Raw genomic sequence first — 56,092 nt, 5'->3', positions numbered from 1 at the left:
GGACGCGACCTGTTCGGGCGTCAGCCGGCGTGGTCCCGGGCGCAGTGAGCGCTCCGGTTCGCGGCCCGTGCGGGCTCCTGGCAGGATCTGCCCCTCTTCGGTCGGGCGAGCGCTCTTCATCGGCCACATCCCCCCAGGGCTGTTGACGTCACATACTCGGCAGGTTTACAACCCTGATGGGTTTTCCTCTCATGTGTTTCGGTGGAGGGCTCCGAGGGACGGAACGTCTCCACCGCACACGGCACCGCGTTTCACGCTCCTCCGTGTATCACGCTCCTCTGCGTCCCGCGACACCGCTCCGCCGATCCGTGGCGCCGGATCGGCCCGGCGGCGGTCGCGTCCCGCTCTTCCCCCGTACGAGCCGCAACCCCCGTCGATCGGCGTACCGCGCCGTGCCGCTCCCCACGCGGCCCGGCCGCGCCGTTCGTTCCTTCGCTCCCCTTCACCCACGCCCGCCGACCCCCAGCGGCGGACGCCGCTGGGAGCCGCCCCGGCGCTGTCACGGCACCCCTCCGGGCAGGGCCGAGGGCCGTCACCCTCACCGCTGGACGAAAGGAACCCCCACCATGAACAATCGAGCCCTCTTAGCCACCGCCGGTGCAGCCGTCGCCGCCGTCCTGGCGACCACGTCCTCGGCCACCGCGGCAGGCAGTGTGCTGACCACGGGCAGCGCGGGCGGCGCCGCCGTCGCGGTCGGTGACGTCGTCGCCGCCTCGCTGGCCTCCGGCACCACCGCCAGGATCGCCACCACCTCGGGCGGCAGCACCGGCATCACCTGCAACGCCTCCGCCTTCTCGGCCACCGTCACCAGCAACCCCGCGGCGCCCGGCACCGCCACCGAGACGCTCAACTCCCACACGCTGAGCAGTTGTACGACGAACATCATGGGGGCGACCGGGGTGCAGAGCATCACGGTCAACAACCTCCCGTACACCACGTCCGTCACCTCCGGCGGCGCGCTCACGGTCAGCGCGGGCAGCACCGGCCCGATCCAGACCACGCTGAAGATCAACACCATCCTCGGCGTGACGACCTGTGTGTACCGGGCCGGCAGCCTGACCGCCTCCCCGTCCAACACCGACAACTCGCTCACCTTCGCGAACCAACTGTTCACCAAGGCCAGCGGCCCGGGAACCTGCCCGGCCAACGGCTACTTCTCGGCGAAGTACGGTCCCGTCCAGGACACGACGCAGGCCGGCGCTCCGGTCTTCGTGAACTGAGGCGGACCGGCCGCGCAGGCGCATGGGCCGTTCCCCGGACCGGTACGGCTCCCGGGGAGCGGCCCATGAGGGTGGGACCCGGTCAGCGGGTGCTGTCCAGCACCTCTCGGAGGGTCTTCGCGAAGTCGGCCGGCGCACCCTGCTGGCCGAACTCGCCGCCCAGGAAGCCGCCGTGGTGGCTCGGGAACAGCGTCAGCTCGGTGCCGAGACCGGTGGCGACCTCCGCCGCGGCGCGGGCCGGGAACTCTCCCTCCGACTCCTCGCCGGCCGCGACGACGATACGTGTCGACGCGGCCCGAAGCGCGGCGAAGTCGGGCCGGTGGCTCGTGCAGCCCCGCATGTTCTGTCCCAGCAGTGGGTCGTCGCGCGAGCCGTCGTCCTCGGTCGGCAGTCCGAAGTCGGACGGCGAGGGGGCGGGTTCGTCGGCCCAGTTCGCCGGGAAGGGGCCCTTGCGGCTCGCCACCGCGAGGAACTTCGCCATGGCGGGGCCCATCCCCTCGCGCAGGTACGTGGCGTGAATGTCCGCGCAGACGGCGAGCGCGGCCTCCCGGTCCGGGAGGACGTGCGCGGTCGGAGGCTCGTGCGCGACGAGCGTCCGCACGAGATTCCCGTGCCGCTCCACCAGGGCGAGAGCGTTGACCGCGCCACCGCTGCTCGCGAACACGTCCACCGGCCGCCCTGCCCCCAGGGCCTCGATCATGCGACGCAGGTCGTCGGCGTGCTCCTCGGGGACCGTTTCGGTGGCGCCGTCGGTACGAGCGCTGCGGCCCACGCCCCGCGGGTCGTACGTGACGACCACACGGTCCGTGAAATACGAAGCCAAGGTGGCGAATCCGGTGGCGTCCATGGGCGAGCCGATCATGAACAAGGGAGCCTGCCCGGCCGCCCCTCCGTTCGCGGCGCCCCGGATGTCGTAGCGCAGTGTGGCACCGGCGGCCTCGAGCGTGCGGGTGTCGACGTCGACCATGACCATGACCCTCTCCTTCAACGTAACGGGTGTCATGAGTCATGACCTTCGCCGCCGGCAGAACTCATCGGTCACACCCGAAACCGGTAGAACATTGGGCTTTCGGAGCCGCCGCAGGCGATCATTCCTGGCATGGCCAATTGGGCGACGTATGTGGTGGTGCCGGAGGGCGGAGCGGTCGGCGGGCACGAGGTGTACGAGGCGCGCTTCGGGGCGGTGGGGATCGACCTCGACCTGTTGGCGGGGCCCGATGTCGTCGTGCCCCTGATCCGCGCACGCAGCCGGGTGAGCGGGCGGTGGCGTGACGACGGTATGTGCGAGGCCGCGGCGCTCATCGATCTGCGGAGCCGGACTCTCCTCCTCTTCGCCTGGGAAGGACCGATCACGCAGATGCGCCACCGGTCGGCCACCTGGGAGGTCCTGCGGCGTGCGTGGCCGGGCTGGGAGCTGCGTTGGACGTACGACGGTCCCGCCGAGCTCGCCGCCTATCTGGGCCTGGACCCGGACGAGGTGCGTTACCGGCGGCCGTCCGTCTACGCGGAGTCGGCGCTGGACCTCGGCGACGAGGAACTGGACGAACGTGACCCGCTGGTCCGTGTCGTCACGATCGGCGCCGGCCGCTGCCACCTGCTCTCCGCCGTCAACGACCACCCGATCGCCGAAGGACCGGCCCTCGTCGACCGGCTCGCCGACGCGCCGGACCACGGCGTGTGTGCGGTTGCCGCCGATTCCGGCATCCATGTCGATCCGGTGCGGCGACGGGTCGGCTGGTGGCTGCTCAACGCCGTCGCGGGAGCCGGTGAGATGGCGCCCCGCTGGCCGGGCTGGACGGTGGAGTTCTGGGAGGACCGCTGGGAGGAGCACGTCCGGGTGGCCGGCGGACGGTTCGTACCGCCTGCCGTCGTCCGGGAGGACGCCCTCGCAGAGTTGAGAAATGAAGCGGTGGAGCACTGGTCCCCGCGCCTGCCCTCCGACCTGCCCGGCTGGATGCAGGCCGCGGCACCGGACGCCGTTCGTCTCTCAGCGACCGCGGCCGTCAGTTGTCTCCACTCCCCCGGTACGGGTTCCGAAGACGGGTGATGCGGCCCCACCATGCGGAGCGGTCGATCACGCTGTGGGTAGGTTGGGCTCATGCCGCATGTCCGTACCCGCACGTCCGTCCGCACCCGACGCCACTTGCTTGCCGCGGTCGCCGTCCTGGCCTTCGTCCCGCTCGGGGCCTGTGGCAAGGGCGGTACCCCGGCCGGCCCGTCGTCCTCACCCTCCCCGCCGCGGGCGTCCGCGACCAGTACGGCGGCTCAGCCGGTGGCGGCGCGACTGAAGGAGCTCGAGCGCGCGTACGACGCGCGGTTGGGGGTGTACGCCGTGGACACCGGCAGCGGTCGTGAGGTCACGTACAACGACAACGCCCGCTTCCCGTACGCCTCCACCTTCAAGGCCCTTGCGGCCGGCGCCGTGCTGCGCACCTACACGGCGGGCGGCATGGCCAGGACGGTCACGTACTCCCGGGACGATCTGGTGGCCCACTCCCCCGTGACCGAGAAGCACGTGGGCACCGGGATGAGCCTGGACGGCCTGTGCGAGGCCGCCGTACGCCACAGCGACAACACCGCGGCCAACCTCCTCCTCGACCGACTCGGCGGTCCGGAGCGGCTCGACGCGATGCTCGACGGGTGGGGTGACAAGGTCACCCGGATGGAACGGCGCGAGCCGCAGCTGAACGAATGGGAACCGGGCGCCACCCGCGACACGAGCACCCCGAGGGCCCTCGCCCAGGACCTTCGCGCGCTGGTCGTGGGTGACGTCCTCGGCGCCGACGAACGCGCCCGGCTGACGACGTGGCTGAAGACCAGCACCACGGGCAAGGAACTGGTCCGGGCGGGGATGCCCGAGGGATGGGTGGTCGGCGACAAGTCCGGGGCGGGCAGCACCTACGGCACGCGGAACGACATCGCCGTCGCATGGCCGCCCGGCCGTGCGCCCGTCGTCTTCGCCATCCTGTCCAACCGCCATGAGGCAGACGCTCGTTACGACAACAAGCTGATCGCGGATGCGGCCTCCGTCGTCGCCGAGGCCCTGTCATGACGCACGCGTACGAAGGCATGGAGATGATCTCCGTCCCGCCGGGGCGGGTCACACTGTCGGACCGGCGGACGCAGCGCCGCTGGTCGGTCGAGGTCGCCCCGTACCAGCTCGCCTCGTTTCCGGTCACGCAGGCGACCTACGCGCAGGTCACCGGGCAGCGGCCGAGCACAGCGCACGGGGAGCGGCTACCCGTCGAAGGTGTGTCCTGGTGGGACGCGGTCCGGTTCTGCAACGCACTGTCCGAGCGCGAAGGGTTCACACCCGCCTACCGCTTCGGTGGTGAGGACGCCGGCGAGGACATCGAGTGGGACGCGACGGCCGACGGCTACCGGCTGCCGACCGAAGCCGAGTGGGAGCACGCCTGCCGTGCCGGTTCGGCCGGACCGCGTTACGGGCCGCTCGACGAGATCGCCTGGTACCGCGGCAACTCCGGCGAGCACCTTCACGAGGTGGGTGGGAGACGCCCCAACGCGTGGGGGCTTCACGACATGCTCGGCAACGTCTGGGACTGGTGCTGGGACGTCTACGACGCCGAGGTCTACGGGTCCTACCGGGTGTTGCGCGGCGGTGGCTGGTTCGACGAGCACTGGAGCTGCCGGGCGTCCGCGCGCCGGCGCAGCCACCCGACGTTCCGCGTCGACGACGTGGGCTTCCGCGTCGCGCGTTCCATCGTGCGCTGACGATCGGTGCGTTCCGTCGTGCGTTCCGTCGTGCGTTTCGTCGTGCGTTTCGTCGTGCGCTGACGGTGGGTGCGTACGTACCGGGGCGGCGCCGTTCCTCGTCGGCGGGCGGTGTGTCTTCGAGGGCTGAAGCGGGCCGTGCGCAGCGGAGAGGCCGCCGTCCGTGGACGGCGGCCCCTCCGGGCGTCTCCGGTCCTCTCCGGTCAGCGGGCGGAACGGATCACAGGCTCGCGTCGCGGTGGGTGGGGCGGCCGTCGAGGACCGTGAGCAGGACGGGCAGGTCCGGCAGTTCGGTCGCGGCGGTGGTGAGCGGGTCGTCCGCGAGGACCGTGAGGTCGGCGCGGTGGCCGACGGCCAGCCGGCCCGCCTCGTGCTCCTCGCCCGCCGCGAACGCGGGGCCGAGGGTCATGCCCTGGAGCGCCTCCAGCGGGGTGAGCGCCTGCTCGGGGCCGTGCGGCGGCTGGGTGAGGTCGCGGCTCGGACGGCGGTGCCGGGCGCCCGCCATGACACCCAGGGGTGGGAAGGGCGCGATGGGCCAGTCGGAGCCGAGGACGACGGACGCTCCGGAGTCCCGCAGGTCGCGGCAGCGCCAGGCGCGGGAGGCGCGCTCCTCGCCGAGGCGGCGGGACCAGTTGTCGGTGTGGTCGGCGCGGGTGAAGTCGCAGCAGTGCGTGGGCTGCATGGACGCGATGACACCGAGCTCGGCGAATCGGCGCAGCGTGTCGTCCGGCACGCTCTCGATGTGCTCGATGCGGTGCCGTACCCCGCTGCGGTCGCCGGCCTGGGCCTTCTCGACGGAGTCGAGGACGTGCCGGACGGCCGCGTCGCCGATGGCGTGGGTGGCGGTGGGCACCCCCGCCCGGTGCAGTTCGCCGACGATGTGCGTGTAGGCGGCGGGGTCGGGCCAGAAGGCGTGGGTGGACTCGCCGTGGCAGTCGGGGTGTTCAAGCCAGGCGGTGCCGTTGTCGATCGTGCCGTCCATGAAGAGCTTGACGCCGGCGGTCCGCCAGAGCGTGCCACCGGTGCCCTGCTGCTCGATCAGGGCGCTCAGTCCGTCCGCGTCGGTGCCGGGCTGGCACCAGGGTGAGACACGCAGGCGCAGGGGAAGCTCGCCGACCGCGTCGAGTTCGGTGTAGAGGGCGAGGCTCTCGCCGTTGGCGTCCATGGCGTGCCCGCCGGTGAGCCCGGCGGCTGCCATGGCGCGCAGTGCGGTGGCGAGCCGGTCGCGGCGCTCCGCGTGCGTGGGCTGCGGCGCGGCACGCTCGACGAGCTCGCAGGCGGCGTCCTCGAGGAGCAGGCCGGTGGGCCGGCCGGCGTCGTCGCAGACGACCTCGGCGGCCTGGTCGAAGGTCCGGGGGCCGTCGACGCCGGCGAGTTCGAGCGCGCGGGGGCTGGCGAGCATGGAGTGCGCGTCGAACAGCTGGAGGAGGGCCGGTACGCCGTCCAGTACGGGGCCGAGGGCGGCGGACTCGACGGGCCGTTCGCCGAACACGTTGGGGTCCAGGCCCCATCCGAAAAGCCACGCTCCGGGTTCGAGCGACCGGACCTCACGAGCGAGGGCTTCGCGTACGGAGGGGAGGTCGGCGCAACCCGACAGGTCGAGCCCGTGGGTGAGTTCGGCGCCGGAGACGGGGTGCAGGTGGCCGTCGGTCAGGCCGGGGGTGACGACGGCTCCCTTGAGGTCGACGACGGTCGTCGAGGAGTCGGCGAGCGCGCGGATCTCGCGGTCGTCCCCCAGGGCGGAGATCCGCCCTCCGGCCACGGCCAGGGCGCTCTCCGGCAGGAGGTGGCCGGTGACCGGGTCGAGCAGGCGGGCGGAGAGGAGGACGAGAGAGGTGCGCACAGGGGCTCCAGGAAGAAGCGGGAGGAGAGGAGGGGTGGGAGAAGGGCCGGTAGGGGCGGGGCGGGGTCAGCGGGGGGTGGTGGGGGCGGCGCCGGGGTCGGTCCCGCCCGAGGAAGCGTCACCGTCCGCCGCTCCCGGGGAAGCGTCACGGTCGGTCCCACCCGGGGAAGCGTCACCGTCGGCCGCTCCCTAGGAAGCGTCACCGTCGGCCGCCGCTCCGGGGGATGCATGGCTGTCCACCGCTCCCGGCGCAGCGTCGCCGTCGGCCGCTCCCGAGGAAGCTTCGGCCACCTCGGAGGTTGCCTCAGCGCCCGGCCCCGGGAGTGCGGCGGCGCGGTCGAGGGTGCCGCTCGGCAGGCCGAGTTCGCGCTCCGCGGTGGTGACGGCCATCCGGGTCACGACCTCCGGGCGGTTGCTGCGGTCGGTGTTGGCGTGGGCGCCGAGGCCGTCGAGTACGACCAGGATCTGGATCGCCGTCGCGCGCGGGTCGTCCGTACGGAACTCCCCGTTCCCTACGCCGTCGCGGATGAGCCCCTCCAGCCTGTCGTCGGAGGCGAGCTCCTGCTCGGCGACCCGGTCGCGCAACAGGGGGCGGTAGCGGCTGAGGTGCCGGGCGTTGATCCAGAGGCGGCTGATGTCGTCGTACGCCTCTCCGGCCGAGAGGGCGAAGTAGCGGGCGAGGTACTGCGTGGGCGTGCCGTCCGGCCTGTCGGCGGGCAGGAGCGCGTCGAGCTCGCCGGTGGCGGCCGTGCTGAAGGCCTCGGCGACCAGCTCCTCCGCCGACGGGAAGTAGTGGCTGATCAGCCCCGGTCGTACGTCGAGTTCCTCGGCGATCCGCCGCAGGGTGACGCACTCCAGTCCCTCGGTCAGGGCGACGCCGGCGGCGGCCTCGACGATCTCTGCCCGCCGGGCCTCGGGGGATTTGCGAACTCGTTTGCGCTGGACGCTTGACGACATACCGGCGATGCTATTGAGTGTGCGACCAATAAGCAAGCAGGTGGGCACGCCACGCATTCGGAGGGCTTCATGGCTTCGACCGTCCCCGACCCGCGCCCCGGCCCTCAGGGCGCCCCTGTCACGCCGCCGGCGACGGACCGGCCGGGGCGGTCGAGGTCCACGGAATCGACCACATCCCGGACACAGAGCGCCATGGGCGGCCCAGTGAGCTGTTCGCGGTATGGGCGGCGGCCAATGTCAACTACCTCAGCCTGGTCATCGGCGGGGCCCTGATCCTCATGGGCCTGAGCCTGGGGCAGGCGCTCCTGGTGATCGTGGTGGGCAATCTGTTCTGGCTGCTCACCGGAGTGCTGGCCATGTCCGGACCGGCCGCGGGCGCGCCCAGCGAGGTGATCACACGCACGATGTACGGCATCCGCGGCAACCGCGTGAACAAGGGCGACGCTCCTCGCCGGCGTCACCGTGGACACGGTCAGCAACGTCCTCCAGCTGACCGTCGTACTGCTGGGCCCGGCCATGACCCTGTACGCCACCGACATCCTGCTGCGCCGCAACCGCTACGACGGCCTCGCGCTCATGGACGAGACCCCGAGGAGCCCGTTCTGGTACTCCGGCGGTGTCAACGGGGCGGGCGCCCTCGCGCTCGGGGCGGGCGTCACCGCGGCCGCCCTCTGCGTCGACACCGTGTACACGGGCCCGGTCGCCGACGCCCTGGGCGGCGTGGACCTCGAACTGCCCGCCGGCATCCTCGTCACCTCCGCCGTTTACGCGTTCATGATGCGGAACTCCGCCTCCGTGCGCGCCGCGCGGGCGGGCGACTGAGCGCCGGTACCGGCCTAAGGGCTCTGAGTTTTCGCAAGTCTCTTGTTATTGCAAGTAATATGCAAGAAGCTGAGCGGGTCCTTACTCCCTGCCTGGACGCGGAGCCCCTCCATGCCCCCTCTGTTGCCGGACACCGGACCTCAACGGGTCATCGCGGCCTCGAACTTCGTCAACACGGTCGGCAGCGGCCTCTATCTGACCGCCGGGGTCCTGTACTTCACGCAGGCCGTCCATCTTCCGGCTGGTCAGGTGGGGCTCGGGCTCGGCATCGCCGGGTTCGCCTCGCTCGCCCTGGGCATCGCCGTCGGCCGCCTCGCGGACACACGCGGCGCACGCGGTGTGTACGCCATCACCCTCGCCGTCCGGACGGCGGCGACGGCGGGCTTCCTTTTCGCCGACGACTTCTGGCTGTTCGTCCTCACGGTCTGCGCGGCCACCGGCGCACAGGCGGCGGGACTGGCCGCACGCAGTCCCCTCATCCGACATTACGGAGGGGACCGGCCGCAGCGGTTCCGCGCCTATCTCCGCTCCGTGACCAACATCGGCATCTCGCTCGGCGCCCTGCTGGCGGGCTGGGTCGTCCAGGTGGGCACCCACAGCGCCTACCAGCTTCTCGTCGTCGGCAACGCGATCGCCTTCGCGGCCTCTGCGGCGATCCTGGTCCTTCTGCCACCGGTCGCGCCCGGTCCCGCCGCCGACGGCCCGCGCTGGGTCGCCCTGCGGGACCGGCCCTACCTTCTGCTCACCGCTCTCGACGGCATCATGGCCATCCAGTTCAAGGTGCTCACCATCGCGATCCCGCTCTGGCTGATGGAGGCCGTGACCGCCCCGCGCTGGCTCATCTCGGGCACGATGCTCGTCAACACCGTCATCGTCGTCGCGTTCCAGGTGCGGGCCAGCCGTGCCGTCGACTCCCCCGCGGCCGGCGGAGCCGCCTACCGTCGATCGGGCGTGGCCTTCCTCGTCTCCTGCTCGCTGATCTCGCTGTCGGCGGGACTGCCGGCGTGGGCGGCCGCAGCGCTGCTCCTGACCGCGGTCGTCGTCCACACGATCGGTGAACTGTGGCATGCCGCCGGTGGCTTCGAGGTGTCCTTCGCCCTCGCGCCCCGGCATGCCACCGGCCAGTACCTGGGCGTGTTCGGCCTGGGTGCCGGTCTCGCGGAGACCCTCGGGCCGGGGCTGCTCATCGCGCTCTGCATCACGTGGGGGCGACCGGGGTGGTACGTCGTGGGCGCGCTGTTCGCCCTGACGGGCCTGGCGACTCCCTTCGCCGTCCGCTGGGCGCAGCGCTCCCCCGGGGAGAAGGTCCACCGTGTCCCGGCCGCCGTCGCCTCCTGAAGCCGTTACGCCACGGGGCCGAGGTCTCCTTCGAGGACGGTCCGGACGATCTGGGGCCGGCCCCAGAGAGCCAGGAGTTCGTTGGCGATCGCCACGATGTCCACGGGATCCTGACCGCGCCGGCCCCCGATGGCGGCGGCCGACAGCGTGCGTGGGACGGCTCCCGCGTCGAGGAGTACTCGCCATTCCTGCGGGCCGAGTTCCAGGAACTCCAGTCCGGTGAGTCGGGCGATCTCCAGAGGGTCGGCGAGTGTGCCGGGAGAGGCGGTGAGGGTGCGCAGGCGGGGCAGCCCGATGACTGGGGCAAGGCTGAACGGCGCGCCGTCGCCGACGTCGATGGACAGGACTTCAAGGGCGGGATGAGCTGCGGCATCGATGGTCTGCAACCTCCCGCTGCCGACCCCGGCCACGACCGGAAGCTGATCCGCGCGAGGGACACGGCGTTCCTTCCTCGCCCGGTCCAGAACCAGGTCGGTGAGGGAGTCGGCCACGAGTTCGGCACCGATGCTCTTCTCGTGGTCGACCAGAATGACCTGGCCGAGGTGTCCGCGCGGGCCGGGTGTCAGGTCGACCGCCAGCTCGTCGCCGCCGTTGCTCCCGAAGGCGATCCAGCCGGGTGAGCCTGCCAGACCCTGTACCGCGGCGTCGGACGGAGTGCTGACCGCCTTCGTCGCCGAGTGCGCCCAGCGGGAGTGGCGGGCCGCCGCGTCGACGCTGTGCAGGTCGTCCAAGGCGCAGAGTTCGTAGCCGACCGCCTTGGCGACACGGTTCGGGGCCCCGTAGTCGTCGCCCCAATCCTCCCACCGTGCCCGGGTGACGCGGTAGAGCACCTTGAGCTCGTCGGGCAGCGTGACGCCGAGCCGCGCTTCGGCGGCGGCGATCTCGTCCTCCGTCGCACCGATCATGTCGGGCAACCGCTCACGAAGCGTCCGCTCCAACAGCTCCAGATCCGCCGAAGGGGCAGGCACCGACCCGGGCGCCGGAGCGGGAAGGCGGCGCCAGGGCTCGGGTAGCGAACCGTCGACCAGGACGAGCACCCCCAGGTCCGGGTAACCGATGGCGGCTTCCACGGCCGCGCAGGGCCAGACCAGGCCGAGCGTGGTCTTCCCGGTCGGTCGGATCTCCGCCGTGAACGCGACCTCCTCGACCCCACCGCGCGCGAGCGCCCTCCGTATGCGCTCCACCGCGACCCGCTCCTCCGACGACATTCGTCCCGGCAGGGGCAGGCTCCAGCCATGCCGGCCAATGCGTCCCGCCACATGGAAGGACCGGGCAGCACGCCGCTCCTTGTCGTCGGCCAGCAGGAGCCGCAGCACGGGCTCCCAGGTCGCGAAGTCGTGTGCCGATGACAAGGGTGGCCGTCGATCAATCATGCGCAGACGGTACGCGGCACGACTGACACTCGCCGCCGGACCCCCGCGTCGTCCAACCGAAACACGGACCGGTGTCGCTCGTTGGGGCGACCCCGGCGGCGTTTCGCTCTGCGGATGCAAGCACGCGCGCCAAGATCGAATCCCCTGTCTGCGCCTGTGAACGGACTTTCATGCTCTCCGCCGCTGTACGCGTGGCGACCGGCTCCGCGCTCGTTGCCGGACTCGTCACCCTGGCTTCCCTTCCGCACTCGACGCCCGACCTGATCGCCAGGGCCACCCCGCTGGGCCCCACCTCCCCTCCCACGCCCGGCGCCAGACCTGGGGAGTGCCTGTACCTGCCCAACACGGAGCAGGGAGCCAAGGACGTAGGAAGGCCGCCCGTGAAGCCCCCGTACGCGAGCACGGTGAAGGCCACCCTCAAGACCAACCTCGGCGACATCAAGCTCGACCTGGACGGAAAGAAGGCTCCCTGCACCGTCGGCTCCTTCACCTACCTCGCCGAGAAGAACTTCTTCGACAAGACGAACTGCCACCGCCTCACCACCGGCGCCCTGAAGGTCCTCCAGTGCGGTGACCCCACGGGCACCGGCTCGGGCGGGCCGGCCTACAAGTACGGGGAGGAGAACCTGCCGAAGCCCGCTTCCGGCAGGGTGACCGCCACGTACGCCAAGGGTGTCCTCGCCATGGCCAACGCCGGCCCCGGCACCAACGGAAGCCAGTTCTTCATGGTCTACGGCGACTCCGAACTCCCCCCGAACTACACCGTCTTCGGCAACATCACCGGCGGCCTGGACCTGCTGGAGGACGTCGCGAATGCGGGATCGGACAACGCCAACGGTGAAGGCGACGGCACGCCCAGGAAGAAGGTCGCCATCCAGGGCGTGACGATCGCACAGAAATAGTCCCGAACAGCTTGGGACACCCTCATGAATCGATGGTCTAGTGCAGTCGGGCCAGCAAGTGGGCGTCGAGGAAGCCTCGTTCGGAGTCCGGGTCGTGGATCAGCCGGGCGAACGTGACGAGCCCGGCCCCGGCCAGCAGCTCGGCGAACCGGTCGACCGGCCAGCTGTAGGCGGGTGTCACCTTGTGGTCGAAGCGGATCGGCTCGGGGGCGTCGGTCGCGAAGAACGAGACCAGGAGCAGTCCCCCTGGTGCCAGTACACGCACCTGCTCGGCGAGCAGCGCGGGCAACTCCCCCGGCGGGGTGTGAATCATCGAGTAGTGGGCCAGTACGCCGCCGAGCGCGCCGTCCTCGACCGGCAGTGCCTCCATCCGTGCCTCGTCGAACCGCAGCGCCGGATGGGCCCGCCGGGCGTGGTCGACCATGCCTGGGGAAAGGTCGAGCCCGAAGGCGTCCAGCCCCAGGTCGTGCAGCATGGCCGTCAGATGTCCGGGCCCGCACCCGACGTCGGCTGCCCGCAGGTTCCCCGTCGCGCGCACCAGCTCGGCGAAGGTACCGATCATGGCCCGCGTGAACGGCCGCGACTCCAGCCGATCGGCGAACATCGACGCATACAGGTCAACGACCCCGTCGTAGGCCGCCCTGGTCTCGTCCTGATGCTCCACCATGCGAGAGAAGCTAACATCCGCGCACGTTCGCACAGTTCGCCGGCCCGTGCCGCCACCGTGAACGTCGCCGCACTCCGCATCGCGGGCATCTACATCTGGTCCGTGCGGTGATCCGAACGCCTCAACCCGCCATGCGAACAGCCATCAAAGCCAGTGCGACACCAACCGTCGCACCCAACAGCAGGGCGGTGACAGCAGCGGTCCGGCCGACACCCTGCTCGAACGGAACACTCGGTACAACCTTGTGAAGAACAGGAGCCACCACCAGGATGAGACCGAAGCCGATGCCGAGGCGCCAGTACGTCCCGCCTGAGCACGAGGCCTGAAAGCGCCCCCCACAACCGCTCGGTTCCACGGCGAAGCCTGTCACCACGAGAAGCAACGCGCCGGCATACACCCCGCCGAACAACATCGTTGTGCCGAAGTCGACGCGCCGAGCTCTGCCGGAGCTGCCGCTTTCACCTGCCACGTTGCCCCCATCACTCGCGAAACCAAGCGCGTGGAGTCTAACGCCCGCCCTTCCGCGGTCCATCGACGACGGCGGGCGCTCGGATCACGGAAACGCCCTGGGGGTCTCTCGCCGATAGCATCGCCGTTCATGGGGACGCTCATCGACGGGTTGATCGAGGCACGCACGGTGGGCGGGGCGTGGGAGATGGAGGTCGATCTGCTCGACTTCGACCTCTGGAAGCAGCGGGACGAGCGCGAAGCCATGTTCGGCTACGGCGGGAGCCTCGGAGTGGACCGGCCGGTCTTCGGCGCACGGGGGTGGCCGGAGGACTCCTGCGAGGAGGTGCCGAAGGCGGTCGACGACCTGAACCACAGCCACTCGTACGCGACGTGGGCCGAGATCGCGGCGGTCGACTGGGACGCGCCGATCTGCGACCGCCCCGACGGGCGCCGTGTGGGCGAGTGGCGGCCGGGACCGGACGGCGAACTCGTCCTGCACGACATACTCTGGGCGCCGATCGAGGTGCTCGACGCGGCTGAGGAGCTCTTCGGCGAGGATCTGTTCCCGAACGATTGGCCGCCGGGCGGCGAGGTCCATCTGAACGGCGCCGTGTACCGTCCGGTGGTCCACACGGCCGGGATGATCGTTCCTCCGGACGGCGATTGGGCCCCGGTTTGGGCGGCGATGCGCGCGCTGGCGGCCGAGCACGGCGACGAGAACGTCCGCCTGGTGGTCTGGTTCGGCTGAGCCGACCCGCCCCGGACCCCCGACCTCCGGCAGCTTCGGTACTTCGTCGCCGTCGCCGAGACCGGTGGCTTCGGCAGTGCCGCACGCAGCTTGCACATCGTCCAGGCCGCCGTCAGCCGACAGATCCAGCGCCTCGAACGCTCCCTGGGCGTCAAGCTGTTCGACCGGTCGACCCGGCACGTGCGGCTGACCCGAGCCGGGGAAAGGCTCCTCGCGGAGGCGCGTGCGGTACTGGACGCTGTTGAGCGCACCCGCACGGTCGCCGCGGAACTGGCCGCGGATAACCGGCAGACGCTGCACCTGGGCATCACTCGGGCCTTCGACGCCCGGACGTATCAACTACTGGACGACCTGTCCGAGACCGCACCGGACGTGCGCGTCCGGCTCCATCGCTTGGCACCGGACGAGCGCTTGGCCGCCGTACGTTCCGGTGAACCGGACGCCGCGGACGTCCGCGTGCTCGACGGCGCGCCCGGTCTGGACTTCACCGCCTTGTGGACGAACAGCCTGATGGCCGCGGTCCCCCTCGGTCACCCTCTCGCCGAGCACGAGAGCCTCACCCTCGGGCAACTGGCAGGACTGCCCCTTCGCCTGGCGCCGCAACGGAACAACCCGGCGTTCCACACATGTCGGCCTGCCAGGACGCGGGATTCGTGCCACCGCTCGGCCCGCCCTTCACGACGTTCGAGGCAACGCTGTACGACATCGCAGCCGGTGAGCCGTCCTGGACGGTGTTCTACCCGCTCGGCGACCTGCCCCGAGCGCCACGCGCCGCACTGCGCCCTCTCACCGGCATCACCGCCACCGCCTTCCTGGTCACTCGCCCCGGCCGGAACATCACACCGGCGATCCGACACCTGGTGAGCGCAGCACGACGCCGCGCACGCTTCACCGGACGGACTCCCCTAAGCCGTGCCCGCCGAGTCGGCGACGGGGTCCCGAGGCGTCCCGGGCCCGGCCGAGCGCCTCACCCGACCGTGCCCCCTTCAGAACCGCCCTAGGACGCTTCGTTTGGATCACAGGTGGCGGAGGCATCCTCGGGCCCGGCAAATAGCTGCACTGTCAGCACCACCATCTACGGTGCGCCGCCGCTCGCGCTGACTGCCCGGTACCGGATACTGAGGGGCGGGGACGCCGAGGCGTGGTGCCCGACCCGCACTGGCTGGAGTGGAGCCCGCGGCTGAGCCGCCGAGAGAGACGACGCGCGCGCGTGTGAACCTGGTGGGAAAATGAGGGTGTTCCCCAATTCCTCCTTCCTATGGTCACTGCCCCGCGGCTGGTGCGTCGATTGCTGATGGCTGTGCTTCTGAGCGTAGCGATCAGCGTGGGGCCGGTCGCTATCCCGTCGGCGGCGGAACTGCCGCCCCCGCCGCCCTCGCCGACGACGTCGGAACCGCCACCGGGCACGTCGGAACCGCCGCCGGAACCGGAACCGCCGCCGCCGGAACCGCCGCCGCCGCCGACCTCGGAACCGCCGCCGACGACGTCGGAACCGCCGGCTGCCGCGGCCTCCCTCACACTGGACCCGGACCACGGCTCCGTCGGGGACCCGATCGACGTGCGGGGCAGGGGCTTCGACGGGTGCTCCGCCGGCACCGTGTACCTCCACGTGGTCGACGGGCCCGAGATCGCGTCCGGCATCCCCGTGGAGGAGAACGGCGACTTCTCGTACACGGAGCCCATCCCGGCCGACACGGACCCGGACACGTACACCTTCCGGGCCGAGTGCACCGATGAGCCGTCCCTCTACGCGGACGCCGACCTCGTCGTCGAAAGCCCGGGGGACCCGCTCCTCACCCTCGCCGAGGAGGAGGGTGCGAAGGGGAACACCGTACAGGCGGAGGGGACAGGCTTCCGGTGCTCGAACGTCGACCTTCTGTGGGACGGCGACGAGCCGCCGCTGGCCACCGCCCCCGTCACGGAGCAGGCCACCTTCGCCACGGATTTCCCCGTACCGAGCGACGCGGAGCCGGGCGCGCACACGGTGCGGGCGGTCTGCCAGGACTATCCGGAGCAGTACGGCGAGGCTTCGTACGAGGTCACGGACGAGCCGGGCTCGACGGGTCAGACTCCGACGGATCCGATTCGGACCGACCCGAACCAGACGGTCCCGAATCCGACGGACCCGAATCCGACCGTCCCGCCCGGCACCACCGGAGGCTCCACCCCCGTCGGGTGGGTCGTCGGCCCCGCCTCCCTCGGCGGCGCGCTTGCCCTCGCCGCCGCCGCGGCCGTCTACTTCGGGCGGCTGCATCGGGGCCCCCGCTGGGTGCGCAACCACGTACGGGCCACCTTGCGGCCCGCCGCCGGCGACACGGCGCTGATCGAGTACCGGCCGCCCGGCGAGCCGCCCACCCGCTCCACCCGGCTCGACCCGCACCCGGACCCCGGCCGGCAGACCCTCGACGAGGAGGACCGATGACCACGACCGCGCCCTTGAGGGCCACGACCCCGACGACCGTCCGCTCGTTCCTGCTCGGCGACGGGGAAGGCCTCGACGGCCCGCTGCGTGACCATGGCGCGGCCGGGCCGCTGCTCGCACCCGTACGGGGCCGGACGCCCGCCGCCGACCGGGCCGTCGAGCACGAGTTGGCCAGCGTCGTGGACGACTTCCTCGGCCTCGACGTGCTTGACCTGGTCGCCGCCGGCTGGCGCGGCCACTCCGCGCTGCAGTCCGCCGCGCGCCGTACCCGGGACCTGCCGGGCAGCGAGGAGGTCGTCGCGCTCGCGACCCACCGGGTCACTTCCACGCACCGGCCCTACGTCGACGTCTATGTGGACGGCGCGAAGATCGGCACACTGGACGTTCAGCTGAACGTGGTCTTCTGGATCTCCGGGCTGGTCTGTGTGGTCCGCGACGCCTGTCTGACCGGCGTGCGGTCAGGGGAGTGCGCGGTCGACGCGAGCCTGGGGGCGCAGGGGGCGGTGATCGCCGAGCGCCGGGGCGGTCGGCTGGACCTCCCCGGCGGATTCGCGCTGCGGGGCCCGGTGCCGCTGCTGCGGGACGAGCCGAACCTGCACGAGGCCCGGACCGCCCCGGGGATCAGTAGGCGGTGATCAGCACTCGATGATGTCCACCGCGAGACCGCCGCGCGCGGTCACATCGCCCGGGCTTCGGAATGCGGGCCGTGCCTATCCGTCAGCTGGGCCGTTGGATGAGCGGGTGACACCCCGCTCTGTGGTCGCCCGCCGGGCCTGCTCCCCGCACAGCAGGCCTCGCTCGGGGCCCCGCCGCTAGGACGTTCTTTCAGATCCCCCTACTGATCGGTCAGATCCGGATCACGGAGGGGCTCGGCCTCTGGGCGAGGCAGCGGCCACGTATCGTGGTCGGCCGGACGAGAGGCGAACCACCCGTGACGACCCAGCCCTTGCACAGCGGACCGACGATGGACTGCACGCTCTACCCGGAGCTCAGCTCCGACGCCGGCGACCCGGGCGCTGGGCTGCGGCGCATCGCGGCAGCAGCCGGAATCACCCTGGCGCCCCTGCATGTCACGGAATGGGCCTCAGCGCCTCACGGGCCGGTCACCGTCGTCGTCGAAGCAGAGCGCGGGACCGTCCATGTAGTCCTGGAACGCGACCGGCACGGCATCAGGGTCGACCTGACCATTCCCTGGCTGGGAGCGGCCCTTTCCGGGCAGGCCGAGAGGCTGACGGATGTGGCGGAGGCGATCGACGACTGGCAGCGTGGCGACGCACTCACCGTGATCGCCGGGCGTCGGACATGGCTCACCGCCTCCCCGCGCGCGGTAGCACACGAGGAGGGGCGCGCTGCCGAGTACGCGTGGGACGTGGCGAGGGAGGAGACTTCCGGCCAGTGGAATGGTCCTCTGGTGGAAGAGGCCTACAACACGCAGGAGCTTCGCCACCTCGTCCCGATCCTGACCCACGGCATGCTCACATTTCACCGCGCCCCCGCGCCGCCTTTCTCCAACGACCTCTTCACGATCGGGCCTGCCGGAAACAATGGCTGGCTGGTCGGGCGCCAAGGCGCGCCGCTCAGCGCGCACGCGGTTGTCGCCACCGCCGCCGAAGCGATCGCCCTGGTCGTACAGGCGTTGCCCCCCGACGGCAGCCCGTCCGTCCAGGCCGGTGGCTCCCAACTCGACTAGGGCGCTTCGTTTGGATCACTGGTGGCGGAGGCATCCGCGGGCCCAGCAAATAGCTGCATTGTCAGCACCACCGTCTACGGTGCGACCATGTCGGTTGCCCCGCCCAATGGTCTGCCTCCCGGCCGGTTCCTGCCTTCCGGGCCCGCACGCGTGTGGGTCTCGGACGAATTCCCGTATGACATAGAGCGTCTGTGGCCTCTGGCCTTCCACCTCACGGCCGGACAGGCCGGCGACGCGCCCGCCCTCACCCACGTGATGGCCCGCCTGCGTGTTCCGCGTCGACGAGGACGGCCTCGCACCAGGCCGGACATGGTCCTGGCTGACAAGGCGTACTCCTCCCGCGCGATCCGCGACCACCTTCGCCAGCGCGGGATCGGTGTGGTGATCCCAGTCCCGGTCGATCAACGTGGTCACCGGCTTTGTCGCGGGAGCCGCGGCGGCAGGCCACCCGTGTTCGACCGCGAGGCGTACAAGCAGCAGAACAAGGTCGAACGCTGCATCAACCGCTTGAAGCAGTGGCGAGGGCTCGCGACCCGCTACGAGAAGACCGCAACCATCGACCTGGCTGGACTCCACATCGCGGGCATCGTCCTGTGGTCTGCCCGGTGATCCCAACGAAAGGGCCTAGTCGTCCTCGTCCCCGAAACTCCATCGGAGGTCGACCTGTGCGGCGGGAGCGATCGCGCGCACGGTGACGTGAGACCCCTGCCCGATCTTGTCGGCCCAGCTGCCGAAGTGCGTCACGATGATCGGGTATTGAGTTGGCCCCCCGCGGTCGAGGTGACTCAAGATCAGTCGTGACGGGCGAGTTTGACCGCGGAGGCGAGCAGGAGCAGGGCCAGGGCGGGGATGAGTATCAGGTCCGAGAACGCTCCAAGGAGCAGCCCTCCCAGCACTGCACCGGCGATCGACCCGGCGGCCATGGTCATGGTGAAGCGGAGGTTGGTGCCGAGGACCGAGAAGCTGCCGTCGCGGCTGTAGCGGGCGAAGGCCACCAGCATGGTCGGCAGCGACACCAGCAACGAGAGGCTTCCCGCGGTTTTGATGTCCACCGCGAACAGCAGCACGATCGTCGGGATCAGCAGCTCGCCCCCGGCCACGCCCATGATCGCCGCGACCACGCCGATGCCGAAGCCGGCCAGAACTCCGCTCGGCACCTGGGCCCACAGCGGCAACGCGAGCGTCCCCAGGGCCGTGGTGTGCGTGACCAGCAGGGCCGCAGCCATGAGGACCATCAGCGCCGCCAGCACCTTGTACAGGGTGGAGCCGCGCATGCGGACCGCCCACGTCGCTCCGGCCCAGGCTCCCAACAGGCTCCCGGCCAGCAGGTTGGCCGCGACGGGCCAGTGCCCTGCCACCTCGGAGGCGGGGACGGCGGTCAGACGGGCGGGCAGTGCCACGAGGACCACGACCAGGCTCATCGCCTTGTTCAGGATGATCGCGGAGAGCGCGGCGAACCCGAACAGGCCGATCAGCAACGGCAGGCGGAACTCCGCGCCGCCCAGCCCGATCATCCCGCCCAACACGCCGATGCCGGCTCCCGCACCGAACACCAGGGGCGTGGAGTGCGCCGAACGCACGGGAGCGAGATCTCTGTCGGTGGCCATGGAGGGCATCCTCGCTGGTGGAGGCCCTGGCCGCTACGGCACGCCCCCAGCTTCGGGGGAAGGAACCGGGCACCGGCTCGGGCTTCGTCCTGTCCTCCAAGCCCGATCAGTAGCTCTAGATCTGTGGAACGTCCTTGACGAACACCATCCCGTCGCTGTCCGCCAGGTGGGCCGGGTCGAAGGGGGCGTAGCCGAACCAGGGCGACACGCGGGGCGCGGGGCGCTTGTCGCCGAGGGCGCTGGCCAGGCGCGGGGCGTCGATGACGCAGCGGTCCTCCGGGAGTTCGTACAGCAGTCCTTCGAGGGTGTCCGGCGGCGGTGTGTCCACTCCCTGGTGCCGGATCGTCCCGAGGGCCGTGGCCACGAAGGCGTACGCCTCGCCGAGCTGGGCGCTGACCAGCGCGCCGGCGCTCCACCACTCCAGCGGCATCCCGCCCATCCGCATCGTGCTCTTCTCCCGCTGGAGATGGGAGTTGTGGGCGTGGACGAATGCCGGGCCCCGAGCGGCTACGGCGAGGAGGTTGTGGGCCATCATCTGGTCCCGTACGCCGACCAGCCGGGTCATGCGGGCCGGTGAGGTGTCGGCCATCCAGTAGTGGTAGCGCAGCAGACCGAGGGCGGTGCGCCCGTACAGGCGCGCCCGGTCCCAGTCGTCCGGCGAGGTCGTGGTGATCAGGTGTGGCGTCTGCGCGTCGAGCAGCGCCACCAGATCGTCGGCGAGCAGCCGGAGCCGACCGGCGTCGGCCGACTGCCCCACGGACCGGGACGGGTCCATCATCGCGGCGGGATGGGTCCACCGGTCGTCGGTGCCGAGCAGGCCGTCGAGTGTTTCCGCGGTGCAGGGGAGAAGGTCCGCGTCGACCCGGGAGGCGAGGTAGCCGTGAAGTGCGGTGAGGGCCTGCCGGGGGCTCGCGGCGCCGACCATCTCCAGCGGGCCGTCGAAACCGACGAAGCGGACCTGCTCGGAGGCGGGCCGGCCGTCGTTGTGGGCGCGCATCCAGCGCACGAGCTCGCGGTTGGCCGCGGAGGTGCCCCAGCCGTGGCTGAATCCGTGCTCCATGACCTCGTCGAGCGTGCCCGTGCCCGAGGTGACGTAGTCGTCCACGGCCAGGCCCATCATGCAGTCGCTTTCGAGCGCGATCGTCCGGTAGCCCTCCTGCTCGACGAGCTGCTGAAAGAGCTCGTTACGCAGGTCGAGCAGAGTGTCCACGCCGTGGGTGGGCTCGCCCAGGGCGAGCAGCCGGGGCCGGGCCGGGAGCAGCCTCATGACGGCGGCTGCGTCGACGGCATGGGCGACGTACTCGATGTCAGTAGCCATGCCTTCAACGGTATTGTTGAACCTTCGATTGAAACTTTTGCGCGATATCGTCGGAGTCATGGGGAGAAACCTTCAAAGCGGTGAGCGACTCCGGCCGGTGGATCTGGCGCGCGGGCACGGTCTGTCCACGCAGGCGATCAGGAACTACGAGGAGGCCGGCATCCTTCCGGCCGCCGCCCGCACTCCCCACGGCTACCGCACCTACACCTCGCTGCACGCGGGCGCCCTGCGCGCGTTTCTCGCCCTGGTGCCCGGCCACGGCCACGGCACGGCGACGGCGATCATGCGGGCCGTGAACCAAGGCTCGGTCGATGGGGCGTTCCGCCTCATCGACGAGAGCCACGCCCAGCTCCTCGACGACCGGCGGACCCTCCAGGCCGTGGAGAGCGCGCTGCGTGACCTGGAGCCCACCACGGCACCCGAGCCCGGTGCGGAGTCCGGGACGGCCGCGCTGTCCGGGCCCGGCGGCACGTTCATCGGGCCGCTGGCAGAGAAGCTCGGAATCCGGCCCGCGACGCTGCGCAAATGGGAGCGTGCCGGGCTGGTCCGCCCGCGCCGCGACCCGCTGACCGGCTACCGCGTCTACGACGAGGCCGACGTACGGGACGCCCGGCTGGCCCACCAGCTCAGGCGGGGCGGCTACTTGCTGGAGCAGATCGCCCCGCTGATCGTCCAGGTGCGGACGGCAGGCGGGCTGGAACCGCTGGAGGCGGCACTGCGCGACTGGCACGGTCGGCTGTCCGCCCGCGGGCGCGCGATGCTGGCCGGTGCCGCAGAGCTGGAGGCGTATCTCCGCGAGCGCGGATGAGCGGTGCGTAGGACTCGGGTCGCCGGCGCAACGCCCGCACAACATCCGCACCGCTCGCCGGCTCGGCCGCTTCATGTGCCGTGTCCCTTGGGCCGATTGACTCAGGCTCGCGGCGCGCCTCGGCCGTTCGGGCGGCCGTCGGTGGAGGATCGGGGGGAGGCGGCCTCGGGGCCGCCACCCGGCGTCGCCCCACCCCGTGAGAGGTCCGGCCATGAAACTCTTCGACGACGACACGCTCGGCGTCGCGTCGGCGGCGGCGTGACCGCCGCTCCGCGCGGGGACGCGCCGGGTGGCGGGCGCTACGGCGAGGCCGTCTTCCCTCCCGAACAGGCCGGCGAGGGCGAGCGCATCGACTTCGGCGCCCTCGCCTACGACGACATCACCATGGCGCGGCTGCGGGCACTCGGGGTCGGCCCGGGGTGGCGCTGCCTCGACGTCGGGGCCGGTACGGGTACGGTCTCCCGCCGGCTGCTGGACGAGGCCGGGGTGGCGAGCGTTGTCGCCGTGGACCGCGACGTACGTTTCCTCACCGAACGGGCCGTGCCCGGGCTGGACGTGCTGGAGGCCGACATCACCGCCGCGGACTTCGCCCCGGGCCGTTTCCGGCTCGTCCACGCGCGCTTCGTGCTGATGCACCTGCCCGAGCGCGACCGTCTGATCACGCGGCTGGCCGAACTCGTCGCGCCCGGCGGTGTGCTGGTGCTCAGCGACGCGGTCGACCTGACGAGCGACCGGACGCCCAGCACGCCGTACACCGTGGTGATGCGGGCGATGTGGCAGGGGCTGCGGGCCACCATCGGCACCGATGTGTCCTGGGTGCCCTCGTACCCCGACCGGTTGCGCGGGGCGGGGCTGGTGCCCGTCGCCGCCGAGATCCATGTGCCGCCGCTGCTGCCCGGCAGTCCCATCAGCCGCTTCTGGGCGGACACATGGGAGCGGAGCAGAGCGGCGATGCTCGCCACCGGCCTGGTCGACGATGCGGCCGTCGACGCGGCGGTCCGGTACCTGGGCTCCGACGAGTGCGCCGCGTTGTCGGCCGGCATGCTCACCGTCTGGGGATGGAAACCCGCGTAGGCCGCCCCGCGCCGACCCGCGCCGACCCGCCACCCGACCACGCGATCGACGGCCCTGAGCAGTCCTCAGGGCCCCGTTCTCACTCCAGGCAATCGAAGACCTCGTCCCAGAAGGCGGATTCGTCCACGTTCAGGTCCTGGCCGATCATGCGCTCACGCAGATCGGCGACGGCGGCCGCGCGTACGGCGTCGTCGTCCGATTCCAGGGCGTTGCTCGACTCGGCGATCAGCCCGAGGAGCACGGCCAGCCGAGGGAGGGAATCGGCGGCCGGTCCCTGCCAACCGTCCCCGTGGTCCCATCCGTTGGGGTCGTAATGGGTGATGCCACCGTCCGCCGCCTCGAGCATCAGATGCTGGTCGCCACAGACGACGACGGCGAAACAGAAGTTCTTGGGCGGGGAGTCGTCGTCGGGGTAGCGGTTCCCGTAGATTTCGTCGGCGTCGAACGGCTCCAGCCCGTCCGCTTTCCGCACATGCCTCGTGTCGATTCCCACGACGTCGAGGTGGACGGCGGGAAAGCCGACCGTGAGCAGGAACTCCCTCGACTCGGCATCGGTCAGCTCGGCCGGCAGACCGGCCTCGTCCGGTCGCCAGAGCGAGCCCTTGCCCAGCCGTTCCTCCAGCCACTCCGCGTCCGGTATCAGCGGAGTGTCTTTGCTCTTCACCGCGTGGCCCCCATGAGTTCCGCGTCCTTCGGTCATTGCCGGCCCCAGTCAATCGCATGGCCGCCGGGCGACGTCGGGCGGAGGCCCCGAGAAAACCGGCTCCGCGCCCTGCGGCCCCGAGCGGCTCTCAGACGGCGAGACCGCGAGCGGCGGTCAGGCGGGCGAGGGCGGCGGCCTCGCGGCTGTCCTCCTCGGCGCTGAACACGTGCACCACCAGCCCGGTTTCGCCGGGGGCGGCCGGGACGTGGAGGGTCTCGAAGTCCAGGGTGAGCGGGCCGGTCAGCGGGTGGCACAGGCGCTTGCGGCCCGCCACGCACATGACGACCTCGCCGGTGGACCAGATCCTGCGGAACTCGGCACTGTGTGTGGACAGTTCGGAGATCAGCGCGGCCAGGTCGACGTCCTCGGGGTAGCGTCCGGCGGCGACGCGCAGCTGGCCCACGGCTTCCTGGGCCCGCTCCTCCCACTCGGGGTGGACGTCCCGGGAGGCGGGGTCGAGGAAGAGGAACCTGGCGTTGTTGCGGTCGCGGCGGCCCGGATCGGCCAGGCCGCCCATCAGTTCGGCGCCCAGGGCGTTCCAGGCCACGACGTCGAGGCGGTGGTCGGTCACGAAGGCCGGAAGGTGCGCGAGGGAGGCCAGGACGCGCCTCAGTTGGGGGCTCACCCGTCCCCGCGGTGTGGGGTCACGCCTCGCGCAGGCCAAGGTGGTCAGGTGGCCGCGCTCCGCCGTGTCGAGGCGGAGCGCCGTCGCGAGCGCGTCGAGCACCTCGGCGGACGGCTGGGTTGCCCGGCCCTGTTCGAGACGTACGTAGTAGTCCACGCTGATCCCGGCGAGCTGGGCCAGCTCCTCGCGGCGCAGTCCGCGCACCCGTCGGCGACGCCCACCGGTGAGTCCGACGTCCTCCGGCGCGACGCGCCCCCTGCGGGCGCGCAGAAAGTCGCCGAGCGCCCGCCCGGTGTCACCGACCCCGCCGATTCCGTTGTCCACGCCGTTCATGCGTCAAGTATGGGTGGCCCCGGCGGTACCAGGATCACGGGTCCGTCCGTCGAACAGGGTGCTGGCTGCCTCGTCGTAGCCGGGAGAACGTGGCGACATGAAGAAGATCCTTGTTGTCAGCGCCCATCCCGAACCCCGCTCGCTCAACGCCACCCTGACCGCCTTCGCCGTCGATCACCTGCGGGCGGCCGGCCACGACGTGCGGGTGTCCGACCTGTACGCGATGAAGTGGAAGGCGGCGGTGGACGCGGACGACTTCCCCGAGCACCCTGCCGAACGGCTGCATGTGATGGCCGCCTCGGAGCGGGCCACGCTGGCGGGGCGGCTGTCCGCGGACATCGCGGCGGAGCAGGAGAAGGTGCGCTGGTCGGACGCGGTGATCCTGCAGTTCCCCATGTGGTGGTTCTCGGCTCCAGCGATCCTCAAGGGCTGGATCGACCGGGTGTTCACCAGTGGGTTCGGCTACGGTCCGGAAGTCCCGCCGCCCTACAGCGAGGGCGCCCTGGCGGGGCGGCGGGCGCTGGTGTCGGTGACGGCCGGAGCGCGGGAGTCGTCGTTCTCCGAGCGGGGCATCCACGGGCGGCTCGCCGACGTACTCCACCCGCTGCAGCACGGTCTGTTCTGGTTCACCGGGATGGAGCCCCTGGAACCCTTCGCGGTGTACGAAGCGAACGAGCTGCCCGAGGAGCGGGTCGAGGTGGCGAAGCGGGCGTACGCGGGACGGCTCGACGGGCTCTTCACGGACGAACCGGTGCCGTACCGGACGCTCGTCGGCGGCGACTACGGACGTGACATGCGGCTGCTGCCGGGTGTGGAGGCACCGGGGACGAGCGGGCCGGACATTCATCTCCGCCCGCGGGGCTGAACGCGGGCCGTCGGAGGGAGGGGAAGCCGCCACCGGCGCACTGGGCGCCGGTGGCGTCGCCGTCTCAGTCGTAACTGATGTCCGAGGCGGTGTACTTGCAGTGTGTGCCGTCGGGGCCGCTGCCCAGCTCGACGGGCTCCTTGCCCGTGTTGTTGCCCTGGAAGCGGACGCACGGCTTGATCTTCTTGTTGCTGTCGCCGTGGAAGCGGATGTTGCGCAGCGCGGCGGTGTCGCCGTAGTTCGCGTTGATGCCCACGAGCGAATTGCCGGGGGCGGTCACGTCCACGTCGTTGACGATGACCGAACGGCGGTACTGCTTGGAGCAGTTGCCGCAGGTGCGCACCAGTTTGCCGAACTCGGAGACCTGGAACTTGGTGACGACCAGCTTGCCGGCGCCGTTGAACTGGAAGACCTTGTCGGAGGCCTTGCGGGCGCCGCCGCCGTAGACCGTGTACACGGAGTTCACGGAGGTCCCCTTGAAGGTGGCGGCGTCCTCGCCGACGTCCTCCCACCAGACGTTCTGGATCGTGCAACTGCCCATGCAGTGGATGCCGTCGGCGGCCGGCGAGCCGAGCACGACGTTCTTGAGGACGGCGCCGTCCTTCAGCTTGAAGAGCGGGGCCTGCCCTTCGTCCTGCCCGTCGCCGCCCAGGCCGCCGCTGCCGTAGAAACGCTGGAGCTTGCCGTCGTACGTCCCGGAGACCTCGATCGTCGCGGTGACCGGCTTGTCGCCCTTCGCCTGGGGCCAGGCGCCGGCCGCGCTCGCGGGGCTCATCAGGGTGGTCGCCAGGACGGCGGTGCTCAGGCCGAGCGTGGCGGCGAGCGCGGAGAGGACGACGACGCGCTTCGGTCGTCTCTTGTGTCTGCTCATGAATCCCATGCTTTCGGTGTGGGGGGTCTGTTCGATTCCTTGCACCCTCTTGTTGCCGCCGCCGCGCAGGGGGTTGCCGCCCGCAAGCAAAAGAATTCGCCGAGGCGGAGGCGGCCCGGCGCGGTGGTCCCGTGACGGCCACTCGCACCGGATCCGACGGGCCATCAGGTCAACTGTCCCGGACTCTTGACTCCGGTCGCCGCAGTCGGGATTCTCGACACACCTTTAGCGCGGAGCATGACAACTCACGACCGCGCCGTTCGACACCCGAGCCGACCGAGCCGACCGAGGACGTGAGCGATGTCCCTGACGCGCCCCCCACACAGCTCCCCGACCCGCAGGCGCAGGGCCCTGGCCGTGCTGTCACTGCTCCTCGCCACGATGGCGATGCTGCTCGGCCCCGCCCCCGGTTCCGCCGCCGACGACGGCTGGTGGAACCCCATCGCGCGGCCCCAGCCCGACTCCGCTATCAATGTCACGGGCGAGCCCTTCAAGGGCACCAACGCCCAGGGCGAGGTGCGCGGTTTTGTCGACGCGCACAACCACCTGATGTCGAACGAGGCCTTCGGCGGCCGCCTCATCTGCGGCAAGACGTTCTCCGAGCTGGGCGTCGCCGACGCTCTGAAGGACTGTCCCGAGCACTACCCCGACGGCTCGCTCGCGATCTTCGACTTCATCACCAAGGGCGGCGACGGCAAGCACGACCCGAACGGCTGGCCGACGTTCAAGGACTGGCCCGCCCATGACTCGCTGACCCACCAGCAGAACTACTACGCCTGGGTGGAGCGGGCCTGGCGCGGCGGCCAGCGGGTTCTCGTCAACGACCTGGTCACAAACGGCGTGATCTGCTCGGTCTACTTCTTCAAGGACCGCAGCTGCGACGAGATGACCTCGATCCGCCTGCAGGCCCAGAAGACGTACGAGATGCAGGCCTACATCGACAAGATGTTCGGCGGGCCGGGCAAGGGCTGGTTCCGGATCGTCACCGACACCGCGCAGGCCCGCGAGGTCATCGAACAGGGCAAGCTCGCCGTCGTCCTCGGCGTCGAGACCTCGGAGCCTTTCGGCTGCAAGCAGATCCTGGACATCGCGCAGTGCGACCGCGCCGACATCGACCGCGGTCTGGACGAACTCCACCGGCTGGGCGTCCGGAGCATGTTCCTCTGCCACAAGTTCGACAACGCCCTGTGCGGGGTCCGGTTCGACAGCGGCGCGCTGGGGACCGCGATCAACGTGGGCCAGTTCCTGTCGACCGGCACCTTCTGGAAGACCGAGAAGTGCACCGGCCCACAGCACGACAACCCGATCGGGCTCGCCGCGGCACCCGCGGCGCAGAAGGAGCTGCCGGCGGGCGTCACGGTCCCGGCATACGCCTCCGACGCCCAGTGCAACACCCGAGGTCTCACAGAACTCGGTGAGTACGCGGTGCGGGGCATGATGAAGCGCAAGATGATGCTCGAGATCGACCACATGAGCGTCAAGGCCGCGGGCCGGGCCTTCGACATCCTGGAGTCGGAGTCGTATCCCGGGGTGATCTCCTCCCACAGCTGGATGGACGACAACTGGACCGAGCGGCTCTACCGACTCGGCGGCTTCGCGGCCCAGTACATGAACGGTGCCGAGGCCTTCAGCGGCGAGGCGAAGAGCAAGGACGCCCTGCGCGAGAAGTACAACGTCGGATACGGCTACGGCACCGACATGAACGGCGTCGGCGGCTGGCCCGGCCCGCGCGGCGCGGACACCCCCAACCCGGTGCGGTATCCGTTCCGTACCACCGACGGAGGCTCCGTCGTCGACCGGCAGACGACCGGGCAGCGGTCCTGGGACCTCAACACCGACGGCGCCTCGCACGTCGGCCTCGTGCCGGACTGGATCGAGGACATCCGGCTGGTCGGCGGCCAGGGCGTGGTGGACGACCTGTTCCGCGGCGCCGAGTCCTACCTCGACACCTGGGGCGCATCCGAGCGGCATCGGGCCGGGGTGAACCTGGCCTCGGGCAGGGCGGCCTCCGCCTCCACCACGGAGTGGTGGAACCCGTTCGTCTCCTACGCGCCCGGCCGGGCCGTGGACGGCGATCAGGGCACCCGCTGGGCGAGCGAGTGGCGGGATGGCGAGTGGCTGCGCATCGACCTCGGTGAGCCGCAGCTGGTCAAGCGGGTCACCCTCGACTGGGAGCGGGCGTACGGCAAGGCGTACCGGATCGAGGTGTCGGACGACGGCGCCGCGTGGCGTACCGTCTGGTCCACCGACGCCGGTGACGGCGGCCTGGACACGGCCCGGTTCGCCGGAACCACCGCCCGGTACCTCCGCGTCCAGGGGGTGCAGCGCGCCACGGACTGGGGGTACTCGCTCCACGAGGTGGGCGTCTACAGCAGCTGAGACGAGGCGGGACGAGGCAGGACGAAGCACGGCCACCGGGCCGGGCGGAGCGGATCCGATCGGGTCCGCTCCGCCCGGCCCGCGTGCCGCTCCCCGGGTGGGGGCGGCCGACCGGAGAACCGAGAGGAACCACCGTATGTCCCGCAGGCCGCTGGCCGAACGACGCCGGCAGCTGACCGAGGCCGCGATCCGCGCGATGACCCGGGACGGCGTCCCGAGGACGACGACCCGGTCCATCGCGGCCGAGGCGGGCGTGTCGCTGAGCGTCTTCCACTACTGCTTCGACTCCAAGCAGGCGCTCCTGGAATCGGTGATCACGACGATCACCGATCATTACGTGGGGGTTGTGAAGGAGGCGCTGCGTCCTCGGGCCACGTTCCGGGAGACGATCCGGGCCGGCTTCGAGGCGTACTGGGACCATGTCCGCGCTCATCCCGGCGAGCACATGCTCACCTACGAGCTGACTCAGTACGCCCTGCGCACACCGGGGTTCGAGCCTCTGGCGCGCCATCAGCACGAGCGGTACGCCGAGATCTACCACGGGCTCATCGAGGAGGTCAGCGCCGGTATGGGTCTCGAACTCCGGGTCCCCACCCCGGTCCTGGCCCGCTATCTGGCCGCCGTGACCGACGGACTGACCCTGAACTTCCTCGTCCTCGGCCACGACGCGGAGGCCTCGGCGACGATCCTGGACATGATCACCGATCAGGTCGCCGCCTTGGCCGGTGACGGGGGCGGTGGCGGTGGCGGTGCGTCCTAGGGTGCGTATTGCGTTGTGATCAATCTGATGGATTTGCCTTCGCGGCATCACGGGACGACTCGTCGATCACGACTCGGTACGCGCCCTAGTCCCCCGCCGCCCCCGCGGCTCCTACCGGCCGCCCCCTCTCCGCCTCGGCACCACTGCCGTGCGCCCCGGGCAGCGACTGCCCGGGGCGCGAGTCCGGGACGACGGCCCGACCGGAGGCCGGTCAGAACTCCAGGACCTCGCGGTCGAGCGGATAGCGCGCGCGGTGACGGCCGTCGTACGGGGAGGGCGTGATCGGCAGGACGCCGGTCGGCTGCAGGCCCAGGTTGTCGTCCCAGATCCGGGGTTCGACCTGTCCGACGACGCGGAACTGCCGGAAGGTGAACGGTGGGCTGTCGGTCGGGAAGAACTGGGCTGTGGTCATCACCTGGAAGTGCAGGTGGGGCGTGGTCGAGTTGCCGCTGTTGCCGATCAGGCCGAGGACCTGGCCGGGTTCGACCCGGTCGCCCTCCCGGACCTTGAGCGAGCCGGCCGCCAGGTGGGCGTAGAGCAGATAGCGGCCCGGCGCGACCTCCAGGGTGACGTGGTTGCCGACGGTCTCCTCGATCGGCGGGACGGGCGGCGTGACGGGCGGCGTGTTGTCCCGGATTCCGTCCTGGACCTCCACCACTCTGCCGCCGGCCGAGGCCACGACCGGCTGACGGTAGCTCAGGTAGCTGGTGAGCTGCGCGGGGTCGTCCTCCCAGGTCTGCCCCTGCTCGCCGACCCGGTACCAGTCGATCGCGAAGCGCTGCGGCACGTAGAAGCGACCGTTGATCGGGCCGAGGCCGCGCCGGTGGTGGGTGTTGCCGCAGCACGACTCGCTGGAGTACCAGGTGCCAGGACGGACCGGCGCACCCAGATTCAACGGCCCGGTGCGGGAGAGCCGGGTGCGCTGCACCGTCTCCTCGAAGGCGGAGGAGCCGGAGGCGGTCAGGACGGCACCCGAGAGATGGTGTTCGACGGCCCTGGGCGCGGGCTGACCGCGGTCGAGGATCAGGTCGATCCAGATGACCCACTGCTGGGAGCCCTGGATGACGGTCGGCGTCGGCCCCGGCGGCGCCGGGGTGTACCCGTCCGCACCCGGCAGGGGGTCACCCACCGGATTGGCGGCGTCGGCCAGCGCCTGCCCGCTCAGCGAGCCGATGACCCGATGGGTGCGGGCGTCCCGGACGTCGACACGGTCGAGCCGCACCGGCGTGCTGCTGGACAGTGAGCTGGTGGTGAGCAGCTCGTACGAGAGGTGGGTCTTGCCGTCCGTGGCGACGAACGGCGTCGGTTCGGTCATCACCGCCGCCGTCAACGGTGTGAACTGTGCGCCGGACGCCGCCGGAGCGTCCGCGTCGGTCCCGTATCCGGGTCCCGTCGAGGCCACCAGCAAGCCAGCCGCGAGCACGGCGGCGGCGAGGCCGCGGAGCAGGGGGCGACACGTGCGGTTGCGAGGTTCGCGCTTTGCCATGGAGCTCTTTCGTCCGTCGGACCCGGCTCTGGAAGGCCGCCGGCACGCCCCGCCGCAGAGGCGCAGGCCCATGTAATCCGGCTGCTCGCCGTTCCGGTCGGAGGACCCCGAGGGCAGCCGCCGAACTGCACCCGTCCAGCCCCATCGCCCACCGGGCCGGCGGGCACCCAGCAGCCGCATCTTCACCTCGGTCAGGCGCTCGTGCATTCGCAACGCCTCGACCTCGTCGAGCTCGCCGCATCCGACCCGTTCAAACAGCAGCGACACTGCCTGCGAGCGCACCGGCTTTGGTGCGACAAGCTAATGATCGGGACTGATCCGCACCCCGGTCGCCACGATGTGCAGCAAGGTCCTGGCATCGGCCACGTAGCGCGTCATGGCTCGCGGAATACGGCAGGGCATCCCACGCCCTCCCGAACACGTCGGTGCGGATCGAGCCGTAATCAGCGGGTCGTTCGGGCGAGATCTTTGATCCAGATCATCGAGGCGCGAAGGTGCAGGCCCGCGAGGTAGCTCTCCGGGGTCTTGTCGTACCTGGTGGCGATACCTCGCCATGCCTTGAGCTTGTTGATCAGCCGTTCAACGGTGTTGCGCTCCTTGTAAAGGTCGGCATCGTGGTTGACGGGCCTGCCGCCCCTGCGGCCCTTCCTCTTCCGGTTGGCGGCCTGGTCCTTCTTCTCCGGGATGACCGCCTTGATGCGGGGCTTGTACAGGTGGGCGCGGTTGCCGCGGACGAGTACGCCTTGTCCCCGGCGACTGCGGCGGGCCGGGTGCGGGGACGGCCGACGGGCCCGCGGACCCGTACCTTCCCCAGCACGGGGATGAACTGCGGGCTGTCGGCAGCCTGTCCCGCGGTCAGGATGAACGTCAGCGGGCGGCACTTGCGGTCGCCGACGACATGGATCTTGCTGGTCTGTCCGCCCCGGGAGCGTCCGAGCAGGGCGGCCTTCAGCCGGAGCTTGCGTCGGCGCCGGATGCGTCGTCGCTCTTCCCGCTCGGGATCGCCTTCGGGCTCCTGTCCGGCTTGTTCTTCGCAGCAGCCCCCCTTGACCTGGCCTTCTCCGCCTTGGAGGCAGCTTTTTCCAGAGCGGTGAGGACGTCCTCGCCCAGGTGCATCCCGGCAGCGTCGTGATGGGCCCGCGCGGTGGTGGAGTCGATGCCGACCAGGGACAGATCCACCTCGCCCCGCTTCGCGGCTTCCGCGATCATGCCTTCCAGCAGGGCCTCGAAGACGCCGGCGTCACGCCACTGCCGGAAGCGGTTGTGGACGGTCGACCAGGCGCCGAACTCCGTCGGCATCTCCCGCCACTGCCCACCCGTCTTGAACCGCCAGATCACGCCCTCGAACTGCTGCCGCAGCCGCTCGGGGTACGGGCCGTGCTCGCCGATCGGCAGGTACGGCACGATGAACCCCCACTCCGAATCGGTCAGTTGCACGCGAGTCACCCAAGAGGGTCTACCGGTCCAGGCCCTGCCGCGAAGGTGAATCTCGCAGATTGATCACAACGCAATACGCCCCCTAGTTCCCGTTCAACGCGGCTTCCTCCCACCACACCACGTGGGCTGCCGCGTCGGCCACCGGCTCGATGATCTCCCAGCCCTCGACGATCAGCCCATCGACCAGCCGCCAGATGTCGACGCCCGCGATGCCCGGCCCGGCACCGGGAATCCAGCGCCGCGAGTGCATCATGACGTGATCGCCGTCGGCCAGCACGTGATGGACCTCGACCCGTAGGTCGGCAAGCGGCACCGCTCGGACGGCGGCGAGCCATACCGCCTTCGTGGACGAGGTCCCATCCGACCTGTGATGGACGAAGTCGTCGCTCAGCAGCGGCTCGAGCGCCTCCACGTCACCGGTCGCGATCAGCTGCGCCAGCGCCTGTTCGACGATGCTCCTGTTGTCTGTTTCTGTGGTCATGGACGCAGTGTTTCGGCGGTCGCCAGGGTTGTCGATGAACTCGGATTTCATGGCGCCCGGCTCCCCGATGCGTCATCTTGGTGATCGTGTACACGGTCGGGGAGCTCTTGCGGCAGTGGCGGCATCGCCGACGACTCAGTCAACTTGATCTCGCGATCGCCGCCGACGTATCGGCTCGTCACGTCAGCCTGGTCGAGACCGGAAAGTCCAGGCCGAGCGCCGACATGGTCCTCCGGCTCGCGGATCAGCTCGATGTGCCGCTGCGCGACCGCAACCAGCTGTTGCTCGCCGCCGGCTTCGCACCCCGGTACGCCGAGCGCCCACTCGGCAGCGACGCACTGGCGGCGGCCCGCGAGGCGGTCGGCAGGGTGCTCCGTGCGCACGAGCCGTACCCGGCCCTGGTGCTCGATCGCCGATGGAACATCGTGACGACCAATCGCGCGGTCGCCCCGTTCTTCGCAGATGTCGCTCCCGACCTGCTGCGGCCGCCGGTCAACATGGTGCGGCTGGCGCTGGACCCGCGCGGGCTCGCTCCGCGGCTCGTCAACCTGGCCGACGTACGTTCGGTGTTCCGCTCCCGCATCGCGCGTCGGCTCGCCACCGCTCCCGACGCCGAGCTCACCGCGCTCTACGAGGAGCTGCTGACGCCCGGGCCCGAGGACACGACAAGCCCGGCCGTCGAATCCGACACCGTGCTCCCGATGATCTTCCGCTTCGGCGGACGAGGAGAAGAGCTGCGGCTGTTCTCGACCACCACCACGTTCGGCAACCCGATGGACATCACACTGGCCGAGGTCACGATCGAGTCGTACTACCCGGCGGACGCGGAGAGCGCCGCCCACTTCACGGACTCCGACGGCCGACTCACGGCTGTCCACCGGGGCGACGGGCCCGGAGACCGGCCGCCGCCTGTGGGAGGTGTCGGAACGGCTGACGGGCGTGCGGTTCACCTATAAAGGGCGCATGGAAAGCGTCGAACGCTACGAGCTGACATTTCCGGTGTCGGGTGACTCCATCGTGGTCACCCGCACCGACCGCAAGGGCGCGGGCGGGCACCCCGTGTACGCCGACGAGACCGGCATCGTGCAGGCCGAGATCGACGAGCAGGGCAATGTACGGATACTGGCCAGCGGAGGCCACCAGACACACGACGTGCCCGCGCGCGCCGAACCCGCGCCATGACCTCCCGTCAGGCGTAGGCGTCCGTCAGGTGGAGAAGCCGGTCAGGCATAGGGGTCGAACGGGATGCCGGCCGGCTTCGCCTTCGCCAGATGGGGCGCGAAGTTGCCGTCCTTCAGACCGAAGACGGCGCTTCCGAAATTGGCCTGGCTGAGCTTGTCGCGGATCCCTGCGGGGTATCCGTTCCAGCCGACCAGGGCGGGGAACTGCCACTGGTGCTTGTGATTCTCGGGCGGCTCGTCGTTGGAGTTGGCGGGCCGGAAGCAGTGCGTGCTCAGGCCGTCCTTGTGGTAGACGATCTTGGGGTGCGTCCCGTCCCAGCGGATCCGGTCACGGCCGTAGGTGTTGAAGTTTCCGTGCGCGGAGGTGGAGACGTAACGGGCCTCGTTGTTCTGGATCCACACCACGACGTGCTCCCAGTCGTGGCGGTGCCCGCCGAGTCCGCTGCCCGCCACGGCCTGGTCCTTCTCGAAATAGAGGCCGTACAGGACGGCGCACCAGCCGTTGTTGCACTTCGAGCGCGCGTAGCCGTTGGTGTTGTCGAGGTCCCAGGAGTCCCGGCACTGTCCGTTGAGGGCCCCGGACGGGTTGAGACCGCCGTTGACGGTCCCGTCCGGACCGATGGCCGGGGTGGGGTAGCAGCCGTCCGTGTCGTAGTCGTAGGCGGGCTGGAAGGTCTGCTCCAGCCCGTCCGCCGATGCGGGCAGCGCCGTGGGCGGCGCGGCGAGGGCGCTGCCCGGAACGGCGACGACCAGTGCGATGCTGCTGCCGAGAATGAGCGAGACCCTGCGGACCCGCGAACTCGTCTTCACTTGTGTCCTCCTGACGGACCACCACATGGGGCGACGCGATTGGCATGCCCAGATCAGTCATGCCGTACCCCTGCGAACCGTGGAGGGCACTGCGGTGGCCGTGCGATGAAGGACGGCCGAGTCCTCGCCGCGAGCTTCCCGCGGCGTGCGTACGAGGGTCAGACCTTGGCCTCGGACGCGGGGCGTGAGGCGGTGGGGGTCTCGGGGGTGTCGGGCCGGGGCCGCACCGGGATGAGGAAGGCGACCACCGCGGCCGCGAGGCCCACGCCGCTGCCGATCAGCAGGGCGGCGCGGAATCCGTCCTCGGAGGGCAGCAGATGGCCGCCGAAGTCCGTGGTCATCTGGGCCAGGACGACGCCCATGAGGCGGCCGAGACGGAGCTGCCGATCGAGCGCATCAGCGTGTTGAAGCTGTTGGCCGACGCGGTCTCCGAGACGGGCACGGCGCCCATGATGAGGGCGGGCATCGCGCCGTACGCGAGGCCGACGCCCGTGTTGCAGACGAGGGTCACGACGAGCAGGCCGCCGGTCGATCCCATGAGCGGCAGGGCGGACGCGTACCCGAGGGCGATGACCAGACTGCCGACGCCCAGCGTGACCTTGGGGCCGCGGGCGGCGGTGAGCTTGGCGCCGAGCGGGGCGAGGAGCATCATCATCAGCCCCGCGGGGGCCATCCACAGCCCCATCGCCAGCATCGACTGGCCCAGGCCGTAGCCGGTGGCCTCGGGCAGCTGGAGGAGCTGCGGCACGACCAGCGACTGGGCGTACATCGCGAAGCCGACCAGGACCGAGGCCCCGTTCGTCATCAGTACCTGCGGGCGAGCGGTGACACGCAGGTCCACCAGCGGCTCGGCGGTGCGCAGCTCCCACCACCCCCAGGCCAGCAGGACGACGACCGCGGCGGTGAAGAGGCCGAGGGTCGTGGCGCTCCCCCAGCCCCAGTCGGAGCCCTTGGAGACGGCGAGCAGCAGACAGACCAGGGCGCTGCCCAGGCCGAGCGCTCCCGGCACGTCGAACCGGCCCGGGGCGGCGTCGGTCCGGCCCGCGGGGACGAGCAGCCTGATCAGCACACCGACCGCGAGACTCAGGACGGCGGCGACCCAGAACAGCACGCGCCAGTCGGCGTTCTCGGCGACGGCCGCGGAGAACGGCAGGCCGAGCGCGCCGCCCACGCCCATGGAGGCGCTGATCAGGGCGATGGATCCGCCCAGCCGCTCGGCCGGCAGCACGTCGCGCAGCAGGCTGATGCCGAGGGGGACGACGCCCATGCCCATGCCCTGCAGTCCGCGTCCGACGATCATCGGGACGACGGAGGAGGACAGGGCGCAGACGACCGAGCCCAGGACGAGGGGCGCCACGGAGACGAGCAGCATGCGGCGCTTGCCGTACATGTCGCCGAGGCGGCCCGCGACCGGCGTCGCGACCGCGGCCGACAGCAGGGTCGCGGTGACGACCCAGGACGCGTTCGACGCGCTGGTGTCGAAGAGGCGGGGCAGATCGCCGAGGAGCGGGACCACGAGGGTCTGCATGAGCGCGGCCACGATGCCCGCGAAGGCGAGTACGCCGACGACACCGCCGGGGCGGGCGTCGGTCCTTGAGCTGTGCACGTGGTTCTCCTTGGCGCTTGCTCAGCGATGTGCATCGTACACATCACATGCAGAGTACACAGTCCATGTATCCTGCATATGAGGCAGTCGGTGGTTGGCGGGACGCCGTGCGGGGTTGGGAGGATGACACCCATGGAAAAGCCCACGCACCTGATCGAGTTCGAGACCATGCTCGTCGGGCGGCACTCGCATCTGTTCAACCCCCGGACGCGGAGCACCGGCGGGCGGCTCGACCGGAGCGCCTACGTCCTGCTCAGCCGCATCCGGATGGACGGGCCCATGTCCATCGGCCAGCTCAGCGAGGCGTTCGGCCTGGACGCCTCCACGCTCAACCGGCAGACCGCCGCCATGCTGAAGGCCGAAGTCGTCGAGCGCATCCCGGACCCCGACGGCGGGATCGCCCGCAAGTTCAGCATCACGGCCGAGGGCCGGCGCCGCCTGGACGCGGACCGTGCCGAGAACATCCACGGTCTGGAACGGGTCCTGAGTGACTGGACGGCCGACGAGGTGGCCGACTTCGCCGCGTATCTCAAGCGGTTCAACAGCGACATCGAGCGCCTGGAAGGCCGCCCCTGGCCGCGCCCGGACGCCACGCACCCGGTCTGAGACGGTGTCCTAGACTCCGCCCCATGACGAGCGTGACGACTGACATAACCGAGGATCTGGCGCCGACCGGCGTACTGCGGGCGTCGATCAACCTGGGCAATCCGGTCCTGGCCCAGGGCACGCCGGAGTCCCCGGCCGGGGTCACGGTCGACCTCGCGCGGGAGATCGGTGCGCGGCTGGGCGTGCCGGTCGAGCTCGTCTGCTTCGACGCGGCCCGCAAGTCGTACGAGGCGATGGCAACGGGCCGCGCCGACCTCTGCTTCCTGGCCGTCGAGCCGGCGCGGGAGGCCGAGGTCGCCTTCACCGCGCCGTACGTCGTGATCGAGGGGGTGTACGCGGTGCCCCGGGACTCGGCCTTCACCACGGCCGCCGACATCGACCGTGCGGGTGTCCGGATCGGTGTGAAGCGGGGCTCCGCCTACGACCTCTTCCTCTCGCGCACGCTGCGGCACGCGTCCGTCGTCCGCGGGGACGAGGGCGTCGACGTCTTCCGTTCCGAGGGCCTGGAGGTGGCGGCCGGCATCAGGCAGCCGATGACGGAGGTGGTCGCGTCCGATCCCGGACTCCGGCTGATCGAGGAACGGTTCATGGAGATCCGGCAGGCCGTGGGCACGACCCTGTCCCGGCGGCCCGGGACCGTCCGGTTCCTTGCCGAGCTCGTCGAGGAGCTGAAGGCGGGCGGATTCGTCGCCGACGCGCTGCGACGCTCACACCAGTCCGACGCGCTCGTCGCTCCCCCTCAGAACGGGTAACGGGCCTTCCGGCCGGCGATCGTGACCCAGCGGATGTTGGAGAAGGACTCGATGCCCCAGCGCCCGCCGAAGCGCCCGTAGCCGGATGCCTTGACGCCCCCGAAGGGTGCGTGGGGCTCGTCGGCGACGGACTGGTCGTTGACGTGCACGATGCCCGAGTGGACGCGGCGGGCGACCGCCAGGCCGTGGGTGGCGTTCTCGGTGATGATGCCGCAGGTCAGTCCATTGTCGGTGTCGTTGGCCAGGGCGACGGCCGTGTCGTCGTCGGCGAAGGTGTCGATCACGCACACGGGTCCGAAGACCTCCGCGTAGTAGAGGTCCATGTCCCGGGTCACGCCGCTCAGTACGGTCGGCGGGTGCACCGCCCCCCGCGGCTCCCCGCCGCCGGCGAGCAGGGTGGCGCCCGCGGCGACCGCGTCCCGCACGAGCCCGGCGACCCGCCGGGCCGCGGCCGCGCTCACCAACGGGCCGACGACGGTCTGCGGGTGGCCCGGGTCGCCGGACGGGAGCGCCGCCGCCCTGGCGGTGAACCGCCGCGTGAACTCCTCGGCGACACGGTCGTGGACGAGGACGCGGTCGCCGGACATGCAGATCTGGCCGGAGTTCATGAAGACGCCGAACGTGGCCGCGTCGACGGCGTACTCCACGTCGGCGTCGTCGAGGACGATCACGGAGTTCTTGCCGCCGAGTTCCAGGACCGCGGGCTTGAGGTGCCGCGCCGCGTGCGTGCCGATGACGCGGCCCGTGCGGGTCGATCCGGTGAAGTCGACCGCGCGGACCCGGGGATCGGCGATCAGTGTCTCGGCGATCTCGGCGGCGTCCTCGACGGCGTTGGTCACGACGTTGAGAACGCCGTCGGGCAGCCCGGCCTCACGCAGCACGTCGGCGACGAAGTACCCGGCGGCGACCGGCGCGTTCTCGCTCGGCTTCGCCACGACCGTGTTGCCCGCGGCGAGGGGAGCGGCGACGGCCCGTACGCCGAGGATGAGCGGCGCGTTCCAGGGTGCGAACGCGGCGACGACGCCGAGCGGTTCGCGCACCGCGAGGCCGAGCGTGCCCTCCGCCTGGGCGCTGAGGACCTCACCGCGGGGTGCGGTGACCGCCGCGGCGGCCTCGCGCAGGATGTTCGCGGCGAGCGCCACGTTGAAGTACGCCCACGGGCGCGTGCTGCCGGTCTCGTGGGCCATGAGCGCGGCGGCCTCCTCGGCCCTGGCGTCGAGGAGGTCGGCCGCCCTCAGGAAGACAGTGCGGCGGGCGAAGGGGGCGAGTGCCGCCCAGGCCGGGAAGGCCGCGTGGGCGGCTTCGACCGCCCGGGTGACGTCCTCGGGGCCGGCGGCGGCCACGGTCGCGTACACCTCGCCGGTGTACGGGTCGAGGTCCTCGGTGGTGCGGCCGGAGGCGGCGGGCATCTCCCCGCCGCCGATCAGCAACCCACGCGTGACGACCACCGTGCGGCTACTCCGCGCCCTGACGTGGGCACGGCCCGAGCGGCGCGGTGGGGCCCGCGCCTGCGCCCTCCGCGCCCCGGTCGTACCAGTAGTCCCCGGCGGTCATGCAGCGGGCGGGGTACCCCTGGCCGGGTGCGGCGACGGTCCGGGCCTCCCACGCGGCGGGGGCCGGAGCGAGGGCGGGGTCCTGGTGGGTGGATCGATCGGGCATGGCGGCTCCTGGTCGTGACGGCCGTTCCATCCTGACCCGCGCGGCCGCCGCTCGCCTCGCGGCGCGGCTCGGACGGCGCCCGGAGTCGACCGACCGGCCCACCGCGGCGCGTCAACGGCCGAGGTGTTCGGGGCCGGTACGGTCCTTCAGCACCAGCACCGCGATGTCGTCCGTACGCAGCCGGGCGGGGCGGACCTCCTCCAGCAGGGTGTCGATGAGGTGGTCCAGGTCCCGGTCGTCCGCCACGGCGAGATGCCCCGCGAGTTCGGCGAGCGAGTCGTCGAAGTCGGTACCCGGTGTCTCGACGAGACCGTCGGTGTAGAGCAGCAGCAACAGTCCGGCGGTGAGCGGGATCTCGGTGACCGGGTACTCGGCTCCGGGCATGACGCCGAGCAGCGGGCCCGGCGTCACATCGAGCGGGGCGGTACGAAGCCCGGCGAGGCGTACCAGAGGCGGCGGGTGTCCGGCGCTGGCGAGGCTCACGCGTCGCCGGGCGAAGTCGAGATGGACGTAGAGGCAGCTGCAGAACAGGCCGGGATCGAGATCGGTGAGCAGCCGGTTGGTGGCCGAGAGCACCTGGTCGGGAGGCTCGCCGAGGGTCGCGTGGGCGTGGACGCCCGTACGGACCTGACCCATCAGCGCGGCGGCCGCGACGTTGTGGCCCTGGACGTCGCCGATGACGGCCGCGGCCGCGGTGTCGCCGAGCCGGATCAGGTCGTAGAAGTCGCCGCCGATGTCCATGCCGCGCGTGGCCGGCAGGTAGCGGGCGACGACGTCGAGGCCCGCCACGGCGGGGAGGCTGTGGGGCAGCAGCGCCTCCTGGAGTCCCTGGGCGAGCCGGTGCTTGATGTCGTAGAGCCGGGCGCGGTCGAGGGCCTGCGCGATGAGGCCGGCGAGCGAGGTCAGGACGGCCCGTTCCTCGGCGGGGAACGTGTGGGGCCGGTCGTAGGACAGGACGCAGCAGCCCACGGGCCGGCCGGAGATGATCAGGGGCAGGAACGCCCACGCCTGTTTGCCGCTGATCGGCACCGCCTCGGGGTAGATCCGCCGCATCTCCTGCGGGTCGGCGAAGAACGAGGGAATGCCGCTGGAGAGCGCCCGCCCGGCGGGGGTGAAGCTGGTGTCGACGGGCAGCCCGTCCAGTCGCTCGACGACCTTGGCGGGGTACCCGCGGTGACCGGTGATCTGGAGGCGGCCGGAGTCGACCATGGACAGCACGAGGCCCTGCGCGCCGAAGGCGGGCATGATCTGGTCGGCGACCAGATCCACGACGTCCTGGACGCCGACGACCTCGGTCAGGCCCGCGGCCAGGTGCATCATCTGGTAGAGCTGTCCGGCGCGGGCCGGGGTGGCGGTGGCCGTCTCTTGTCGTCGGGGAGCGGGGCTCGCCGGGGGCGCTCCGCCGGTGGGCACGATACGGACGCTCACACCGCCGGCGTCCGGGTAGAGGTGGAAGTCCAGCCACCGGTCCGGCGGGCGGCAGGCCGCGAAGGAGACGGGCTCGCGGCTGATGATCGCGGCGCGGTAGCGGTCCTCGTAGGTGGGGTCGTCGAGCCAGGGCAGGGACTGCCACGGCAGCGTCCCCAGCAGGGTCTCGGCGTCACTGCCGAGCAGTTCGGCGGCGCCGTCGTTGAGATAGGTGACGCGTCCGTCCAGGTCCAGGGCACAGCAGCCGCCGGGCAGGCGGTCGGCGAAGTCGACGACCGTCTGCTCGGAGGTCGGGGGCGGGCGTACGGTGTCGAGCGGGAGGACGCGGGGCAGGTCGGCGTGGACGAAGGGCCTGCCGTTCTCGGCCGCCACTTGCAGCAGCGCGGCAAGACGCCTGCAGCAGGAGGTGACCATGCCGAGCTCCCGCCGGGTCAGCCGCGGTGGGTGGGTGGCCGGCCACATCAGGAGGAGCGAGCCCCAGGGGCGTGCACCGGTGATCGGTGCGGCGGCCAGGGCGAGGGGGTACGGCAGGGCCACCGCGGTACGGGGATAGGAGCGGGCCATCTCCTGCTGGCTGCCCACCCAGATCAGCCGGTTCTCGCGGACGGCGTCGGCCACCGGCGCGGGTGCGGCCACCGAGATCCGCGCCCACGGGGCGGCGAATTCCGCCGGAGCGCCGCAGAGTGCCTCGAGGCAGAGCACCTGTGCGTCGGGGGCCAGAAGATAGACGGCGCCGATGGCGGCACCGGTACGGCGGACCGTTTTCGTGAGCGCGGCATCGACCCCCTCGGTGCCTCTGGTCGGTCCGACCGTGCTGGTCACCAGGCACCTCCAGCGTCACGGCCCGGGTGGTTCGTCCCATTATCGCTCGGGCCGCGTCGGCGGTCGCCGTAACGACCGGTCCGTGGTCCCGCGCGGCGGTCGCGTCCGTGGTCGCCGCGGCGGTCAGAAGACGGAGAGACCGGTGATGGTGGTGAAGCGGTCCAGGGCGGCGACGCCCGCGACCGAGTTCCCGCGCTCGTCGAGGCCGGGGCTCCAGACGCACAGGGTGCAGCGGCCCGGGACGACGGCGATGATGCCGCCGCCGACGCCGCTCTTGCCGGGCAGACCCACGCGGTAGGCGAAGTCCCCGGCCGCGTCGTAGGTGCCGCAGGTGAGCATGACGGCGTTGACCTGCTTGGCCTGGCTGCGGGTGAGCAGCCGTGAGCCGTCGGCGCGGATGCCGTGGCGGGCCAGGAAGCCGGTGGCGAGCGCGAGGTCGGCGCAGGACGCCTCGATCGAGCACTGCCGGAAGTACTCGCGCAGGAGCACCGGAACCGGGTTCGCGATGTTCTCGTACGAGGCCATGAAGTGGGCCAGCGCGGCGTTGCGGTCGCCGTGCGCGGTCTCCGACGCGGCGACGTCCCGGTCGAAGTCGAGGTCCTGGTTGCCGCTCTCCGCGCGCAACAGGTCGAGCAGGGAGCCCGACGCGTCGCCTGTGAGGCTGTGCAGCCGGTCGGTGACGACCAGGGCGCCGGCGTTGATGAACGGGTTGCGCGGGATGCCGTTCTCGTACTCCAGTTGCACGAGGGAGTTGAAGGGGTTGCCCGACGGTTCGCGTCCGACATGCTCCCAGAGGGGCTCGCCCTCCCGGGCGAGGGCGAGCGCGAGGGTGAACACCTTGGTGACGGACTGGGTGGAGAAGGGCTGTTGCCAATCCCCCACGCCGTACACCGTCCCGTCGAGTTCGGCGACGGCCATCCCGAACCGGCCCGGGTCGCCGGCGGCGAGCGCGGGAATGTAGTCGGCGGGCCGGCCCCGGCCTACGAGGTCCTCGATCTCCTCGGCGATGCGCTCGAGGACCGGTTGGAACGACAGCAGCATGATCCTCATTGTGCCGCCCGAACCGGATGCCCATGCCGCGGGGGGGCGCCGGGATCTCGACGTGGACCGCCTCGACGGGCGGCGGTGGGGGCTGAGGCGGGAGGTGCTCCTGTCACCCTGGTGACGGGAACCGTAGGCGACGATGGGAAGTTCACGGGGTATGGCTGTTATTCACCGCACCACCATGAGCCCCACCAAGCTGGAGCTGCTCGCCTCCTGGCTGCCCTCCCGGCCCTGGTACGTCGCCACCGGGCGTGCGCCGGAGCTCGGCAAGGCCGGGGGCTTCCGGCTCGACGATCCGCAGGGGGAGGTCGGCATCGAGTTCATGGTCGTCACGGACGGCTCCGGTGACACCGCAGTCTCGTACCACCTGCCGCTGACCTATCGCGGGGCTCCGCTCGACGGGGCCGAGGAGGCCCTCGTCGGCACCTCCGAGCACGGGGTGCTGGGGAAGCGTTGGGTGTACGACGGGATCCACGACCCGGTCCTCGTGGAGCGGCTGCTCGCGCTGCTCGAAGGACGCGCCGAGCCGCAGGCCCAGAGCGCGACCGACACCCCCGATCCCACCGTCACCGGACGGTTCGACGGCGTCGGCCTCACGGCCGTGACCGGACCGACCGCCGTCGCCGACCGGCCGCACGGGACCGAACTGGCGGTACGGACGGCGGGGGACGCCGGGGAGCCGCTCACTCTCGTCGTGACGCGCGTGCTCCGGGCGGACGGTCCGGCGGAAGGCCGGGGGCAGGTCACCGCCGAGTGGGAGTCCCCGGACGGAAGCCGCGGCCGCGGCGCGTTCGTCGTCGTGCGCGGGAACGCGGGCTGACCGGGCGGCACGGCGGCGGCTTCGACCCGCGGTCAGGGAGCCTTCGGCAGGCGCCGGGCGGGCGGCAAGCCGGAAGGCCGTCGGTCGGCGGACGGCGGTCGGGCGGCGGTGGGGTCGGACGGCGGCCGGTCGGCGATCAGTCCGGTACCGGGTCCGTGTAGCCCCGGCGCCGGGCCGCCGCCGGCCGGCAGCGCAGCAGGCGAGACACCGTCAGTCGCCCGCCCCGCACCGCGCCGTGCCGACCCAGCGCCTTGACGGCGTAGGTCGAACAGCTGGGCGTGTACGGGCAGCACGGCGGACGGCCCGGGCTGATCTCGTCGCGGTAGTACTGCACCGCGGTGTACAGCGCTCCGGCGACCCGCCCCGGCGGCCGGCCGTCCGGCGAGGGGCGTCGAGCGCGCGAAGGGCGTCGGCCGTTCGAGGGGCGCACCAGCGCCAGGAACAGCGCCGGAAGCAGGGTCAGCCACATCTCCGGGCAGCACTGTCGGTACCCGACGCAGGTGTCGAGCATCCCCGCGCAGCAGCCCTCTTCGCCGTCCTCGCGCCGCTTGCGCCGACGGTCTCGCCCGGGCTTCCTCGATGACGTCACTCCGCCCCCTCCGTGTCCACGGGATGATACGTGCGCGTCGACGAGCGGGTACGGGACGGGCCCGCCCCCCCAAGGAGGACGGGCCCGTCAGGAGCCGCTACCGGGACGGCGTCCCGGCCGCCAGGCCGGCCGGGACGGGCGCGTAGCCGGTGGGCCGGGTGGTGAACGTGCCCCGGCCCTGGGTGCGGCTGCGCAGCCGGGACGCATAGCCGAACAGCTCGGCCAGCGGCACGGTGGCGGTGACCACCGCCGTACCGGCCCGTGCGGTCGAGCCGGAGACCCGGCCGCGGCGTGCCGCCAGGTCACCGAGCACCCCGCCCACGGCGCTGTCGGGCACCGTGATCGTGACCTCGACCACCGGCTCCAGGAGCGTCATCGCACTCGCGCGCAGCGCCTCGCGGAGCGCGAGGCGCCCCGCCGTACGGAACGCCATCTCCGAGGAGTCCTTGGAGTGGGTGGCGCCGTCGGTCAACGTCACCCGCACGCCGGTGACCGGATGGCCGCCGAGGGGGCCTTCGGCCAGGGCGTCGCGGCAGCCCGCCTCGACCGCGCGGATGTACTCCTGCGGTACTCGGCCACCAGTGACGGTGGAGGAGAACGCGAACTCCTCTTCGTCCAGCGCCGCCACGTCGAGCACGACATGGGCGAACTGGCCCGCGCCACCGTCCTGTTTGACGTGCCGGTAGACCAGGCCGTCGACCCCGCGCACGACCGTCTCGCGGTAGGCGACCTGCGGCCTGCCGACGCCGATGTCCAGGCCCTGGGCCCGGCGGATCTTCTCCACGGCCACCTCCAGGTGCAGTTCGCCCATGCCCGACAGCACGGTCTGGCCGGTCTCGGGATCGGTCCGGACGGTCAACGAGGGGTCCTCCTCGACGAGTCGGGCGAGCGCGGACGCAAGCCGGTCGGTGTCGAGGCTTCTGCGGGCCTCGACCGCGACGGAGACGACCGGGTCGGCCACGATGGGCGGTTCGAGCAGCAGGGGCGCCGACGGCGCGCACAGGGTGGCGCCGGTCCGGGCGTCCTTCACGCCGACGACCGCGACGATGTCCCCGGCACCGGCCCGGTCCACCTCGGTGTTCCGGTCGGCCTGCACCCGCAGGATGCGGCCGATCCGTTCGGTGCGCCGAGCGGCCACGTCGAGCACGACATCTCCCTTTCCGATGGTTCCCGCGTACACACGCAGGTAGGTCAGCCGCCCGGTGGCGGTCGAGTTCACCTTGAAGACCAGGGCGGCGAACGGCGCCGCCGGGTCGGCGGCCCGCTCCTCCACCACGCCGTCCACCGCTCCGTCCACGGTGCCGCGGACCGGCGGCACGTCCAGCGGCGAGGGCAGGTAGGCCACGACGGCGTCGAGGAGCGGCTCCATCCCGCGGTTGCGGTAGGCCGATCCGCACAGCACGACCACGCCGTCCCCGGTCCGCGTGAGATCACGCAGTGCCGCGGTCAGCGTCGGCACGGCGAGTGCCGACCGCTCGCAGAACTCCTCAAGGGCGGCCGGATGGAGCTCGGCCACCGCCTCTTCGAGGGCCCTGCGGCGGCGCCGCGCCTCTTCCACCAGTGCGTCGGGCACGGGGCCCTCCGTACGGGTGTCGCTGCCCGGTTCCCAGAGCAGCGCGCGCATGTGCACGAGGTCCACCACTCCGGTGAAGCCGTCCTCGTGACCGATCGGCAGCTGGACGACGAGGGGCACGGTGTGCAGACGGTCCCGGATCGAGGCCACGGCGGTGTCGAGGTCGGCGCCCGCGCGGTCCATCTTGTTGACGAAGGCGATCCTCGGTACCTGATGCCGGTCGGCCTGTCGCCAGACCGTCTCGCTCTGCGGTTCCACCCCCGAGACCGCGTCGAACACCGCGATCGCGCCGTCGAGGACGCGCAGGGAGCGCTCCACCTCGTCGGAGAAGTCGACGTGTCCGGGGGTGTCGATGAGATTGATCCGGTGGTCGTCCCAGACGCAGCTGACCGCCGCGGCGAAGATGGTGATGCCGCGGTCGCGCTCCTGCGCGTCGAAGTCGGTGACGGTGTTGCCGTCGTGGACCTCGCCGCGCTTGTGGATGGCGCCGGTGAGGTACAGCATCCGTTCGGTGACGGTGGTCTTACCGGCGTCGACATGGGCGAGGATGCCCAGATTCCGGACGCTGTTCAGGGAGTTGGGCAGGGAGAGGGGAAGGTGGGTACGCACGGCCCGGGGCCTTTCGACGTGTTCGAGAACAGGGCGGCGCGATTCCCGGACGAAGCGGCCCGGAGGCGGGCGTCGGAGAGCCCCCGTGGAGGGGTGGGCTCAGGAGTTCGTCACGGGCGTCCGGTGGCGGCCGCGCAGCCGGCACCGGTCGGACCGGGACATCAGGATCACGTCGTACCGGGACCGGGGAACGACGACGGCGATGTGGCAACGCACGGTCGGGCTCCCCTCGTTCGGTTCGTCGGGCACGCCGGGTTCCCGGCGGCATGTGATGCGAGTGTAGGGAGCCGTCCCGGTTTCGGGACACCGATTTTGACGGCCGTGGCCGCCGGCCCGGGTCGGGCCGGCGGCCGTCGTGGGGTCACGCGCCGTCGGCCTCCTCGGCCAGCCAGTGCGCGGCGGCGGCGAGCAGGGTCGTCACGCCGATCTCCAGGGTCGGCTCCGGTATTGGTGCGAAGTACGGCGAGTGGTTGGCGGGGACGGTGTCGGGGAGGCCGTTCTCTAGCAGGGCCACGGGGTCGATGTCGCGGTAGTGGGCGTGGTCGGCGCCGCCGAAGTGCCAGAAGACGGAGGGCGCGTCGAGCGCGGTGCCGAAGGTGCCGAAGTCCTCGCTGCCGGTGAGAGTCTGAGGCAGTGTGAAGACATGGCCCTCGCCGAGCGCGGCCGTGAGGGCGCCCTGGACAGCGTGGGTGGCGTCGTGGTCGTTGACCGTGACGGGGAAGGTGTTGAAGGGGACGATCTCCGGGTCCTTCGGGGCGCCCGACGCGGCGGCCTCGGCGCGGATGATCCGCTCGACGGCCCGCAGGAGCCGGTCCCGTACCGCCGGGGCCGTGCTGCGGATGTTGATCCGCAGGTCGGCGGTGTCGGGGATGATGTTCTCCTTGGTGCCGGCGTGGAGCGAGCCGACGGTGACCACCGCCGTCTGCGCCGCCGCAACCTCGCGCGAGACCACGGTCTGCAGCCGCATGACGATCGCGGCTGCCAGGACCACCGGGTCGACGGTGGTCTCGGGCATCGATCCGTGGCCGCCACGGCCGAAGAGCCGCACCTTGAGGTTGTCGGAGGCGGCCATGACCGGGCCGGGGCGTGTCCCGACGAAGCCGACCGGTACGGGCGCCACGTGCTGGCCGAGACAGATGTCGGCGCGGGGGAAGCGGTCCAGGAACCCGTCGTCGATCATGGCCGGCGCGCCGCCGATCTCCTCGGCCGGCTGGAGGACCGCGACGACCGTGCCCTGCCACCGGGCACGGTGGGCGGCGAGTTGTGCGGTGGCGCCGAGCAGGCAGGCCACGTGCATGTCGTGGCCGCAGGCGTGCATGACGGGAACCTCGTTGCCGTCCGGGTCGGTTCCGGTCGCGGTGGACGCGTACGGAAGGCCGGTGCGTTCCTTCACCGGCAGGGCGTCCATGTCGGCGCGGAGGAGCACGACAGGGCCTTCGCCGTTGGTCAGCACGCCGACGACGCCGGTGCCGCCGACGCCCTCGGTGACCTCCCAGCCCTGTTCCCGCAGCCGGGCGGCGGCGATGCCGGCCGTGCGGAACTCCTGGAAGGACAGCTCGGGGTGGGCGTGCAGGTCCTCGTAGAGGGCGCGCAGGCCGGGCAGCCGTTCGGTGAGGCCGGCCAGCAGCGGGGCGACCGGGCGGGCGGTGACGGGGGTCGTGTGCATCACTTCTGCTCCGTGGTGAGAGAGGACGGGTCGGGGTCGTGGTGGGACGCGCCGAGCGCGGCGCGGAAGGAGGCGGCGTCCTGCGGGGTGACGAGCGACGTCACGGCGACGATCACCGCGCCGAGGACGAGGAAGGCGAAGGCGACCTGGAAGGAGAAGGTGTCGGCGAGCACGCCCATGACGGGCGGCGCGATCATGCCCCCGACCTGGCCGCCGAGGACGATGACGGCGCTGCCGATGCCGACGTGGCGGGGGTCGAGTCCCCGCAGCGGCACGGCGAAGATCGGCATGTAGGTGAGGGAGGCGGCGCACGCGGCGACGGTGGCGAAGACGAGAAACCCGGCGAGGGAGGCCGAGTGGGCCATGAGGAGGAGGGCGGCCGCGGCGACCGTCATCGCGGGGACCAGCACCGTGCGGTGATGGCCGCCGAGCCGGTCGACCAGCCGGCCGCCGGCGACCGTCGCGGCCGCCGAGGCGAGGGCCGGGACGGCGACGAGTGCGCCGGCGGAGGTGAGGGGGATGCCGCGTTCGTCGTGGAGGTAGGAGGGGATCCAGGTGGTGAGGCCCCACATGATCGTGCTGTATCCGAACAGCATCAGGGCGAAGCGCCACAGCACGCCCTCGCGCAGCATCGCCCGGAGTCCGTGGCGGTCGCCGGGGGTGTCGGGATCGGTGCGCGTCAGCGGCGCCGGAAGCCACCTCCGTACCGCCATCAGGACCAGCACGCCGAGGGCGGCCGTCGAGAAGAACGCCGAGCGCCAGCCGAAGGCGGCAATGAGCGGGGCGACGGCGATCGGGGTGACAACGGCGGCGAGAGCGTTGGAGCTCATGATCAGCCCGTTGGCGCCCATCCGTTCCTCCGGTGTGGTCCGCTCCACGAGGACCTTCATCGAGGCAGGCGGGAAGATCCCCTCGGCCGCGCCGAACGCGAAGCGGAGGATCAGCAGTACGGCGAACGACCAGGCGAATCCGGTCAGCGCCGTGAAGACGGACCAGGACAGCAGGGCCCAGGAGGTCACGCGCCGGGCGCCGAAGCGGTCGGCGAGCAGGCCGCCGGGGATCTGGCAGAGCGCGTACGCGAGGAAGAAGGCGGAGACGACTAGCCCCTGTTGCCCTCGGCCCAGGTCGAACTCCTCGCCGATGGAGGGCAGGACGAGGTTGATGACGAGGCGGTCGGCGTAGTCGACGAGCCAGGCGGCGAACAGCAGGACGATCGTGATCCGGACGGTCCGGCGGGCCCGGACCGTGCTCGGGGGCGGAGCAGACACGGCACTCCTCACTCTCCGGTGGCCGGTGCATGCCCCGGCCGGAAGTGCCCTTACGATCCGGTCCGTGAGCGAAGAAGCCTGGAAATTGCCGGAAAGCATCACGAGCTATGGCTTGGAGCCGGATTCCGGCACCATCGATCCGGAGCGGGGATTCTCCGAGCTCGACCTGGCGCTCATCGACGCGCTCCAGGCGGCCCCCCGCGCCCCGTGGTCCCGCATCGGCCGGGCGCTCGGCGTGGACCCGACGACCGCGGCCCGCCGCTGGGAGCGGCTGCGCGCGGGCGGTCTGGCGTGGATCACCGCGTACGGCAGCGCGGGGACGACGGCGGTCGCCTACGTCGAGGTGCGCTGCCGGCCCCGCCGTGTGGAGGCGGTGAGCGCCGCGGCCGCCGCGCTCCCCTGGGTCTTCAGCGTGGACGAGACGGCCGGCGACTTCGACCTCTTCCTCTCGGTGGCGGCGCCCGACCTGCCCACGCTCGGACGATCGGTGCACCGTGTCATCGGGGGCCTGCGCGGGGTCCGTTCGACCCGGACGCGGCTGAGCATCACCTTGTACGGGGAGGGCCGCGACTGGCGGATGCGGGCGATGGAGCCGGCGGAGCGCGCGGCCCTGGCCACCTCCCCCAGGACGCGGGGCCGAACCGTGCACGCCGTGCGGGCGTACGACCGTGTCTCTCCCGAGGACCGTGCCCTGCTCTCGGCGCTCGGCGCCGACGGCCGGCTCGGCTACACGGAGCTGGGGGCGCTGACGGGCCTGAGCGAGCACACGGCCCGGCGCCGGCTCCAGCGGATGACGCGGGAGGGTGCGATCACGATCCGCTGCGATCTGGCGCACCCGCTCGCCGGTCTGCCGACCATGGTCATCTACCGAGCCTGTGTCCCCCACGCGCATCTGGAGGCCACGGGGAACGCGCTGGCTCGGATGGAGCAGGTCCGGATGTGCGTCTCGGTGAGCGGGCCGCACAACCTCCTGGTCCTGGTCTGGCTGCACGGCCTCGACGCGATCGACCCGTTCGAGGCGCTGCTCGCGGAGCGTTTCCCGGCGCTGGAGGTCAAGGACCGGACCGTCGCGCTCCACACTCCCAAGCGCATGGGCCGGCTGCTCGACGCACAGGGCCGCGCGATCGGGCGTGTTCCGCTCGGGATGACCTTGGACGGGACCCCCGCGGACGCGCCGTCACGCTGAGAACGGCTCCGGGGCGCCCGCCGGGGCGAAGTAGCGGGCAACGACGTCGTCCGTCACCTCGGCGAGTGTGGGCGGGGACCAGCGGGGGTCGCGGTCCTTGTCGACGACCTGCGCGCGGATGCCCTCGACGAGGTCCGCGGAGGACAGGGCGGCGCAGGAGAGCCGGAACTCCATGTTCAGGACGGCTTCCAGGGAGTCGAGGTGCCGGGCTCGGCGGAGCGCCGCCAGGGTGGTCTTGAGTGCGACGGGCGAGCGGGTCAGGAGTGTGGTGGCCGTCTCCTTGGCCTCGGGGACCCCGGAGTCGATCAGCCGGTCGACGACGGCCTCGACCGTCTCCGCGGCGTAGCAGGCGTCGATCCACTCACGCCGGCCGGCCAGTTCGCCGGGCGGGGCAGGCCGGGAGAACCGGGGCAGGACCTCGTGTACGTGGGCTCGCGTGAGTTCCTCGGCGAGGCGGGGCAGTTCTTGCGACGGCACGAAGTGGTCGGCGAGCCCGGTGAGCAGCGCGTCGGCGGCGCCGGCCTGGGCGCCGGTCAGGGCGAGATGGGTGCCCAGCTCGCCGGGTGCGCGGCTCAGCAGATACGTACCGCCGACGTCGGGCACGAAGCCGATGCCGGTCTCGGGCATGGCCACCCGGGAGCGTTCGGTGACGACGCGGACGGAGCCGTGGGCCGAGACGCCGACACCGCCGCCCATCACGATGCCGTCCATGAAGGCCACATAGGGCTTGGGGTAGCGGGCGATGCGGGCGTTGAGCCGGTACTCGTCGCGCCAGAAGTCGACGGAGGCGCGGCCGCCGGAGCGGGCGTCGTCGTGGATCGCCCGGATGTCGCCGCCGGCGCACAGCCCGCGGTCTCCGGCGCCCTCGATGACGACGGTCGCGATCGCCGGATCGTCCTCCCAGGCGGTCAGGGCCTCGTCGACACGGCGCACCATGGCGTGGGTGAGCGCGTTGATGGCCTTCGGCCGGTTCAGGGTGATGAACCCGGCCCGCCCTTCGGTGCGCACCAGGACGTGCGGGCTGTCGGTCGCGGTCATCGCAGGGGCTCCCCCGGGCCGGGGGCCTCGAAGAGTCGCATGATCCCGTTCACTTCCCTCCAGGGACGATCTGCCGGCCACCGTATCCGGTGCGGCCTCCCGGGCGACAGGCGAGCCCTCCCCGGTCGCCGCCGGGAGCTACGGGTGTGGAACAGTGCTGCCGTGATCATGCCTCCCGAGAACACCCTGTTCGTGCCCGGCTCCACCCCCGCGCTGCTGCTCGGCGGCGCGCCCGTCCACGCGGACCTGCCCGCCCTGGACGCGCCCGACGGGGCGGTGCCGGCGTGCGAGGGCTGGAGTGTCGTGCCCCGGCTCACCCTCTGCGTGGTGGACGGCCCGGGGGAAGCCGGCTGCGTCGTTCCCGCCCTCATGGCGCCGGTGTTCGGCGGCGCCGGCAGCCCGGACGACATGGTGGGCTGGTGCGAGGACGTCGAACGGGCGGGCGGGGCGATCGTCCTCTCGCTGCCCGAGCTGCCGCAGGAGCTCGACTGGGCGCATTTGCTGACCGGCGGCGTCTCCCGAGGCGGCTTCATGCCGGCGCTGGGCTGATTCGGGCAGCCCTGGGCTGAGATGGCCCGCTCTGGGCTGCTGCGGCCTGCCCTGGACCGATGCGGCTCCGTCGGTGGACGACGTCCGGGGACTAGGGCTTTTTCCCAAGGGAGTTGAGTACGGACACTCAGGCCACCCGCCGTGATCCGCTCGTAGCCTCCCTGGCATGGACAGTCACGATGCCGTCGCCGACGGCTCCCTCCGTGTCGGGATCACCGGGACCGGCTCCTGCCTGCCCGAGCAGGTCGTGGACTCGGAGCAGTTGCGGCAGCGGGTGGTCGCCGGCAGTGGGTTCGCGCTGCCGGACGGGATGTTCGAGCGGGCCACCGGGATCCTCACCCGTCGGGTCGCACGGCCCGACGAGTACGCCTCCACCCTCGCGGTGGGGGCGTCCCGCCAGGCGCTGGCGCGGGCCGGGGTCGGTCCCGCGGACATCGACCTGCTGGTGTTCGCCTCCGCCACGCGCGACATGGTGGAGCCGGCCACCGCGCACATCGTGCAGGCCGAACTCGGCTCACGTGCGCACGCCCTGGACGTGACCAACGCCTGCAACAGCTTCGTCAACGGCATCGACATCGCCCGCACCATGATCCTCGCGGGGCGTGCCCGGCGGGCCCTCGTCGTCACCGGTGAGACGCCGAGCCGGGCCGTCCGGCACGACCCGGCCGACCTGGCGCAGTTCCGCGACGGCTTCGCCGGCTACACCTTCGGCGACGCGGGCGCGGCGGTGGTCCTCGAAGCGGTGGACCGCGGCGGAATACTCGACGTGGACAGCGAGACCCACTCCGAACACTGGCGGGTCGGCGGGATATTCGGCGGCGGTTCACGTCACCCGCGCGGCGACGAGCACACGTACTTCCGCGGCGACGGCAGTGAGCTGCGCGAGGTGTTCGAGAAGGTCGGCGCGTCGGTGATCGACCGGGTACGGCACCGTACGGGTCTCGAGTGGCGGCACTTCCGGTACGTCCTGGTCCACCAGGTCACCGTGCCGTACCTGGACCGCTTCGTGGAGATCACCGGCGTCCCCAGGGACCGGCTCGTGGTCACCGTCCCCGAGCTCGGGAACATCGCCAGCGCCAGCCTGGGCGTACAACTCGACCGGGTCCACGACGGGTTGCTCCCGGGCGACCGGGTCCTGTTCGTCGGTCTCGGCGGCGGTGTCAGCATCATGACGATGGTCTGGGAGAAGGCGTGAGCGCGCTGTGGGTGGTCGTGCCCGCCCATCAGGAGGCCGCGCGCATCGGCGACACCCTGGAGGCGCTCGCCGCGCAGGCGGACCGGGACTTCCAGCTGGTCGTGGTGGACAACGCCTCCGAGGACGGTACCGCCGCGATCGCCCGCGCGTTCGCGGAGCGGGCGCCGTTCCCCGTGCATGTGCTCGACGAGCGGGACAAGGGGGTGGGCTGCGCCGTCGACACCGGTTTCCGGTACGCGATCGGGCGCGGGGCCACACTGCTCGCCCGCACGGACGCCGACTGTCTGCCCCACCCCGGCTGGACGGCGGCGGCCCGGACCGCGCTGCGGAGCGGCGCGGGGCTGGTGTGCGGACGCATCGACGCCCGCCGGGACGAGCACGGGCCGCTGGGCCGCGCCCTGTTCCGTACGCTCGTGGGGGTCGCCGCGTTCTTCGGCCGGGTGCGCCCCGCGCACCGGCGCCGGCACGGCTACCTGGCCCCGTACCGGATGCACGCGGGAAACAACATGGCCATCACCGCGCGGCTGTACGAGGCCGTCGGCGGGATGCCCCGCCGTCCCTCGCCCACCGACCGGCTCTTCCTGAACCGGGTACGGCGGCACACCACCGCCATCGTCCACGCGCGCGACATGGTCGTGGAGAACTCCACCCGGCGCCTGCGCGCCTATGGAATCGTCGGAACCGCCCGCTGGTACCTCGACAAGGGCCCGGGCCGTCACGGGGAGGACCCGCGCTGATGCTCGACGCTCTCGCCCACACCCTGCGGTCGCACCCGGACCGTCCCGCCGTGCTCGGCACCACGCGCACCGGCGCCGTCCGCACGAAGGCCACCTGCGGGGAGCTCGCCGATCTCGCCGACCGGTACGCCGCCGCCCTGCACGCTCGTGGAATCGCGCGCGGCGGCACGGTCGGCGTCGCGGTACGGCCGGGGCCGCGCGCGCTGGCCATCATGCTCGCCGTGCACCGGCTGGGGCTGCGCGCCGCGGTGCTCGACCCGGCCGCGGGCCCGGACGTCCTGCGCGCCCGGCTCGCGCTGGCCCGCCCGGACGTGGTCCTGGCCGACGCGACGGCCCAGGCGGTCGCCGGTTGGGCGCGGCCGCTCGCCCGCCGGGCCCGTCTCGCCCTGCCGGATCTCGCCGACCTCGGCCCGGTGGCCACGGTCGGACCGAGGCTGCCGGGCTGCGCCCCCGCCCTGGAAACCGGCGGCGCTGCGGCGGTCCTGCCACGTCCGGTGGACGGGGACGGCGACGCGGTGATCGTCTTCACGTCTGGCACCACCTCGCGGCCCCGCGCCGTGGTCCACACCCGTTCCTCGCTCGCCGCCGGCATGGCCACGGTGACCGCCCTCGTACGGCCGGAGTCCGGCCGTCCGGTCCTGGGCGGGACGTTCTTCGTCCTCGTACCGTCCCTCGCGAGCGGTGCGCCGGTCGCGCTGCCCGCCCGCTCGCCGCGTGTCCTGGCGCGTCAGATGCGCCGACTGGCCCCGCAGGCAACGTATCTGACACCTCCTCAACTTCGGGCGGCGCTGGCCGAGGAGGCCCGGTTCACCGGGCGCGTGTGGACCGGCTCGGCACCGGCGAGCGCCGATCTGCTCACCCGCGTGAAGGAGGCCGGAGCGGACGAGGCGTGGGGGGTGTACGCGCTCACGGAGCTGTTCCCGGCGGCCGCCGTCGAGCAGGCGGACAAGGTCGCCTTCGGCGGCGACGGCGATCTGGTGGGCGCGCCGCTGCCGGGGGTGGAGGCAAAGACCGGAGCGGCCGGGGAGTTGCTGCTGTCCGGCCCGGCGGCCCGGGACCGCTACCTCGGCGAGGAACCGGCGCCCTGGGTCGACACCGGCGACCGGGCGCGGCTCGACGCGGACGGCCGGATCGTGCTGGAGGGCCGGTGCAAGGACATGGTCCTGCGGCGGGCGGAGAACATCTACCCGGGGCTGTACGAGCCCGCTCTGCACGTGCCCGGCGTCGAACTGGCGGTGCTGGTGGGCGTTCCGGCCGGGGACGGGGACGAGCGTCTCGTCGCCGTCGTCCAGCCGCGCCGGGGGGCGGATCACGACCGGGTGCGCTCCGCGCTCGCCGCGCCGCTGGAACGGATGGGCGCCGCGCGCCCGGACGCGCTTCTGCTCGCCGACATCCCGCTGTCCGGCCGCTCGTCGAAGCCCGATCGCGCGGCGACGTCGCGGCTGGCCGCCGCCCGCACGAGGGGGACGACCCGATGAGGGCCACTGCGGAGGCGGCTCCGACCGGTTGTCCCATGTCGTCCGCCGTCCGTGCGGCGCGCCGCCGCGACCGGCGGGTGTACACGCGCTCCCACCCGCTGCTGTTCGCCCTGCTCGCGGCGGTCCGGCACAGGCCCGTGGCCCGCATCGGCCGGGCCGTCCTGGTGAACGGCGCCGAGCCGTACCGGCAGGCCCTCACCCGGATCCCGTTGGACCGCGCGGCGGTCGGCACCACGGGCGGAGCGGCCCGTGAACTGTCCGGCGGTGGGCTGCTGTTCGACCAGGAGGGGGCGGGCCACCGGGACACGCGGCGGGCCGTGGCAGGGGATCTGGGCGCGGCGGGTGTGGCGCGGCTGCGCCCGGTGTGGCAGGAGGTCCTGTCGCGCCGCCTCGCCCCGCTCGGTGCCGGACTGCCGGTCGATCTCGTCCCGCTGGCCCGCGAACTGGCCGGGGCGACGGTCTGCGCCCTCCTCGACACCGCCGCGGACCCGTCGGCCGTGGCCGAGGCCCGCACCTCGTCCGCCCGGCGCACCCATTCCCGTACGTGCAGATTGCACAGAGGGCA

50 protein-coding genes and 7 pseudogenes (1 of these 57 cut by a window edge) are annotated in these 56,092 nt (G+C 71.7%); 30 read left to right on the top strand and 27 right to left on the bottom strand.

Translation table 11 applies throughout. From position 1 onward, the window contains the following. On the bottom strand, positions 1-120 hold the start of the coding sequence (locus ABZ939_RS11690; protein ID WP_361852077.1) for a TetR/AcrR family transcriptional regulator. Its footprint begins 555 nt before the window's first position; only the first 120 of its 675 coding nucleotides appear in the window; its start codon is at positions 118-120; the stop codon falls past the left edge of the window. 446 nt (positions 121-566) lie between these two features. On the opposite strand from ABZ939_RS11690, the gene ABZ939_RS11685 reads away from it, so the two are divergent. Beyond that, positions 567-1,220: a Tat pathway signal sequence domain protein gene (locus ABZ939_RS11685; RefSeq protein ID WP_361852074.1), complete on the top strand. Its 654-nt coding sequence runs from the start codon at positions 567-569 to the stop codon at positions 1,218-1,220. A gap of 82 nt (positions 1,221-1,302) precedes the next feature. Here the strand turns inward: ABZ939_RS11685 and ABZ939_RS11680 are convergent, their stop codons facing one another. Further along, positions 1,303-2,187 carry an alpha/beta hydrolase gene (locus tag ABZ939_RS11680; RefSeq protein WP_361852599.1) on the bottom strand — a complete coding sequence of 295 codons (885 nt, stop codon included), beginning with the start codon at positions 2,185-2,187 and terminating at the stop codon, positions 1,303-1,305. Positions 2,188-2,319: 132 nt separating this feature from the next. Here ABZ939_RS11680 and ABZ939_RS11675 point away from each other — a divergent pair, with 132 nt between their 5' ends. The 3 genes from ABZ939_RS11675 to ABZ939_RS11665 are packed head-to-tail and all read left to right on the top strand — an operon-like array spanning position 2,320 to position 4,952. Further along, positions 2,320-3,267 carry a hypothetical protein gene (locus ABZ939_RS11675; RefSeq protein ID WP_361852071.1) on the top strand — a complete coding sequence of 316 codons (948 nt, stop codon included), beginning with the start codon at positions 2,320-2,322 and terminating at the stop codon, positions 3,265-3,267. A gap of 51 nt (positions 3,268-3,318) precedes the next feature. Beyond that, positions 3,319-4,272 (top strand): class A beta-lactamase, encoded by a 954-nt coding sequence (gene bla / locus ABZ939_RS11670; protein WP_361852068.1) that lies wholly within the window; start codon positions 3,319-3,321, stop codon positions 4,270-4,272. Further along, a complete protein-coding gene (locus ABZ939_RS11665; RefSeq protein WP_361852066.1) occupies positions 4,269-4,952 on the top strand; it encodes an SUMF1/EgtB/PvdO family nonheme iron enzyme in 684 nt (227 codons plus the stop codon). The genes bla and ABZ939_RS11665 overlap by 4 nt, the downstream gene beginning before the upstream one ends. A gap of 220 nt (positions 4,953-5,172) precedes the next feature. On the opposite strand, the gene ABZ939_RS11660 is transcribed toward ABZ939_RS11665, so the two are convergent. Both ABZ939_RS11660 and ABZ939_RS11655 read right to left on the bottom strand, forming a co-directional pair. After that, positions 5,173-6,795 carry an amidohydrolase gene (locus tag ABZ939_RS11660; RefSeq protein ID WP_361852063.1) on the bottom strand — a complete coding sequence of 541 codons (1,623 nt, stop codon included), beginning with the start codon at positions 6,793-6,795 and terminating at the stop codon, positions 5,173-5,175. A 351-nt stretch (positions 6,796-7,146) separates the two neighbouring features. Next, positions 7,147-7,752 (bottom strand): annotated as a pseudogene (locus ABZ939_RS11655) (TetR family transcriptional regulator); the annotation flags it as partial. Positions 7,753-7,821: 69 nt separating this feature from the next. Between ABZ939_RS11655 and ABZ939_RS11650 the strand changes: the two are divergent. Together ABZ939_RS11650 and ABZ939_RS11645 are read left to right on the top strand one after the other, a co-directional pair. Then, positions 7,822-8,574 (top strand): annotated as a pseudogene (locus tag ABZ939_RS11650) (cytosine permease). 111 nt (positions 8,575-8,685) lie between these two features. Beyond that, a complete protein-coding gene (locus ABZ939_RS11645; RefSeq protein ID WP_361852060.1) occupies positions 8,686-9,912 on the top strand; it encodes an MFS transporter in 1,227 nt (408 codons plus the stop codon). A gap of 5 nt (positions 9,913-9,917) precedes the next feature. On the opposite strand, the gene ABZ939_RS11640 is transcribed toward ABZ939_RS11645, so the two are convergent. After that, positions 9,918-11,285: an SMI1/KNR4 family protein gene (locus ABZ939_RS11640; RefSeq protein ID WP_361852057.1), complete on the bottom strand. Its 1,368-nt coding sequence runs from the start codon at positions 11,283-11,285 to the stop codon at positions 9,918-9,920. Between the two features lie 170 nt (positions 11,286-11,455). Between ABZ939_RS11640 and ABZ939_RS11635 the strand changes: the two genes are divergently transcribed. After that, positions 11,456-12,187, top strand: coding sequence for a peptidylprolyl isomerase (locus tag ABZ939_RS11635; RefSeq protein WP_361852054.1), 732 nt, complete (start codon positions 11,456-11,458; stop codon positions 12,185-12,187). 37 nt (positions 12,188-12,224) lie between these two features. Here the strand turns inward: ABZ939_RS11635 and ABZ939_RS11630 are convergent, their stop codons facing one another. Both ABZ939_RS11630 and ABZ939_RS11625 read right to left on the bottom strand, forming a co-directional pair. Then, positions 12,225-12,854 (bottom strand): class I SAM-dependent methyltransferase, encoded by a 630-nt coding sequence (locus ABZ939_RS11630; RefSeq protein WP_361852051.1) that lies wholly within the window; start codon positions 12,852-12,854, stop codon positions 12,225-12,227. A gap of 121 nt (positions 12,855-12,975) precedes the next feature. Continuing rightward, positions 12,976-13,323 (bottom strand): hypothetical protein, encoded by a 348-nt coding sequence (locus tag ABZ939_RS11625; protein ID WP_361852048.1) that lies wholly within the window; start codon positions 13,321-13,323, stop codon positions 12,976-12,978. A gap of 129 nt (positions 13,324-13,452) precedes the next feature. On the opposite strand from ABZ939_RS11625, the gene ABZ939_RS11620 reads away from it, so the two are divergent. From ABZ939_RS11620 to ABZ939_RS11590, 7 genes and pseudogenes are all read left to right on the top strand, one after another. Continuing rightward, positions 13,453-14,052: a hypothetical protein gene (locus ABZ939_RS11620; protein WP_361852045.1), complete on the top strand. Its 600-nt coding sequence runs from the start codon at positions 13,453-13,455 to the stop codon at positions 14,050-14,052. A gap of 36 nt (positions 14,053-14,088) precedes the next feature. Further along, positions 14,089-14,244 (top strand): annotated as a pseudogene (locus ABZ939_RS11615) (LysR family transcriptional regulator); the annotation flags it as partial. Next, complete coding sequence (locus ABZ939_RS11610; protein ID WP_361852596.1) at positions 14,233-14,916, top strand: LysR substrate-binding domain-containing protein; 684 nt, start codon at positions 14,233-14,235, stop codon at positions 14,914-14,916. The pseudogene ABZ939_RS11615 and the gene ABZ939_RS11610, both read left to right, overlap by 12 nt. A 733-nt stretch (positions 14,917-15,649) precedes the next feature. Next, complete coding sequence (locus ABZ939_RS11605; protein ID WP_361852042.1) at positions 15,650-16,474, top strand: hypothetical protein; 825 nt, start codon at positions 15,650-15,652, stop codon at positions 16,472-16,474. Next, positions 16,471-17,109 (top strand): hypothetical protein, encoded by a 639-nt coding sequence (locus ABZ939_RS11600; protein WP_361852040.1) that lies wholly within the window; start codon positions 16,471-16,473, stop codon positions 17,107-17,109. The genes ABZ939_RS11605 and ABZ939_RS11600 overlap by 4 nt, the downstream gene beginning before the upstream one ends. A 296-nt stretch (positions 17,110-17,405) precedes the next feature. Beyond that, positions 17,406-18,164, top strand: a complete 759-nt coding sequence (locus ABZ939_RS11595; RefSeq protein ID WP_361852037.1) for a DUF6193 family natural product biosynthesis protein — start codon at positions 17,406-17,408, stop codon at positions 18,162-18,164. A gap of 195 nt (positions 18,165-18,359) precedes the next feature. After that, positions 18,360-18,773: pseudogene (locus ABZ939_RS11590) on the top strand (transposase); the annotation flags it as partial. A 182-nt stretch (positions 18,774-18,955) separates the two neighbouring features. Here ABZ939_RS11590 and ABZ939_RS11585 read toward each other — a convergent pair. Together ABZ939_RS11585 and ABZ939_RS11580 are read right to left on the bottom strand one after the other, a co-directional pair. Further along, positions 18,956-19,771 carry a sulfite exporter TauE/SafE family protein gene (locus ABZ939_RS11585; RefSeq protein ID WP_361852034.1) on the bottom strand — a complete coding sequence of 272 codons (816 nt, stop codon included), beginning with the start codon at positions 19,769-19,771 and terminating at the stop codon, positions 18,956-18,958. 115 nt (positions 19,772-19,886) lie between these two features. Further along, the gene (locus ABZ939_RS11580; RefSeq protein ID WP_361852031.1) at positions 19,887-21,089 is read right to left on the bottom strand and encodes an erythromycin esterase family protein; all 1,203 of its coding nucleotides are present in this window, start codon (positions 21,087-21,089) and stop codon (positions 19,887-19,889) included. 58 nt (positions 21,090-21,147) lie between these two features. Here ABZ939_RS11580 and ABZ939_RS11575 point away from each other — a divergent pair, with 58 nt between their 5' ends. Together ABZ939_RS11575 and ABZ939_RS11570 are read left to right on the top strand one after the other, a co-directional pair. Beyond that, positions 21,148-21,897 carry a TioE family transcriptional regulator gene (locus ABZ939_RS11575; protein WP_361852028.1) on the top strand — a complete coding sequence of 250 codons (750 nt, stop codon included), beginning with the start codon at positions 21,148-21,150 and terminating at the stop codon, positions 21,895-21,897. 258 nt (positions 21,898-22,155) lie between these two features. Beyond that, positions 22,156-22,971: a class I SAM-dependent methyltransferase gene (locus ABZ939_RS11570; RefSeq protein WP_361852025.1), complete on the top strand. Its 816-nt coding sequence runs from the start codon at positions 22,156-22,158 to the stop codon at positions 22,969-22,971. A gap of 79 nt (positions 22,972-23,050) precedes the next feature. Here ABZ939_RS11570 and ABZ939_RS11565 read toward each other — a convergent pair whose 3' ends face one another. Together ABZ939_RS11565 and ABZ939_RS11560 are read right to left on the bottom strand one after the other, a co-directional pair. Then, a complete protein-coding gene (locus ABZ939_RS11565) occupies positions 23,051-23,635 on the bottom strand; it encodes a hypothetical protein (protein ID WP_361852022.1) in 585 nt (194 codons plus the stop codon). Between the two features lie 127 nt (positions 23,636-23,762). Beyond that, the gene (locus ABZ939_RS11560) at positions 23,763-24,632 is read right to left on the bottom strand and encodes a helix-turn-helix transcriptional regulator (protein ID WP_361852019.1); all 870 of its coding nucleotides are present in this window, start codon (positions 24,630-24,632) and stop codon (positions 23,763-23,765) included. A 97-nt stretch (positions 24,633-24,729) separates the two neighbouring features. On the opposite strand from ABZ939_RS11560, the gene ABZ939_RS11555 reads away from it, so the two are divergent. Further along, a complete protein-coding gene (locus tag ABZ939_RS11555; protein ID WP_361852016.1) occupies positions 24,730-25,497 on the top strand; it encodes an NAD(P)H-dependent oxidoreductase in 768 nt (255 codons plus the stop codon). A gap of 64 nt (positions 25,498-25,561) precedes the next feature. Here ABZ939_RS11555 and ABZ939_RS11550 read toward each other — a convergent pair whose 3' ends face one another. Then, on the bottom strand, positions 25,562-26,368 hold the full coding sequence (locus ABZ939_RS11550; RefSeq protein WP_361852013.1) for a pectate lyase: 807 nt from the start codon (positions 26,366-26,368) through the stop codon (positions 25,562-25,564). 300 nt (positions 26,369-26,668) lie between these two features. Between ABZ939_RS11550 and ABZ939_RS11545 the strand changes: the two genes are divergently transcribed. Together ABZ939_RS11545 and ABZ939_RS11540 are read left to right on the top strand one after the other, a co-directional pair. Further along, entirely contained in the window at positions 26,669-28,747 is a 2,079-nt protein-coding gene (locus ABZ939_RS11545; RefSeq protein ID WP_361852010.1) for a discoidin domain-containing protein, read from the top strand. Positions 28,748-28,883: 136 nt separating this feature from the next. Next, positions 28,884-29,507, top strand: coding sequence for a TetR/AcrR family transcriptional regulator (locus ABZ939_RS11540; protein ID WP_361852007.1), 624 nt, complete (start codon positions 28,884-28,886; stop codon positions 29,505-29,507). Between the two features lie 211 nt (positions 29,508-29,718). Here ABZ939_RS11540 and ABZ939_RS11535 read toward each other — a convergent pair whose 3' ends face one another. From ABZ939_RS11535 to ABZ939_RS11525, 3 genes and pseudogenes are all read right to left on the bottom strand, one after another. Then, a complete protein-coding gene (locus ABZ939_RS11535; protein WP_361852004.1) occupies positions 29,719-30,993 on the bottom strand; it encodes a M23 family metallopeptidase in 1,275 nt (424 codons plus the stop codon). Positions 30,994-31,436: 443 nt separating this feature from the next. Continuing rightward, positions 31,437-32,439: pseudogene (locus tag ABZ939_RS11530) on the bottom strand (IS5 family transposase). 73 nt (positions 32,440-32,512) lie between these two features. Continuing rightward, positions 32,513-32,962 carry a nuclear transport factor 2 family protein gene (locus ABZ939_RS11525; RefSeq protein ID WP_361852001.1) on the bottom strand — a complete coding sequence of 150 codons (450 nt, stop codon included), beginning with the start codon at positions 32,960-32,962 and terminating at the stop codon, positions 32,513-32,515. 35 nt (positions 32,963-32,997) lie between these two features. On the opposite strand from ABZ939_RS11525, the gene ABZ939_RS11520 reads away from it, so the two are divergent. Together ABZ939_RS11520 and ABZ939_RS11515 are read left to right on the top strand one after the other, a co-directional pair. After that, entirely contained in the window at positions 32,998-33,867 is an 870-nt protein-coding gene (locus ABZ939_RS11520; protein WP_361851998.1) for a helix-turn-helix transcriptional regulator, read from the top strand. Between the two features lie 7 nt (positions 33,868-33,874). Then, a complete protein-coding gene (locus ABZ939_RS11515) occupies positions 33,875-34,093 on the top strand; it encodes a DUF6296 family protein (RefSeq protein WP_361851996.1) in 219 nt (72 codons plus the stop codon). A gap of 41 nt (positions 34,094-34,134) precedes the next feature. Here ABZ939_RS11515 and ABZ939_RS11510 read toward each other — a convergent pair whose 3' ends face one another. Continuing rightward, a complete protein-coding gene (locus ABZ939_RS11510; protein WP_361851993.1) occupies positions 34,135-34,902 on the bottom strand; it encodes an NPP1 family protein in 768 nt (255 codons plus the stop codon). A gap of 158 nt (positions 34,903-35,060) precedes the next feature. Beyond that, a pseudogene (locus tag ABZ939_RS11505) lies at positions 35,061-36,430 on the bottom strand (MFS transporter). A 210-nt stretch (positions 36,431-36,640) separates the two neighbouring features. Between ABZ939_RS11505 and ABZ939_RS11500 the strand changes: the two are divergent. Then, entirely contained in the window at positions 36,641-37,114 is a 474-nt protein-coding gene (locus tag ABZ939_RS11500; protein WP_361851990.1) for a MarR family transcriptional regulator, read from the top strand. Positions 37,115-37,137: 23 nt separating this feature from the next. Then, positions 37,138-37,866 (top strand): transporter substrate-binding domain-containing protein, encoded by a 729-nt coding sequence (locus tag ABZ939_RS11495; protein WP_361851987.1) that lies wholly within the window; start codon positions 37,138-37,140, stop codon positions 37,864-37,866. Here the strand turns inward: ABZ939_RS11495 and ABZ939_RS11490 are convergent. The 4 genes from ABZ939_RS11490 to ABZ939_RS11475 form a co-directional block, all read right to left on the bottom strand. Continuing rightward, positions 37,854-39,314, bottom strand: a complete 1,461-nt coding sequence (locus ABZ939_RS11490; RefSeq protein WP_361851984.1) for an aldehyde dehydrogenase family protein — start codon at positions 39,312-39,314, stop codon at positions 37,854-37,856. The genes ABZ939_RS11495 and ABZ939_RS11490 overlap by 13 nt on opposite strands. A gap of 7 nt (positions 39,315-39,321) precedes the next feature. Next, positions 39,322-39,525, bottom strand: a complete 204-nt coding sequence (locus ABZ939_RS11485; RefSeq protein ID WP_361851981.1) for a hypothetical protein — start codon at positions 39,523-39,525, stop codon at positions 39,322-39,324. 111 nt (positions 39,526-39,636) lie between these two features. Continuing rightward, positions 39,637-41,775, bottom strand: a complete 2,139-nt coding sequence (locus ABZ939_RS11480; protein WP_361851978.1) for a SpoIIE family protein phosphatase — start codon at positions 41,773-41,775, stop codon at positions 39,637-39,639. A gap of 123 nt (positions 41,776-41,898) precedes the next feature. Then, positions 41,899-42,825: a glutaminase gene (locus ABZ939_RS11475; protein WP_361851975.1), complete on the bottom strand. Its 927-nt coding sequence runs from the start codon at positions 42,823-42,825 to the stop codon at positions 41,899-41,901. 151 nt (positions 42,826-42,976) lie between these two features. Between ABZ939_RS11475 and ABZ939_RS11470 the strand changes: the two genes are divergently transcribed. Next, positions 42,977-43,639 (top strand): 1,4-alpha-glucan branching protein, encoded by a 663-nt coding sequence (locus tag ABZ939_RS11470; protein ID WP_361851972.1) that lies wholly within the window; start codon positions 42,977-42,979, stop codon positions 43,637-43,639. Positions 43,640-43,775: 136 nt separating this feature from the next. Here ABZ939_RS11470 and yidD read toward each other — a convergent pair whose 3' ends face one another. The 5 genes from yidD to ABZ939_RS11445 form a co-directional block, all read right to left on the bottom strand. Further along, complete coding sequence (gene yidD, locus ABZ939_RS11465) at positions 43,776-44,228, bottom strand: membrane protein insertion efficiency factor YidD (protein ID WP_361851969.1); 453 nt, start codon at positions 44,226-44,228, stop codon at positions 43,776-43,778. Positions 44,229-44,325: 97 nt separating this feature from the next. Beyond that, on the bottom strand, positions 44,326-46,410 hold the full coding sequence (gene fusA, locus ABZ939_RS11460; protein WP_361851966.1) for an elongation factor G: 2,085 nt from the start codon (positions 46,408-46,410) through the stop codon (positions 44,326-44,328). 99 nt (positions 46,411-46,509) lie between these two features. Then, positions 46,510-46,659 carry a hypothetical protein gene (locus ABZ939_RS11455; RefSeq protein ID WP_361851963.1) on the bottom strand — a complete coding sequence of 50 codons (150 nt, stop codon included), beginning with the start codon at positions 46,657-46,659 and terminating at the stop codon, positions 46,510-46,512. Positions 46,660-46,771: 112 nt separating this feature from the next. Next, positions 46,772-48,076 carry an amidohydrolase gene (locus ABZ939_RS11450; protein WP_361851960.1) on the bottom strand — a complete coding sequence of 435 codons (1,305 nt, stop codon included), beginning with the start codon at positions 48,074-48,076 and terminating at the stop codon, positions 46,772-46,774. Then, the gene (locus ABZ939_RS11445) at positions 48,076-49,344 is read right to left on the bottom strand and encodes an MFS transporter (protein ID WP_361851957.1); all 1,269 of its coding nucleotides are present in this window, start codon (positions 49,342-49,344) and stop codon (positions 48,076-48,078) included. Before ABZ939_RS11445 ends, ABZ939_RS11450 begins: the two co-directional genes overlap by 1 nt. Before the next feature lie 64 nt (positions 49,345-49,408). Between ABZ939_RS11445 and ABZ939_RS11440 the strand changes: the two genes are divergently transcribed. Continuing rightward, complete coding sequence (locus ABZ939_RS11440) at positions 49,409-50,530, top strand: Lrp/AsnC family transcriptional regulator (protein WP_361851954.1); 1,122 nt, start codon at positions 49,409-49,411, stop codon at positions 50,528-50,530. Here the strand turns inward: ABZ939_RS11440 and ABZ939_RS11435 are convergent. Beyond that, a complete protein-coding gene (locus ABZ939_RS11435; protein WP_361851952.1) occupies positions 50,522-51,568 on the bottom strand; it encodes an enoyl-CoA hydratase/isomerase family protein in 1,047 nt (348 codons plus the stop codon). The two genes, ABZ939_RS11440 and ABZ939_RS11435, sit on opposite strands and share 9 nt — an antisense overlap. 168 nt (positions 51,569-51,736) lie before the next feature. Between ABZ939_RS11435 and ABZ939_RS11430 the strand changes: the two genes are divergently transcribed. From ABZ939_RS11430 to ABZ939_RS11410, 5 genes and pseudogenes are all read left to right on the top strand, one after another. Continuing rightward, a complete protein-coding gene (locus ABZ939_RS11430) occupies positions 51,737-52,117 on the top strand; it encodes a hypothetical protein (protein WP_361852593.1) in 381 nt (126 codons plus the stop codon). A 166-nt stretch (positions 52,118-52,283) separates the two neighbouring features. Continuing rightward, entirely contained in the window at positions 52,284-53,312 is a 1,029-nt protein-coding gene (locus tag ABZ939_RS11425; RefSeq protein WP_361851949.1) for a ketoacyl-ACP synthase III, read from the top strand. Next, positions 53,309-54,049 (top strand): glycosyltransferase family 2 protein, encoded by a 741-nt coding sequence (locus tag ABZ939_RS11420; RefSeq protein WP_361851946.1) that lies wholly within the window; start codon positions 53,309-53,311, stop codon positions 54,047-54,049. The genes ABZ939_RS11425 and ABZ939_RS11420 overlap by 4 nt, the downstream gene beginning before the upstream one ends. Further along, positions 54,049-55,527, top strand: a complete 1,479-nt coding sequence (locus ABZ939_RS11415) for a class I adenylate-forming enzyme family protein (RefSeq protein ID WP_361851943.1) — start codon at positions 54,049-54,051, stop codon at positions 55,525-55,527. Before ABZ939_RS11420 ends, ABZ939_RS11415 begins: the two co-directional genes overlap by 1 nt. Positions 55,528-55,562: 35 nt before the next feature. Continuing rightward, a pseudogene (locus tag ABZ939_RS11410) lies at positions 55,563-56,092 on the top strand (hypothetical protein); the annotation flags it as partial.

This window comes from Streptomyces sp. NPDC046712 (assembly GCF_040645695.1).
Taxonomy (GTDB): Bacteria; Actinomycetota; Actinomycetes; order Streptomycetales; family Streptomycetaceae; genus Streptomyces.
The sequence above is the reverse complement of the archived record's forward strand: the minus strand, read 5'-3'. Positions and strand labels throughout refer to the sequence as shown.

Coding starts and splice junctions, on each gene's coding strand:
- ABZ939_RS11630 (WP_361852051.1), bottom strand. CDS start 12,854: ATGGTGGAGCATCAGGACGAGACCAGGGCGGCCTACGACGGGGTCGTT.
- ABZ939_RS11555 (WP_361852016.1), top strand. CDS start 24,730: ATGAAGAAGATCCTTGTTGTCAGCGCCCATCCCGAACCCCGCTCGCTC.
- ABZ939_RS11430 (WP_361852593.1), top strand. CDS start 51,737: ATGCCTCCCGAGAACACCCTGTTCGTGCCCGGCTCCACCCCCGCGCTG.
- ABZ939_RS11470 (WP_361851972.1), top strand. CDS start 42,977: ATGGCTGTTATTCACCGCACCACCATGAGCCCCACCAAGCTGGAGCTG.
- ABZ939_RS11680 (WP_361852599.1), bottom strand. CDS start 2,187: ATGGTCGACGTCGACACCCGCACGCTCGAGGCCGCCGGTGCCACACTG.
- ABZ939_RS11635 (WP_361852054.1), top strand. CDS start 11,456: ATGCTCTCCGCCGCTGTACGCGTGGCGACCGGCTCCGCGCTCGTTGCC.
- ABZ939_RS11515 (WP_361851996.1), top strand. CDS start 33,875: ATGGAAAGCGTCGAACGCTACGAGCTGACATTTCCGGTGTCGGGTGAC.
- ABZ939_RS11435 (WP_361851952.1), bottom strand. CDS start 51,568: ATGACCGCGACCGACAGCCCGCACGTCCTGGTGCGCACCGAAGGGCGG.
- ABZ939_RS11685 (WP_361852074.1), top strand. CDS start 567: ATGAACAATCGAGCCCTCTTAGCCACCGCCGGTGCAGCCGTCGCCGCC.
- ABZ939_RS11415 (WP_361851943.1), top strand. CDS start 54,049: ATGCTCGACGCTCTCGCCCACACCCTGCGGTCGCACCCGGACCGTCCC.
- ABZ939_RS11475 (WP_361851975.1), bottom strand. CDS start 42,825: ATGAGGATCATGCTGCTGTCGTTCCAACCGGTCCTCGAGCGCATCGCC.
- ABZ939_RS11675 (WP_361852071.1), top strand. CDS start 2,320: ATGGCCAATTGGGCGACGTATGTGGTGGTGCCGGAGGGCGGAGCGGTC.
- ABZ939_RS11485 (WP_361851981.1), bottom strand. CDS start 39,525: ATGCCCGATCGATCCACCCACCAGGACCCCGCCCTCGCTCCGGCCCCC.
- ABZ939_RS11535 (WP_361852004.1), bottom strand. CDS start 30,993: ATGGCAAAGCGCGAACCTCGCAACCGCACGTGTCGCCCCCTGCTCCGC.
- ABZ939_RS11450 (WP_361851960.1), bottom strand. CDS start 48,076: ATGCACACGACCCCCGTCACCGCCCGCCCGGTCGCCCCGCTGCTGGCC.
- ABZ939_RS11500 (WP_361851990.1), top strand. CDS start 36,641: ATGGAAAAGCCCACGCACCTGATCGAGTTCGAGACCATGCTCGTCGGG.
- bla (WP_361852068.1), top strand. CDS start 3,319: ATGCCGCATGTCCGTACCCGCACGTCCGTCCGCACCCGACGCCACTTG.
- ABZ939_RS11620 (WP_361852045.1), top strand. CDS start 13,453: ATGGGGACGCTCATCGACGGGTTGATCGAGGCACGCACGGTGGGCGGG.
- ABZ939_RS11580 (WP_361852031.1), bottom strand. CDS start 21,089: ATGGCTACTGACATCGAGTACGTCGCCCATGCCGTCGACGCAGCCGCC.
- ABZ939_RS11600 (WP_361852040.1), top strand. CDS start 16,471: ATGACCACGACCGCGCCCTTGAGGGCCACGACCCCGACGACCGTCCGC.
- ABZ939_RS11585 (WP_361852034.1), bottom strand. CDS start 19,771: ATGGCCACCGACAGAGATCTCGCTCCCGTGCGTTCGGCGCACTCCACG.
- ABZ939_RS11545 (WP_361852010.1), top strand. CDS start 26,669: ATGTCCCTGACGCGCCCCCCACACAGCTCCCCGACCCGCAGGCGCAGG.
- ABZ939_RS11495 (WP_361851987.1), top strand. CDS start 37,138: ATGACGAGCGTGACGACTGACATAACCGAGGATCTGGCGCCGACCGGC.
- ABZ939_RS11640 (WP_361852057.1), bottom strand. CDS start 11,285: ATGATTGATCGACGGCCACCCTTGTCATCGGCACACGACTTCGCGACC.
- ABZ939_RS11665 (WP_361852066.1), top strand. CDS start 4,269: ATGACGCACGCGTACGAAGGCATGGAGATGATCTCCGTCCCGCCGGGG.
- ABZ939_RS11525 (WP_361852001.1), bottom strand. CDS start 32,962: ATGAAATCCGAGTTCATCGACAACCCTGGCGACCGCCGAAACACTGCG.
- ABZ939_RS11560 (WP_361852019.1), bottom strand. CDS start 24,632: ATGAACGGCGTGGACAACGGAATCGGCGGGGTCGGTGACACCGGGCGG.
- ABZ939_RS11645 (WP_361852060.1), top strand. CDS start 8,686: ATGCCCCCTCTGTTGCCGGACACCGGACCTCAACGGGTCATCGCGGCC.
- ABZ939_RS11550 (WP_361852013.1), bottom strand. CDS start 26,368: ATGAGCAGACACAAGAGACGACCGAAGCGCGTCGTCGTCCTCTCCGCG.
- ABZ939_RS11425 (WP_361851949.1), top strand. CDS start 52,284: ATGGACAGTCACGATGCCGTCGCCGACGGCTCCCTCCGTGTCGGGATC.
- ABZ939_RS11575 (WP_361852028.1), top strand. CDS start 21,148: ATGGGGAGAAACCTTCAAAGCGGTGAGCGACTCCGGCCGGTGGATCTG.
- ABZ939_RS11540 (WP_361852007.1), top strand. CDS start 28,884: ATGTCCCGCAGGCCGCTGGCCGAACGACGCCGGCAGCTGACCGAGGCC.